Raw genomic sequence first — 57671 nt, 5'->3', positions numbered from 1 at the left:
AAAACACCGGTTGAGCCAAAAGTACCTGAAGAAAAAACGGCTTCGGCAAGAACTTCCGTTCAAAAAGAAATTGAATTTAAAGAAATGCGTGTAGAAGAAGATCATAAAGTTACCAACGATAATTTGGCAGCACAAAGTGATTTTACAGACGAGATTCAATCGGGACAAAAAAACAATGATGCAGACTTGGAAAACGGCGTTTTAAAGTCGAACGGCGGAATAACAGGTGATGCCAAAGACGGAACCGACGGCAAAAAACCTGGCGATGACGTGGGAACAACAACTACGGATCTGACAAATAACATTGTAAGATTGGTTCAACACAAAGCCATGCCAAATGAAGGCTACGATAAATTTTTTGAATCATTTATCCGTAAGTTTTCAAAAAACAGTATTGAAAGTAACGAGAAAGAATTGGTTATTAAATTGCGTTTTGTTGTAGAAAAAGACGGATCATTTACCGATATTCAGATTATAGAAGATAAATTTGGCTTAGGTAATGAAGCTGTTCGCGTTTTAAAATCAATGCCTAAATGGAAACCCGCGCAACACAACGGAACCACCGTTCGTTCAATATTTACCTTACCCATAAAAGTAAGAGTCAACAATTAAAATAAAAGCCCGTTCACAGCGGGCTTTATATATTGCACATTCAAAAGTTTTTTGGGATTAAATGAATATATTTTCGTCTAACATTTTTTTGAGTGTTAAAAATGCAAAATTTGTAAAGTTTATTAAAAAAAAAATTAGTAGATTTAGCAATCAATTAATAGGGTACATTTATGAAACAGATAATATGGTCTGTGATAGGGTTAAGTTTGTTGGTTTCGTGTAAAAAAAGTACAGAATCAACAACCAAAATAAAAGAAGCGTATGATAAAGGAACGACACAAATGTACGTTGAATCATCTGTTTACCCTGTGGTTGATGATATTAATGAAGTGTTTAAATCATATTATACCAATGCAGACATCAAGTTAAAGATGCTTTCGCAAAACGAGATTTTAAATGCAGTTTATAAAGACTCTAATCGTTTGGCAGTGTTGCCTAAAACATTCTCAGCAGAAGAATTAGCAGTTTTTAAAGGGAAAGTAGTGCCTAAAATTACACCAATTGCTAAAGATGCGGTGTTGTTTATCACACAGAAAAATACAAATGATACATTAATTAATTATAACGATGTAATTGAAATTTTTAAAGGAACAAAAACATCCGATAAGATATTTGTGTTTCACGATGCAAATTCAGCCATTGTATCAAACATAATGAAAGATGCCAAAGTTGATAACATAAGTAAAAATGTATATTACACCAAAACGGTAGAAGAAATTGTATCTTATATTAATAAAAATAAAAACGCCATTGGCGTTGTGGGAATCAACTGGATGCTGCAACCCGATGACAAAATAAAAGAAAATATTAAAGAACTGCGGTCAATGTGGGTTTATAACGATTCGCTAAAACAATATTTTGCTCCGTCGCAAAGCACCATTGCAGACAATACCTATCCGTTAATAAGAACAATAAACATTATTGATGTTCAGGGAAAAACCGGATTGGGAACGGGCTTTGCAAGTTTTGCAGCATCAGACAAGGGGCAGCGCATTGTTTTAAAATCGGGATTAATGCCGATAACATTACCAAAACGAGAAATAAACATAGTTGAATAATCTAAATTTTTTCAATATAATTGTAAATTATGAATAAAAAAATTACATTAAGTTTAGCTTTATTATCATTTATCTTCAGTGTAAATGCCCAAACGGGTACTGACGTAGATACAGCAATAAAATACGGAAGGTACGATGTTGCAAAAAAAGATTTATATAAGCTTATAAGAACACAACCCAATCAAGGAAGAAACTTTTATCGCTTAGGAACAATTCATTTAATCGAAAACAATCAGGATTCGGCAAATTATTACTTCAAACAAGGTTTACGGGCAGTTAAAGAACCGGGTATTAATAATATAGGAATTGGTAAAATATCTTTGTTGAACGGAAAAGACAAAGAAGCAAAATCGAAATTTAACGCAGGAACTAATAATTTACCGTTAAACGATTACGAAACGTTCTTGGTTGTAGCAGACGCATATACTAAAGCTCCAAAACCTGATTTTGACGCAGCTTTAGATTATGTAAACTATGCCTTGCTTGTCGATTTAAAAGTTCCGGAGCCGCACATTGCCCGCGGAGATATTTATTTTGCGGAAAAACGATTTGTTGATGCCCGCAGAGTGTATTTTGAAACGTCAAAAATGTTTCCTGAAAGCCTTTTGCCTAAAATGAAATTGGCAGATGTGTTCCGTGCAGGTAATGAATTTGGAGAGGCCATAAAAGTATATGATTCTATTGTAGCAAAAAATCCTGATTATATCGATGTTTATAAACAATTGGGATTAACGTATGCAGATTACGCCCGTTTTGAAGACGATAAATCTTTATTAGATAAAGGAGTTGAAAATTATTTTAAATACCATGGTTTAATTGGCGAAAGTTTAGATTCCGACAATGAATTAGCAACGTATTTAATCAAAAATAAACATTACAAGGCATTAGGTGATTTGGTTAGAACCAAATGGTACACCCGCGGAGATAACTTCTATATGTATCGTTACCGTGCCATTGCCGATTTCCAGAACGGTAAATTTGCAGATGCAAAAGAAAGCATCAATAAATATTTTGATGTTCAGGATAAAAAAGAAAATATTTTACCCATTGATTACTTATATAAAGGACTGTCAGAATTAGAAACATCTCGTAATGAAGATGGTACTTTTAATGAAGCGGTTTATAAGAAATCAATCGAAGAAATGTCTAAAGCTGTAAAAGAAAATCCACAATTAGGAGTAGCCTTGCACCAGTTAGGAGTTGATTTGTTTAAAGACGAACATTTTGAACAAGCTTATTTTGTGTTTGATTTGGCATCTAAAGATGAAAAATCGCCTTATTATGTGTACGATATGTACTACAAAGGAAATGCACTTTATATGGCAAGTGACAGTCCTATGTTTAATGACCAGTTACAAAAGGCAAAAAGCGATTTAGATAACTCATTAAAGAAAACACCTACTTTTGAGGCTTATTTAATCAGTGCCCGTGTAAACAGAAATTTAAATACCCCAACCTCATTAGCCCAAATGGAGAAAGATTACGAAGGGTTTATAAGCTTGTTAACAGAAAAGGGCAGAGCAAACGATGCAGCTTTTAAAGAAGCTTTAGTTGAGGCTTATACTATGATTGGAAATTACAATAAAACAACCAATAAGGAAAAAGCAACAAACGCATTTAAAAAAGTACTGCAATTAGATTCAAGTAACGAATACGCACGAAAGCAAGTGCAAAATGCTAATTAAATAAAAAAAAGAGCAACTTTAAGTTGCTCTTTTTTTATAAGAGAAATTCAAGAATTGTATCTTTGCAGAAAATTTTAATAATGATAAATAACAGTCGTTCAAATGAAAAGTTACCTTTAATGGAAGCCTTTTACACCATTCAGGGAGAAGGTTTTTACACAGGGCACGCAGCTTATTTTATACGTTTAGCAGGTTGTGATGTGGGTTGTCATTGGTGCGATGTTAAAGAAAGTTGGAACGAGAACCTGCATCCAACCATTGCTATTGATGAAATTGTAGCTCAGGCTGAAAAACACGGAAAATTAGTCGTAATTACCGGTGGAGAACCATTGATGTGGAATTTAGATGCACTGACCTCACAATTAAAACAAAAAGGAATACAGACCAATATGGAAACGTCGGGTGCTTATGAACTTTCGGGCTTTTGGGATTGGATCTGTCTATCGCCTAAAAAGACAAAATTGCCCACACAAAGCGTGTACGATGCAGCGAACGAATTAAAATGCATTATTTACAACAAACATGATTTTACGTTTGCAGAAGAACAAGCTGCCAGAGTAAATAAAGCTGCAAAACTGTATCTGCAGGTAGAATGGAGCAAAAAAGATGAAATGCTTCCCGTATTGATAGAATATGTTAAGAATAATCCTAAATGGGCTATTTCTACACAAACACATAAATATTTGGATATTCCTTAAAATATTATAACTTTACATAAAAAAGTTATGAAAAAAATAGTTTTACTGCTTTGCATTTTCCTATCTGTAAACGGTTTTGCGCAGGCAAATAAAAGCGATGTAATTAAACTTGTTGAATTGTCGGGCGAAATCAATGAATTTTATAGTATTGCTGATGAAATCTCAAAACAACTTTCACCAAACAACCGGGAAAGTTTTAAAAAAGATATGGAGCCTTTACTTGCCAAACAAAAAAACAATTTGATATCTTATTATTCCCAAAATCTGTCACAAAGCGAAGTAGAGAATCTTATTGAATTCTACCAATCACCATTGGCAAAAAAATTCATGATGGTAAAACAGAATTATGCCACGGTTTTAAGCAATAAATCAGAAGCCTTTAAGGCAGAGATCCAGGGAATTATTATGAAATATATGATGTAAAAAGAGAAGTTTTAACTTCTCTTTTTTATTTTGTAATTCGAGCCAGATAATCAAAATTTTTACCTTCGTTAATCAATTCACAATGTAGATTTTGTGCCAAACAGGCATTTTGCAAGGTATTAAAATCTAAATACAACCAGTTAAAAGGTTCTTCTTTTTCGCCTTTGTAGGTCAGGTTAAAAACCAATTCGCCGTAATAATCGCCGTACATCGGAATCCATTTGCCACCGTCTTCATCTTCATCAAACATATAAATTAAATCAGAACTGTCAATTAAAATTTGTCCGTTAGCATTCAGTAAACACTTTAACTTTGATAAATAAAGATCGATATTTTTCAGTTTGCCAAAAATTCCGGTTCCGTTCATCAAAAGCAGAATCGTATCAAATTTTTCCAAATCATCAACTTGTAAAATATCCATCTGCACTACGTTTTCAACACCGCGGATCTTACAGGTTTCCACAGCATTGGGCGAAATATCAATAGCTAAAACATTCAATCCTTGCTCTTGCAGATATAACGAATGGCTTCCGGCACCACACCCCACATCTAATACCTTACCGCGGGCAAGTTTTAAAGCTTTTTGCTCTAATTTGGGCATTTCTTTAAACGAACGAAAAAGATAAGAAACATCCATTTCATCGGCTTCGCTGATAGTGGTTTCGGTAATTAAATTCTCTGGTTGATTATTTTGCACGTAATCAAGCATTGCTTTGCCAAAAAGATCTTTAAACATAATTGATTATTTGTAATTTTGCATTTTAAAATTGCAATGGAACAGTATTTAAAACAATTGCCAAAGTTAGCAAAAGATAAGCATACCGAAAACAAGAAGTATTTTGATAAGCTAAAGAAAAAGACACCTAAAGATTTAGACTATAAAATGCAGCTTATTCACGACGATGTATTTAAGAAAACCGATTGTTTAAAATGTGCAAATTGTTGTAAAACCACAGGACCACTGTTCACTCAGGCTGATATTGAACGTATTGCCAAATATCTGCGAATGAAACCACAGCAGTTTACCGACAACTATTTGCGGATAGACGAAGACTGCGATTATGTGTTACAAAGTGTTCCATGTACGTTTTTAGACGCTGAAAATTATTGTATGATTTATGATGTGCGCCCGAAAGCCTGCAGAGAATTTCCGCATACCGACCGGATAAAGTTTCAGCAAATAAGCCATCTTACCTTGAAAAATGTTGCTATTTGTCCGGCAGCTTTTGCTGTTGTTGAAGAAATGAAAAAAAGAGTGGTGTTAAAGTAAGTACGAAAATAAAGTAATTTTATATATTTGTGATATTCAAAAAATACCAAATGAGTTAAAAAATAAATAACATATAACAATATTAGCGTTTCGCTTTAAAAATTTCCTTGACTGAAAAGGTCGAAAATTTTCAATGACACAAGGAAAGTAAAAGTGGAAACGCCTACGGTAAAGCGTGGGCGTTCCTTTTTGCTTTGTGTCAGGGTATTCGACCACCTTCAGTCAGAGTTTAAGGAATTAGCCTACGCTGTTTTTTTGCTCTTTACGGAAAACCGTAAAGAATATTAAAAAAACGCATATAAATTGCCAGACCGTAGAAATTATAAATGAAATCAATACTAAACAACCCATACCGAATTGCAGGAATTATTTCCAATGCTTCTGCAAGAGAAATTCAAAGTAGAAAAGGGAAAATAACGGCTTACGCAAAAGTTGGAAAGGAAATCACTTCTGAATATGATTTTCCGTTTTTTGATTCCTTGCAAAGAAGCAGTGCAATTATCGATAAATCTTTTTCTGACATCGAACAAAATCAGAATAAAGTAACTCATTCCCTATTTTGGTTTATCAATCTAAATCCAATTGATAATACTGCCATTCAACATTTAATCAATGGAAATAAAGAAAAAGCAATTGAAATCTGGGAAAAGCTAACCGATGAAAAAGAAGTAAATCCCAAAAACTTTTCGGCTTTCAATAATATAGGAACGCTTTATTTATTAGAAAATTCCAAAAAAAAATAAAACAGGGAATTACCGCCAAAATCAAACTGATATCATCCGAACATTTTAAAGACTTTGTACATACGGTTGCTGACGAAACTTTTTCCATTGACAAAAACAAACAAATTGAAATCTTGATTGATGAATTGCTAACGCAATTCAAAAACAAGTATTCCATTGCAGAAACAATGGAATTGTTCAGCAATTGCACAGGAACTACACAAAAATATCTTTCCAAAAAATTTACGGAAGAACCTGTTCATAAAATTGAAACTCAAATTGAACAATGCACTAAAAAGCGAACAAATAACAAAGGCAATGCATATAAATTTGGAACAGATTTATACACTAACATCAAAAGCGAATTAACTCTTTTAAAATCTATTGTAGGTAATACTAATCTACAATACAAAATGTTGGCTGATAATATTGCGAAAGAGATATTGCAATGTTCTATAGATTACTTCAACGAAAGCCAAGAGCAAGAAAAAAGCAACAATTACCTTGAAGAAGCTATGAAACTAGCAAAATTAGCTGAAAGCGTTGCTGTAAATGATGCTACGAAGAACAGGGTAAAAGAAAAATCAATACGCTAGAAGGAATGAAAGACAGAGAACTTAATCAAGCGATTGAGGTTCTAAAATCCGTAAAGAATGCTTATGAAAGTAATAAAACAAAAATTACGAGAGAGGTTTTAGCAATGCCTTTAGGTTACAATCAGTCAATAAATTGGAGCAAAGTAAATAAAGCAATAGAAAACTCTCTTGATTGGGATAAAGTCGTTGAGTTAGTTAAGAAAACAATTCCACATAAAAATGTTGAGAAAATTAAAAACATAAACAATTTAACTCAAATAAATGAATATAAATCTTTGGTCAACTTCTTATTCGAGAAATTAAGCTATTCTCAAGTAAATCAAGTTAAATATATCTGTTATTGGAAAACAATTTCTACTGCACCACCAACTTCAAACAGACCAACAAGTGTCTATACATCAACAACAAACAATAGTTCAGATAATGCCAATTCTGTTTCTTGGTTTTATTGGGTTTTTGGAATCATAATTTTTATAATGATTGTAAAAGCTTGTAATTAAATAATTTATAGATAAAAAAAACGATATTCATTCCCATTCTTCTTTGTGCAACAACACTTTTTGCACAAAAACAAGACAGTTTGTTGTTACAGAAACAACAGCAAGAAATAACTGTATTAAAACAACGGTTAAACAATCAGCAGAAAGAGATTACACAACAACAGTCCTATTTGGACAGTCTTTCTACACACACAGTAAATCAAAACAAACGGATTGATAGTCTGAAAACTGCAACAAGTCAAAACGTTCAAAATATTCAGGCAATTGCAGAAGATTTAGGAACGAAAATCCAACAGACAGAAATAACTGCAAAAGACAACATTTCTCAATTGGATAAAAATGTAAGTAAAAACCGTTTGTATTGGATTATAGGCACATTGATAACCTTGCTTTTGGGAGGGATTTTGTATTGGCTATTGGGAAAACGCATTGCCAACAGCAAAACCGATGTAGAAACTCAAATCAAAAACACCAAAAAATCTTTGGAAGAAGAAAGCATTAAGTTGGACAGCAAATTGGTGGAAGTTCTAGAATTGCAGTTGAAATTGAAACAAGAGGAAAAAGCTCCCATAAAAGAAGCGGAAGAAAAAGACCATTCTTTGGTTCTTAAAGTAGCGGATGAAGTAACTCGTATTTTAATGAATCTGGAAGTGATGGATAAAGAAATAAGAGGTTATAAACATTTAAAAAAATATTCTGAATCCATTTTGGATAATCTAAAAGCGTATGGATACGAAATTCCTGTTTTAATAGGTCAGCCATATAGTCCAGGACTTAATATGGTTGCAACTTTAGAATTTGACGAAAATGTTGAACAAGGAAGACAGATCATAAAACGCATTATAAAACCACAAGTTAATTATAACAACAAAATGATACAAGCAGCAAAAGTAATTGTTGCCTTTAACGAGTAAAACTTATTAAAAATGGCAAGATTAAAAATAGATTTCGGTATTGATTTAGGAACTACCAATTCAGCAATTGCTGTAATAGAAAATGGTAAAACAAGAGTTTTCAAAAATGACTTACTTGGAGAAACAATGTCTTCTTGTGTTTGGGATAGAGGGAAAGCATATTTTGTAGGTGTAAAAGCATATGCTCAATTACCTGCAGACAAAAGAAGAGCATTTAAAGACCGTGATTTTGAATCAAATATTTTTATTGAGTTCAAAAGAACAATGGGAAATTCTACCAAAAATAATAAGGGGCTATCTTCGGAAGAATTATCAGCAGAAGTTCTTAAAACGCTAAAATCTTATGTAAAAGAAGAGGATGTGAAATCGGCTGTTATTACTATTCCAGCTGCATTTGAAATGAATCAAATTAATGCTACTAAAAAAGCAGCCGAATTAGCAGGGATTGAATACGTAGAATTGATACAAGAGCCTTATGCAGCTGCTATAGCTTATGGTGTTTCATCTTCGAATAAAAATGGCTATTGGTTAGTATTTGATTTTGGAGGAGGTACATTTGATTCTGCATTAGTAAAGGTTTCTGATGGAATCATCAAAGTAATAGATACAGAAGGAGACAACTTTTTAGGAGGTAAAAATTTAGATGAGGCTATTGTAAACGAAGTATTTATCCCATATTTCAAGGAAAAATATTCCATAAATTCTATTTTAGAGAACGAAGATAGATTCAATGCATTCAAAGAAATGTGGAAACCACTTGCAGAAGATGCTAAAAACCAGTTATCGTTTAACGAAAATTACAATGTATTAGCTGATTTGTTTGATGAATATGGCGAAGATGATAATGGAAAAGAGTTTGAGATGGATATAACGATTACACGAACTCAACTCAAAGAAATAATAAAACCATTTATCCAAAAAGCTATCGACTATTGCAAAATCCTTTTAAAAAGAAACAACCTTGACGGACAAAAATTAGATGAATTGATTTTGGTTGGAGGTCCCACACTTTCTCCGATTGTAAGGGAAATGATTGCCGAACAAATCAAAACGCCAAACACAAGCATTGACCCGATGACCGTTGTTGCACAAGGTGCAGCGATTTATGCCTCTTCAATTAACAATCCTGTTGAAAGTGATAATGATAACATAGATAATTCAGTAGTTCAATTGAAAGTTGATTATGAATCTATGGTTGTTGGAACAGAAACTTATGTTACACTGAAATTGAAAGAAAATCAAAAAGAGAAAACGGTTTTTGTTGAAATTGCAAGAAAAGACGATGCCTTTAAAAGTGAACGAGTTGAGCTAAATGAGATAGGAGAAGTCATAGAATTACGATTGGTTGAGGGAAATAATAACGGCTTTGAAATTATAGCTTACGATGAAAATGGCAATAAATTAGATTGTGAACCCAAATCATTTGATATAAGAGAAGGTTCTGTACCAGGTGGAGCACCAATTCCTCACGCAATTTGCATAGAAGTGATGGACAAAATAACTGGTAAGAAAATTATAAAACCATTAATCGGTTTAGAGAAAAATAAAACTCTACCATCATTTGGAATTTACAATGATTTGAAAACACAAAAACTAATCAGACCGGGAATGGATGATACAATTGAAATCCCGATATATCAAGGGGAACCCAATACAAAAGCAGTTATTAATAATCACGTTTCTACAATCAAAATTTCAGGAAATGATTTACCTGCATTGCTGCCAGAAGGAAGTATCATTAATCTGAAAATAAATATTGACAGGTCAAATATAATGACAGGTGTAGCAAGTTTTATTGATATAGATTTTGAACATTCATTCGATGTTGGTTCAATTGAATCGGGTGTAAAACCAGAATGGTTGGAAGAACAGATTCAATTAGTAAAAGAAAGCTATAGAGAAGTGTCTGAAACACTTGATGAAAATAAAAGAAACGAGATAAAAGATGATTTAGAAAGAGTTGAAAAAATATTTGAATCAAATAAAACAGAATCAGGCAGATTGGAAGCAAGGTCTGAACTACAAAAAGTTGCTAAAACTATTGATAAATTAGAAGACGATGCAGAATGGCCAAAATTGGAAGAAGAACTAAAAGAAGAATTTTACCGTTTAGAAAAAGTCAATAAAGATTTAGGAAATGACCGTTCAACGCAAGTTGTTAATCAATTACGTAATCAATTAGAAGAGGTTTTGAAAACGCAGGATATTAAGTTAGGAAAAGTCTTGGCAGAAGAAATACATTCAGCATTTTTCCAATTGGCATTTATCTACCAATTGATTAATTTCATCAGGCATCACAACCAAAACTTTGGTTCTTACAATTGGAAAGACAGCCACAGGGCAAGACAGTTACTTAACGAGGGCTTACAGCAAATCGGAGAAAACCCAACTACAGAAGATTTACATCCGATTGTGATTGCATTGATTGATTTATTGCCAATTACTGAAAGACCAAGCGGAGATGGAAATCTTTTGGAGGGATAAAAACGAAATTAGACCAAACTTTAAGATTTTATACAGTTTGGTCTATTGAATTCAATTTTCTAAAACTTGCTAAATACAACAAGTTTTGTAAAATTCAAATAAAAAACTAAATTTGCTAAAACTTGTAAAATATAACAGGTTTTAGTAAATTAAAGATTATGATACAACGAACGGAATATCTTGAAATTTTAAAGAGCTTAAAAGACAAAAATCTTATTAAAATGCTGGTTGGTGTTCGCCGGTGTGGTAAAAGTACCATTATGCAATTGTTTCGGGAGTACCTGAAAACAGAAGGTATTTCAGAAAAGCAAACTGTCTTTTTAAATTTTGAAGATTTCGAAAATCGAAAATTTCTAAACGATATAGACAGTCTGTATTATCACATTGTCAATCAGCTGGATTTGTCTAAACCTTGTTATGTGTTTTTAGATGAGGTTCAAAATGTAAAAGAATTTGAGCGTGTTGTGGACGGTTTATTTGTAAAACCTAACATTGATGTTTATGTTACAGGTTCAAATGCCTACTTACTAAGCAGTGAGTTAGGTACTTTACTTACAGGACGTTACATTTCCATACCTGTTTATCCGTTGTCGTTTAAGGAATACGTCAGTGCTTTTGAGGACAAAAGCCGGTTGGATTTGTTGTTTACGCAGTATTTACAAAACGGAGGAATGCCCGGAATGCTCGAACTTCCGTCTAATCAAACGGAAAAATACCTGCAAAACATCTACAACGATATTGCACAAAAAGACATTTTCATTCGGCATAACTGGTACAAAGAAGGAAATTTTGAACGGGTTTTAAAATTTATGCTGGACAATATCGGCTCACCGCTTTCAAGCTCAAAAATATCGAATGTGCTTAAAAGTGAAGGAAATACAATATCATATCATACCGTTGATAACTATTTGAATGCACTAACCGAAGCGTATTTGTTTTATAAAGTGCCTCGCTACGATATTAAAGGGAAAAACCTGCTTCGTACACAAGAAAAATATTATGCAGTTGATTTAGGTTTCAAAGAAGCATTGCTTGGGAAAACGAAAAACACCGATTTCGGACACAATTTAGAAAATATCGTTTTTCTGGAATTGCTTCGCAGGCACAGGCGTGTGTACATTGGCAAAGCCGACAGGACGGAAGTGGATTTTGCGGTAATGACTAATGAAGGGGATTGGGAATATTACCAGGTGGCGTGGAGTACAAGGGAGCAAAGCACTTTTGAACGGGAAATGCGACCATTTGAAATGATAAAAGACTACAACAAACGAACTTTGCTTACGATGGATGTAGAACCTGAAAGTTCCTATAAAGGAATACAGAAAGTAAACGTAATAGATTGGTTGTTAAAAGAATAAATTAATAAATGAGTATATTATCCAAAGGTCAAAATATTGACAATAAATATTCTGTCAGTTTCTTTCTGAAAAAAGGAAGCTATGCCGAAACGTATCGTGTACAAAACGAAGCGAAAGAAACAAAGTTTTTGAAACTGTTTGATTACAGCAAATTGCATCGTACACAATTTACCGAAAGTGGAGATATTTTGGAAGTAGAAATTCTAAAACAAATCAAACACCCAAATTTGGTAAAATACAACGACAGCGGAAATGTTATTATTGATGGTCAAAAGTTTGCATATGTGGTCTTAGATTTTATTAGTGGAGAAACTTTGTCTGATAAAATGAAACGAGAAAACATTCTTAATCTTTATGAAACAAAAAGTATTATTTTGAGTGTATTAAACGGCTTGAATTATCTGCACAATAAGCAAATCATTCACAACGATATTACCAATCAAAATGTAATGTTGGATTTGTCGGGCAAGGTTGCCATCCCTAAAATCATAGATTTTGGCTACGCCCGTTTTCTGCAACAATCCAATAAAGATTTTTTAAAAGACGGCTTGAATCTGTTTTATACAGCCAACGAAACTTTTAATAAAGTCTTTTCTTTCCAAAGCGATATTTATTCAGTTGGTGCTTTATATTATCATTTGCTGACAGGATTGCCGCCTTATTTTGTGGAAATTTCAAAATATAAATCTGATAAAATGCAGTTGGAAGAAACCATTTTAGAAGAACGGAAAAAAACTTTGAAATTTTCGGATAAAACAGACGAACAAACGCAAAATATTATCTTAAAAGCGTTACAGCCAAAAGCGGAAAACCGTTTTAAATCAGCCAAAGAATTTATACAGGCATTAAACGGAGAAATGGAAGTGGAGCTTTCTGTTCCCGAAAAGAAAAATACAAAAGTTCAGCTCAAAGAAAAGAAAAAAGGTAAAGGATTTTCAGCCATTGCAGGAATGAAAGAATTGAAAGCACAAATGCAATTAGATGTGATTGATGCTTTGCATAATCCTGAAGAATATGCCCGATTTGGCTTAACAATACCAAATGGAATGTTGTTGTATGGTCCGCCCGGTTGCGGAAAAACATTTTTTGCCAAGCATTTTGCGGAAGAAGTCGGATTTAATTTTATTCACGCGAATCCGGGAACTTTGAAAAGCCGATATGTAAATGCCACAGAAGAGAATATCTCAAAAATGTTTCAGGAAGCAGAAAAAAATGCACCTACAATTATTTTTATAGAAGAAATAAGCGGATTATTCCCAAGTCGGGACAGTGATGCCCACGAAATGTCAAAAAATGCCGTCGAAGCAATGTTAGCAGAAATGGACAGAACAGGAGAAAAAGGAATTTTTGTTTTGTGTGCAACCAATTATCCCGATAAGATAGATACCGCATTATTAAGAGCAGGTCGTTTAGACAAAAAGTTTTATTTATCTCCTCCTGACTTTGAAGCAAGAAAAGCACTGTTTGAAATGTATTTAAAAGTCCGCCCGATTGATTTTGGGATAGATTATGACAAACTTGCCGGCTTAACAGAAAATTTTGTTTCATCTGATATAAAAGATTTGATTGTTGATGAGGCTTCAAGACAAGCCTTAAAAACGAAATCCAGAATTACAATGAAAATTTTGGAAGAAGTCATCAAAAACACAAAACCGTCCGTTCCATTAAAAGAATTGAAAAAATATGAAGTTATAAAAGCACAAATGGAAGGAGAAAATATTGAGCAAAAAAATGAAAGACCAAGAATAGGATTTTGAATATAAACCGGATAGATTTTTTTGTAAATTTACGATAACCAAAAGCGGGAGTTATGGAACAGAACAAAATTATAAAAGTTCAAGGAGTTGATGTCATAATTATATGAAGATAGAAAAGAAGATTATATTTCTCTAACTTACACATTATAAAAAACAAAGAGTCTGTCGTAAAGAATTTGATGCGGTCACACACTAACTCATCATTAGAAAACAATAGTATTAAAAAATTTAAAGTAAACTAAAAAAATGCCTTTGTAAAAAAGGCATTTTATATAAAATTATGTTCGTTCTCTAAATAATTTTTTAAGAAATTTTGAGCATCTTCCTCGTCGTCAAATGTATCAATAACGTATTCTACCAAATTTAGAATAAACTCTTTAAAACGCTCAAACAAATCAACAACACGACCTACAATGCGAAGAAACCATTCGTAAAAACATTGAAAACGGTCGATAATAGAAAAAATCACGTTGGTGGTATCCATAACAATTCGTTTTTATTTAACTGTACCAAATATAGTGAAAAACTTATAATTCGTAAGGTTTGTAATGATAAATTGAAGTTAAAAATCACTGTAAAGTAAATATTTTTCACGTGTTTTTTTAAATCTTTCTAAATCAGTCAGCCACGATTTTTTTATTTCGTTTTCTGATAAACCTTTTTCAATTTGTTTTTGTAGTTTGTCGGTTCCGGCAAGCTTGATAAAAAAGTTATTAAAGAATGTTGATTTATCACTTGTGTATTGATACGCTTTTAAAAGCCATTGCAAAGATAAGCCGTTAATGGTTGTATGAGCCGATAAATCTTCGCCATAACATTTCACCCCATTATGAACCGGGTCTTTTGCCCCTTCGTTTGGTTTGGGCGTAAAAGTAAAATTCATGTTTTTTAAATAAGGCGAACCATAAATCTGGAACTGTTTATTGGTTCCCCGACCCATACTTACATTGGTTCCTTCAAAAAAACATAAACTTGTGTACAGATTAATGGCTGTATCATTTGGTAAATTAGGTGATGGTTTTACAGGCAATGAATACGGCATACTTTTGTTGTAATTTTTAACAGGGATGATTGTTAATTTTGCCTGAACACCATTCTTCAACCATTTTTCGCCATTAATCATTTGTGCATATTCGCCAATGGTCATTCCGTGTAAAACAGGAATTGGGTGCATACCAACGAAACTTTTGTTTTTTAATTCTAAAACAGGTCCGTCAACCGTTGCTCCTTTCGGATTTGGTCGATCTAAAACAATCAGCGGAATATTATTTTCGGCACAAGCTTCCATTAAATAGTGTAACGACGAAATATAGGTGTAAAATCGCGCACCTACATCCTGCAAATCAAAAAGCATTACATCAATGCCGGCAAGCTGTTCTTTAGTCGGTTTTTTGTTGTTTCCGTACAACGAAATAATCGGTAAACCGGTTTGGGTATCTTTCCCGTCTTTAATCAATTCACCGGCATCGGCAGTTCCGCGAAAACCGTGTTCGGGTGCATATATTTTTTTAAGGTTGATTTTTTCTCTAATTAAGAAATCTATTACTGATTCCGTATAAATGCGAGGTGGTATATCTGTCATTTTAACAAATCGCCCTCTGGAATCATAAATTTCACGATTACCTTCTTTAACTATATAGTTAGTAATTCCTGTTTGATTCGTTAAAACTCCCACTTTTTTATCTTTTAATAACGGAAGATAAACCTCTGGTTGCTCTGCACCTGTTTGTATTTGCGTTTGATAATCTTTTGACTTTTGGCTTTCGACTTTTGACTTACTTTGCGCATAACCAATAAAACTTAAACTTGTAAATACTGTTACAAAGAAAAATAAAAATGTATTTTTGAAAAGAATTTTAGATTTCATAGCCTTGAATTTATCTTATTTTATTGCTAAACGGTTAGCAACTTCTAAAAAGTATAAAAATAGTGTTTCTGCACCAATTATAAAAATCGCTATTGCTGCAGTAGCCATCAGCGTGGTAATGATGTTGGTTTCGGTGGCTACAGGTATGGGTTTGCAACAAAAAATCCGCGATAAAATTACATCGTTCAACGGTCATGTGGTGATTTCGAATTTTGATAACAATCAGTCCGAAATCACGTTGGAACCTATTTCTACCCAACAGAATTTTTATCCGAAATTTACCGAAGTACCTGAAGTTACAGCAGTGCATCCGTTTGCTACAAAAGCCGGAGTGGTTAGAACCGATAAATCGTTTGAAGGAATTGTGTTTAAAGGAGTAGATGAGAATTATCAATGGAATTTTCTGCGGGATTATTTGGTAGATGGTAAATTACCCCAATATGAAGAACAGGGAATGACCAACGAGGTTATTGTTTCCAGTTTTTTAGCGAACCGGTTGGAATTAAAAGTAGGGGATAAGCTGCCCACGTATTTTTTACGAAATCAAGAAGCTGAATTGCCCACCGTGCGTTCTTTTACCATTTCAGGCATTTATGATTCGGGTTTTCCGCAATTCGATGAAACTTTTGTTATTGGCGATTTAAAACACGTACAACGATTAAATAAATGGCAGCAAGATGAAGTAGGAGGTTTTGAAGTGTTTGTGAATGATTTTACCCAAATTGAACAGATTGCCGATGAAATTTACAGACACATTCCATCTACTTTAAACAGCGAGCCTATTACGACCAAATACCGAAACATTTTTGAATGGATGAGGGTATTTGACCTGAATATTTATATTATTATAGGCTTAATGATTTTGGTTGCTGTGATCAATATGGTGGTTGCGTTGTTGGTCTTGATTTTAGAACGTACACAAATGGTTGGTCTTCTAAAAGCAATGGGAGCAAAAAACTGGACAATTCGCAAAATATTTGTTTACAATGCTACCTATATTGTCGTTATTGGCTTGCTAATAGGTAATGTAATAGGTTTAAGTTTGTTATTTATTCAGCAACAATTTGGTATTATTACGTTAGACCCCACACAATATTACGTAAAAGTAGCGCCGGTACATATTTCCATAATCTACGTGTTGCTGATTAATGTGGCTTTGGTGGTTATCTGTTATTTAATTATGCTGATTCCATCGTACTTAACCACAAAAATTTCTCCGGTAAAATCAATTAAGTTTCAATAAAAAAGTAGATAAAAAAACTGCAAAATCTTGATAGGTTTTGCAGTTTTAGAACTATTGATAATAGGTGTTATTTTTCAGAAACCTGCTCTTTGGATAACAAATACCTAATAACCGTTTCAGCACTGTGCAGACCAAATAATCCCGGCATCCAGCTGTTGGTTCCAAAAAACGATTTTTTGAAATTCGTTCCATCAGTCATTTTTAAGCTGGTTTCATCTGCTTTTTCTAACGAGAAAACGGCTTTTACACCACTTTTAACTCCCATTTTCCGCAAGCGTTTGCGAATTACCTTAGCCAGCGGGCAAACATCGGTTTTACTAATGTCTTTAACCACTACTTTGTTGGCCAACATTTTTCCTCCGGCACCCATATTCGAAATAATTTTCACTTTTGCTTTTTTGGCAGCTACAATAATGTTTAATTTAGGGGTTATACTGTCTATACAATCTAAAACATAATCGTAATCACTGGTAACAATTTCATGAGCGCGTTCCGGAGAAACAAACTCCTGAATTCTGGTTAAGTTTAATTCCGGATTAATGTCCATTAAACGATCGCCCACAATCTCTACTTTTGGCTTGCCAATGGTACTGTGCAAGGCAGGTAATTGTCGGTTAATATTTGTAATATCTACCGTATCACCATCAACAATAGTAATGTTGCCCACGCCTGCACGTGCAATAAATTCGGCTGCAAACGATCCCACGCCGCCCAAACCAATAATTAATACATTTGCGTTTCTTAAGGCTTGTAAACCTTTGGTTTTAAATAATAATTCTGCTCTTTCTTGCCAAACAGCCATTCTAAATTAAATTATGTAAGCTTCCCCGATCGAAAAATCGGTTTCACATTACGGGTTAAAAACTCTGTTATAATTTTTTTCAATTATACTTTTTACATCTAACTGTAATATATCTTCGGCTTTGCGGTATACGTCAAAAATGGTGTGTTCCATCATATCGGTTTCGAAAAAAATACGGTTAACAGGTATTTCTTTCAATACAATGCTTAATTCTGGATTCAATAACAGATATTTTCCAAAGGAAAGATAAAAACCATTTTTAATTAAGCTTGCTGCCACCTGTCCGTTTTTAGAAAATCCGTGAATGATTAACGGAATGCTTAAATTCAGTTGTTTTTTTATCTCAATTATTTCCTGATATGCCGCAACGCAGTGCAAAACTACAGGTTTTTTATATTTTTCGGCTAAATATAATTGCGGAATTAACACTTTTTTTTGAACTGTTATCGATGTTTCAATTCGTTTATCCAAACCACATTCGCCAATTGCTTTACATTTAGGATGCTGAATGATTTGTTCCATTTGCTCCATATCGGCATCTAACGTATTTTCATCTAAATACCATGGATGAATACCCACTGAAAAGAGATCGTTTTGATAATTGATTTCATCAGGATATTGATTGACCAATTCTGTTACTTCCGGGTGATAGGTGGAATGATGTGTGTGGATATTATAATACATGCTTAAAATTTTACGCCGGCAAGTACCTTAATGTTTAAAAAATTCACATCGGGTGTGATGGGACAAGAATATCCCGAAGTATAGGCACAATAAGGGTGGTACGCTTTGTTAAAATCTAACCAAAGAATATTTTCATCGGGAATTTCAATGTCTAAATATCTGCCGGCACCATAGGTTTCGTTTCCGCTTGTTAAATCAATAAAGGGCAAAAACAAGTGTTTTTCATAGCCTTTGCGTTTAATCAAATTCAGATTTTGATAAACCTCTAATTCAAAATTTTGACCATAAATGTTAAATTTTAAAATGCCGTATCGTTTGTAATCCTGGTTTTTTCCACTCGATGTCGGCATTTGAAATGTTTTTTCGTTTTCTAATTTTTCTAATTTAGCCAAAACCACAAAATCAGCATTGTATTCATAAAAGACCAGTCCGTTAAAATGGACTATTTCTTCTGGTTTTAAAGGAGTTTCTTTTGCATCAAAATAAGAATCGTTTAAGGCTTTTTGATATGTTAAAACTTCATTTTTAGACTGTTGTGAAAACGTTAAACTTGACGTAAACAGAAGAAATATTAGTAAATTTCGCATATGATTTTTTTTCAAATTTACTATTTATTTTATTAACACTTAAAATATTTAAACATATGAAAACAGTCAGATTATTTTGTTTAATGCTATTATTTACAACAACTTCATTTAGAATTAATGCTCAAATTAATCAAGATCAGATGGATACAATCAACACAACTTTTTCTGTTGAAATCAATGCCGATAATACTTTAGAAGAATTAACGCAGATTGAAAAAATGCTCAAAGAACAATACAATACCACTGTTACTTTTGAAGATGTAAAAATTGATACTAACAAAATTGTAGCACTTCGAATGAAACTGGTTAACAAAAATCAATCGTTTATGAAAACTATTGATAACGGAAATCTGCCTATTGATCCTTTCAGAATTATTATTAATGAAAAAGAAAATCAGAATTGGGTAAGTATTGATGACGAAAGCAATACATTTGGATTTGATTTTTTCGGTAAAAAACAAAGTGATTTATTTGAACCTTTTTCAGAAAGATTTCCCGAAAGGAATATCAATTTTGATGATTTTAATGCACATTTTGGTCAATTATTAAAACAAATGGAAGCAACCAATAAGCGATTTGAAGAAATGTATAAGCAATTAGAAAATGATCCTGAAGCAAAAAAAGAAATCATTAACAATGAAGACGGATCTACTACAACGATTATTTCTAAAAAGGGATAATTTTTGTACCTTTAATTAAAATTCTTACAGATGAAAAAAGCTTCTTTTATGTTATTTTTAGCAACATTAACGGCTTGTCAAACCAAATCGCAAGTAGTTGATTTTAAAGAAACGTTTGCTTTAGACAAAACACATAAAGAGGTTTCGGGCATGGTGTTTCACGAACCCACTGACAAACTCTGGATGTTACAAGACAAAGGAAATCCGGCAGAACTATATGCTTACACTACCAAAGGAACATTTGTTCAAACATTGAAAATCATCAATCAGGAAAATACCGATTGGGAAGATTTATCGCAAGATAAAAACGGTAATTTATATATTGGTAACTTTGGCAATAACGATAATAAACGACAAGATTTGCGAATTTTAAAAATAGACGGTACAAAACTAAACGAGTCTGTAACAGAAGTTTCGCAAATAACAACGTTTACTTATGAAGATCAAAAAGATTTTCCGCCTAAAAAAAGTAATTTGTTATATGATTGTGAAGCTTTTGTTACAACTGCTAATTACTTTTATTTATTTACAAAGAACAGGTCAAAAGGTTTTGACGGTACTTTTTACGTTTATAAAATTCCTAATAGACAAGGAAGTTTTATTGCAAAAAAAATAGCTACTTTAAAAACTTGTGAAAATTATAAAAAATGTGCTGTTACAGGTGCTGCCATGAATAAAGCTGAAACTAAAATTGCTTTAAGCACACATGACAACGTTTTTCTGATTGATTTTAAAAACGAAACTTCGTTTACACAAGCAAATATAAAGTCTGTTGCGTTACATCATAATTCACAAAAAGAAGCCCTAACTTTTTTAGACGATGAAACACTGCTGATTGCAGACGAAAAAGAAAAAGGCGCTAATGGCGGAAAAGTTTATACATTGGGTTTGCATTAAAATGTAAACCCAATACCAAAACTTACCAAACTGTTTTCTTTACTTGTAAAAATGCCGGTATGCGCCGTAAAAGAATCTAAAGCGTTTAACCATAAACCACCGCCATAACTGTGATACCATGTATTACTAACGGTATATTTATTCCAAATCCTTCCGGTATCGTACCCAGCATAAATACCATAACTTAGCGGAATGACCCCATTAGTGATATGTTTCATTTTATAACGAAGGTCCTGACTGGTAACAAAAGCAGCATGACCAATAAAACGTTGTTGACGGTAGCCTCGTAATCCATTATTTGAACCAATAGATGCTGCCTGATAAAAATGATAATCATCTCCAAATATCTTCTCAAACAGATAAGTTGACGACCAGGTAAGCTTTTTATTGTTGCTGACAGGCACCACAAAATTTAGTTTTGTATTTAAATATTGATGCGATTTGCTAAAATCGTCCATATAATAACGCGTACCAAATAAGGTCATAAAACCTAAACCAACAGTTGGCTCTTGAATATTGTCATAATTTTCAAACTGATATTTTAAACGGGCACCTAAAAAATGCTTGCGCGTGTAAGTATCAAACAAATGCGTTAAAAGCTCTTCATCAATTAAACGACCATTTGTTTTTTCAATTTTTGTAGATTCATAAGTCGCTCCAATTAAAAAAGAACTTCCGTTTCTGCCTTTCCATTCGTACGAAGGCTTAAATTCTAACTGAGAAGTCCTTACTCTGTAATAATTATCCTTAAAGAATTTATTGTTATAAACAGCAGAGTTATGCAGACCAAAATAATTTCGGGTAAAGTTTGAAGATGTAGCCAAAGCTTCAACAACCCAAAAACCGGTGTTTGAATAATCTTTAAAACTACCGTTATAGGATGTAAAAATACCCGAAGTTGCAAAATTGTATTTTACCCGTAACTGGTGCTTTTGCGAGTACGGATTTTGATTGAATTTTTTTATGGTGTAAATCCCGTTCAATCCCAACATTACACCATTGTCACGGTTATAACCGGCATCGGGTAAAATGGTTAATATATTCAATGGTGCTTTGCGGTAGTCGTATTGGTTTAAATTATACTGATCGCGCAAAATTAAACGAGTATTCTTTTTGCTTTCAATGGTAATGGGTTTTGAATAATAATCAAAAACTTTTGTTGGTGTTTTTCCGGATATATTGTAAATATCGTTATTTCTACCACCGATTAACTTTAAATGAATAGGCGATTTTTCACCCACAACTTGTATCTCATCGTCATCATCTAAACCGTAAATCCAAAGTTCTTTTGTGGTTTTTGGGAAATACGTATAAGTTTGAATGAATTCATCGCCCGATTTTTTAATCCGGAAATAATCTACCGTTATTTTATCTTTAGAAGTATTTACTACAAAACGATCTTTTTTATTGGTACCAACAACGATTCCATATTTAAAAAGTTCTTTATAATATTTTGCGGAAAACGCAACTAATTTAGACCTGCGTTCTTTTAAAACGGTAATAATATCGTTGGTGTATTGATCTTTGATTTCTTCTGGCAGATCATTAAAAGCGTCATTAATCACCTCGTCTGTTAAATGATCTACAATTTCCTGTGCTGTGTTTTGCCAGTCTTCTAAAGACGTATTTTGCAGAAAAACTTTATCTAAAGGAAAAGCCGATTTGGTAATCCAGCGGGGTTTTCCGTAATTTTCCTTAAACGTTTGCATGTGTCGCAACGGGTTTAACTTATTCAGCAAATGCAATAATTCTCCGTCGATTTTTGCAAAAGCCTGATCGCGATCTCTTGGAATGGGTTGAAACACGATCTCGTTACCTACTTTTTTCTCTACCCAGCGCCATTGGTCGGCATGACGATCCCAATCGCCAATGACAAAATCAAAAATACGTGCGCGCAAATACATTTTTTCATCCACCTTATATTTTTCGTCTTTTTCTAAATTGGAAAGCAGGTCTTGTGTGCTGATGATATCGGATCCGTTTCCTAAAGAAGCTGTTTTGGCTTGAGATTTATGTAAACGTTCTTCGATCATATATAATTCGTTGCCGTACGTTTCATTATATTTTCCCAAAGCATCTTGTTTAGGAACATAAAACATTTTGGGATTTGTGTGATATAAATTAACCGCATCAGATAATTTTCCGATAATGAAAGGCGTAAATGGATGAGATGTGGTGTAATAATCATCGATAAAATCAAGTACATAAGTATCTTCTAATTTATCTTCGATATAAGTGTTTTTGAAAATGGCAGATTGTAAAAACTGTTTAGAGCTTTTTCGCAATCCGCGCATTACGTATTGTTTTCCGTCTTTATCTTCTAATCTTAAAGAAAGTGATTGATTTCCGCCCCCCGAAATAATTGGTTTCAATCCGCCGTATAAGTTATCCAGGTCAGCCACCGGTGCATTAACATTTGTGCCATAAATACTGCGGTAATGCTGACCAAAAAGAAACTTGTAGGTTTTTGATTTCTGAGTGGCTTTTAACGGATAAACCGATGCCTGTGTGACGTTTTGCGTGATTGCCGGAAATTTTTTATCATAATCGTCCGGTGACATAATTGTTTTTTGAAAAACAACCTCATTGCCTTCATTGGTCATTTTATGAAATGCAATATCCACATTATTGTCGTCATAAATTTTTAAAGTAACAAATCCTAAACTTCCAATAGAATAACTGGTTGGCTGTACGCTGCGTGCTTCTTCGGTTTTAGAGCCTGCACCGCTGATTAACTGTTTAATGCCGTTGTGTTCTATATATTGTAAATTGTGTTCGTGACCTGAAACAAAAACTACTTGTTCCTGATTTTTAGTTAAAGTGGTTAAACGATCCACTAACATTCGGTAATAAGTATATTGTATATCTGCCGGACTTGCACCTGATGTTTTTCGCAAATAATTAGCAATGGTACCCAATACGGGTAACGGAATGTTTTTATACGGAAAAATGTGGTTGCGAAAAGAAAAATACCCGCCATGTGAACCATTTGTAATCATTGGATGATGAATGGCCACCACAGTAACTTTATTTTGATTTTTATTGATCAGACTTCTGAATTCTTCAAAAAAATCTTCACGGGTTTTAACCACACTTTCTTCATTAATATTAGGATATTTATCCCAATTTTGAATGAACCATTCACTGTCAACAGTAATAATTGTTAGTTGATCGTTTACTTCATAGCTGTCAATCGCGTCGTATTTTTTTGGCAAAAATGACTTTTTTCCTAATTTACTTTCAACGTAATTTTTTTGTTCGGTTAACCCCTCCAAGCCGTGATACCAATCGTGATTTCCGGCTAAAAAAATGGTTTTTCCATGAACATCTGCGGCTAAATTAATCTGGGCATTTAGCTTTTCTTCTGCTAAAGACCGGTTTTTATCATCTGCTAAAGGCATTCCCAAAGGATAAATATTATCACCTATAAAAAGCAACGTTTTATCATTGCTGTTTTGCTGCAAATATGCTTTTACGGTTTGTAATAACTGCTGACCTTTTTCTTCGTTGGCATTACCTGCATCACCCACCACAATAATTTCATGTAATAAATTCTCTTTTTTTACGTTAGTAATCATATTATGAGAGAAATTGTCGCCTATTTGTTCATGAAAAGAAGCACAGGCGTTTAACAATAAAATAATAAGAGCAAAAAGTACAATTTTTGCGGTATGTAAGTTAAATTTCATAATTTTAACGTATCAAAAGAGTCATTTATGGAACTTTTACTAAAAGCCGAAGCTTATATTTTTAACCTATTCAAAGATAAACTATCTTCTGAATATATTTATCATGATTATTTACATTCTTTACGGGTGGCGAATGCTGTAAACGAATTAATTGAAGGAGAAAACATTACCGGTCAAGATGCTGTGCATTTAAAACTTTCCGCCTGGTTTCACGATTCGGGATACATTTACGGAGCTGAGAATCACGAAGAAAAAAGTTGTGAGATATTTAAAGATTTTATAAAGGAGAACGATTTTAACGATGTCTCTATTGATGCTGTTTGCCATTTAATTTTAGCAACAAAATGCAATTATTTGCCCCAGAATTTATTGGAAATGTGTATAAAGGATGCAGATTTTTATCATTTTACATTGGAAAATTACGGCGATCTTTGCGGTTTACTGAAAGAAGAGTTGGAAACCGTTTCTAACAAGAAAATGACAGATATTGAATGGTGCAAGCAAAATTTAAATGTTTTAACAAAACAACATTATTATTTTACCGATTATGCCAAAAAGAACTGGCAACCTAAAAAAGAACAAACCATTTTCACCATTGGAGAAAATTTAAAAAAACAACAATCTGACAAAAAGGGGAAAAATAAACAGATAAAAGAAAAAAAGCTTGAAAAATTGGAACGTCCTGAGCGAGGCATTGATACGCTGTTTCGGGTTACATTAAACAATCATACGCAATTAAGTGCCATTGCCGATAGCAAAGCCAATATTTTATTGTCTGTAAATTCAATAATTATCTCTATTTCATTAACGGCAATTATTCCAAAATTAGACAATCCAAATAATGCCCATTTAATTATACCTACTTTTTTATTGCTGATTTTTAGTGTAATAACGATTGTTTATACCATTTTGGCAACAAAACCTAAAGTAAGTACGAATCCCAATATTAAAAACGACATAGAAACACGCAAAGCGAATATCTTGTTTTTTGGTAACTTTCATCAGCTGCATTTGCAAGAGTTTAATGATGCAATGAACGATTTAATGAAAGACCGTGCTTATTTATATGATACCTTAATTAAAGATTTATATTATTTAGGTTTGGTACTGAATAAAAAATATAAAATGCTGAGCATTTCTTATACTGTTTTCATGATAGGAATTATCGTATCGGTTTCTGCATTTTGTCTGGCTTTTATTCGGTTGTAGTTACATAATTAATAAAATCGGTATAAGAATAAATAGTGAAATCGTCTGTATTAAAATTTGAATTAATGGTTAAACGAATCGCTTGCAAATCGGCTATGTCTTGTAAGTTTTCAACCTCTAAAAATTCTATTTCATCTAAAAAATATCCTTTATACTGTAAAAAATGAATGTAATTTAAATAATCGGTTTTATCGTTTTCATTTAAATAAACAATGGTAAGTTTGTGTGGCTGCACTAAACGTTCCTGGCGATCTTTTACCATGGCTTTTGCCAATCGTTTTTTCATTAGTTCGTAACGGATATCGTCATTGTTTTCAACATCAAAACGTTTTTCGTCCATTCTAAATTTAATAGCAATAGGATCGCTAAAAACTATGATCAAGCTGGTTAAATCCATGTTAAAAGCTAAGTTTGGTTTTGTTTGTTCGTGTAACATAACCATTTTGCACATTACCTGCATTTGCCATAAACGCAAGTTGTATAAATACATAGAATCGTAGATTTGTGTAGGCGTAATACTGCTGCCAATAAACAAATTATGTTCCACGCCATCGGTTCTAAAACGTTCAAAATAATGCGGATACACTTTTTGAAGTGCAATTTGTTCATAATCTAAAATTTCAGTCAGATTTTTGTTAATTGTTTGTATGGCTAAATCGTACTTTTTACGCTGATTCCAGAAAAACTGATGTTTTTCATCTAACTGTTCCCAATACTTTTGAATGCGTTTTTTATATTCTGATCTATCGCTTAGCTGTTTAAATAACGGATGGATCGTATCTGTTATGTATCTGTGAATTTGAGCTTCGGCAATAAATTGTTGTGTTTTTAACTGCTTTTGAAAATATCCGATTTCATTGATGCGTTGCTGAAAAAGAAAAGTTTCCTCGTGGGGTTTGATGTATTCCAATACGCTTAAAATTTCTTTTAACTGCTTGTTTAAATCGGCAAGGGTTGCTTTGTTTCTAAATTTTGTTGACGATTGAATATCTGTTTCACCATATAACGGAAAAATGTTTTCAAATTCAATTTCTTTTAAAACCGTTGCGGTATTGTGTGTTTTTGCAAAGTAAAAATTCTTTGCCTGCTCTTCAAATTTCCAGTTAACACTTGGGTGTATGGTGGTATATTCGCGCTGAATAATCGCATCTAACTCGTTTTTAATGTCGTTGTGATAGCGTTCAAACGTATCGCGCAATAAAGGCATCACGTCATTTAATTTATTTGCGTTAATGGTGTGCAATGCGTAAGGCACGGGACTATACAATTCAATATATGCATGAAAACCATCGGTTTTATTAACAGGAGCCAGTATAAAGCTGCGAACACCTTGTTTTTGTAAATAATCCAGGTAAGGAGTCCATTCTTTATTTTTGTACAATTCTACAATATCTGTCACGCAATAATATCCCTTAATAGATTTTATTGCCTTAAAAAATTTTTTAGCTGCATTAAAAACATCTTTTGAAACCTTTTTGTCCATTATATCAAAAACACTTTTTAGATCAACTCTGGCAGGAAGTTCTATAAAATCTCTTGATTCATCATGTAAGAAAAAAATACCGAAATCAATATCGTTTAATTTAAAAAAGGAGCGGAAAATACTTTGAGCTGTTGAAACGCTTAATTGTTCCTGACCGGCTTTTAAAAGATTTGTTTTAATATTTGAGATACTGTTTTCCATAGTAACTTCAAATAGCGTTAGGATTCCGAATCCTTTTAAAATCCAGCTGTGCTGCGGAAATTTCTGTTTCCATATATCAATGTTGTCAAAGCTGTTTTTTAATAATTTGATGTCGTCTTGCGTAATTTTCAAAGCATCTTTTGTGGGAATCAGTTCACAAAAATCGCCGTTGTAAATAATTCTGTAATGACGGATAATTCCGTTTTTATCAGGAATATCATAAAAAAGTGGACGGCTCAAATCAAATTTTTCTCCGTAATGCGTGTTTAAAATTAAGCAGCAACTAAAAATATAATATTGATCGTTTGTAAAATCACGAATGTTAATTTCAAATTCTTCTCCCGCATCGTTTATGATTTGTTGAAAACGCTTGGTAAAATTGAAATTGAAGTTTTGAAAAGGTAAACTTACTGCCTTAATTTCATTATACGTTAAAGCCGTTGGAAACAAATCTGCCAGTAGATTGTGAATTAAATTTAAATTTTCATAGATGGTTTTTTTGTGCGTAATACCAGTATATAATTCAGGGATTTTGGCTACTTCTTTCAACAGTAATTGTGCATAAATTGCCCGATAAGGAGCGTCGTTTTCCTTAGCAATTTCTTTCAAAGCGTCAATTACCTTGTGAAAAGATATGACTGATTTAAACGGACTGACATTAAAATAATCTATATCTAAATCGGAATTTTTTCCCATACTAAAAGCTTTTATAACAAAAGTACGATTTTTAACGTTAGGTATTTAAACGGTATTTTTAGTTAAAAAACTATTTTTTTAGTTGTATAACTAATTTTTTAGTTTACATTTGTACTGTAAAAACAAAAGTCATGGAAAAACTAACAAATAAAGAAGAAGAAATAATGCAGGTAATCTGGCAGTTAAAAAAAGCGTTTGTAAATGATATTTTAGAAGAAATGCCAGAACCAAAACCGCATTACAACACACTTTCAACCATTGTTCGGTTATTAGAAGAAAAAGGGTTTGTAGCACATAAAAGTTACGGAAAATCGCATCAGTATTATCCCGTTATTGATTTAGAAGCGTATCGCAGTGTTTTTGTAACCGATTCTATAAAGAAATATTTTGGCAATTCGGTTTCAAATTTGGTGAATTACTTTGTAAAAGAAGAAAAATTAACCAACGCCGAAATAGAAGAATTAATAAAAATTATCGAAAGCAATAAAAAATAGCTTATGAATTTAATTGTTTTATACCTTTTAAAAGTAAATGCCCTGTTAGTTGTATTCTGGCTTTTTTATCGTTTGTTTTTACGAAAAGAAACTTTTTACAATTCTATTCGGTGGTATTTTATCAGTTCGCTTTTGCTTTCATTTGTTCTTCCGTTGATCACTTACACAAAAACGGTGATCATTGAACAAACAGCTGTTTTCAATGATGCAGATTGGGAAAACACTATTTTACCAGAAACAATGGCACTACAACCTGAACCTGCTTTTTGGGAAACAATAACCTGGCAATCGGTGGTTTTATACGCTTTGTTGGCAATTAGTATTTGCTGTGTGGTGAAATCGCTTTATCAAATAATAAAACTGTACATCAGCATTAAAAAGTTGCCCGTTTTAAACAATTCGCAAATTAAAGTAGCAGATCATCAACAAAATATTTACTCTTTTTATCAATGGATTGTTGTTCCTGAAAACAAACTTTCTGCTGCTGATTTAGAAATGATTTTAGCACACGAAAAAATCCATCTTAACCAAAAACACACTTTTGACTTGATTTTTATTGAATTAGTTTCGGCTGTTTTCTGGTTCAACCCATTGGTAAAAAAACTTCAGAAAGACATCAATACGAATTTAGAATTTATTGTTGATGAAAAAATGATAGCCCTGTATGACCCCGTTTTATACCAAAAAAGTCTTTTAAACGAACATTGCAATTACACCTTAAAATACATAAACGCTTTTAATACCAGCGATTTAAAAAAACGAATTATTCAATTAAACACTCAAAAATCAAAAAATATGAAAAAATTAAAATTTTTAGTAGCCGCACCGGTTTTGGTAACTTTTTTTGTTTTGTTTCAAATAGAAACAGTTGCACAAATTAAAACCATTGAAGTGCAGGAAATATCAGAAGAGGAAACTTCATTTATCGTAAAAGAAAACTTTACCAAAAAAGATTTCGAAAAACTGACCAAAAAGCTTAAAGATGAGTTTGATATTGATTTTGTTATCAATGAGATAAAATATAAAAACAACAACATTGTTGCTTTGAATTATTTGATTCGAAATAAAGACCTTAAAATATCTACTTCTGTATCATCGGATAAAAATATCGACCCATTTATGATTGTTGTTCATTTGAATGATTCAAAACCTTTCAGTGTAGAAGAATATTCAGAAAAAGCCAAATATTATTTAACGGTAGATAATGAAAAAGACCCTGATTTTGTCATTACCAAAGAAGAATGGAAAGACAAAAGCTGGATTGAAAAAGTAAGTAAAAACCAAAAGACCATTTTTCTGATTGACGGCAAACAAAGTTCTGAAACAGAAGTTCGCAGATTAATGCCTGATGAAATTTTTACTATCAACGTTCATAAAGACGAAAAGACAATAAAAAAATATGATCCAAATGCTGATACTATTGTACTTATTAAAACAAAAAAGCAAATAAAAAATGAGAACTTCAATCAAAATCAATTATCAGAAAAGGAAAAAGACTTTTTTATGCTTTTAGAAAGTGTTGAAAAAGATTTAGAAATATTAAAAAACGATAGAAAAACGTTTGATAAAATTGCTTCAAAATTTCCCATAGTAGTGAACGGAGCTTTGTTGAACAAAAATGAATTGAAAAATTTTAATACTTCTTTAATTCAATCTGTTTATATAGATGCAAGTAATCCAGATAAAGGTACTATTGTAAATTTATCAACTAAAGATGATGATAATTCTGGTAGCCGTATGTTTTCATTTAAAATTGCAGATGAGAACAATTTAAAAGCTACAAGAGGCTTTGATTTTAATAAAGAAGGAAGTATTAAAATTAATGGTAAAAACGCTACGTTAGAAGAATTAAAACAACACATTGATGCTGAAAATAAGAAAAAAGATTCTCTTTTTGTGGTAAAAAAAGCACAAATACAGAAAAAAAATGATGAAGTTACTTATGTAACCCTTAAAGGGATAGGAAGTGTGTCTAACAAAAATATAATTTACATTGTTGATGGTAAAGAAATGAAACCTGAAGATTTTGGTAAGATTAAACCAGTTGATATTGAACGGATTGATGTTCTAAAAGATCAAAAAGCAATTGAAAAATATGGAGCTAAAGACAAAGATGGAGTAGTTATAATTACCACAAAAAAGAGTAAAAAAAACTCTTTACAACACAAAAAAACTGCTTTAAAAGTAAGAGAATTAGCCGTTAAAGAAAAACAAGAATCAATCGATAAACAGAAAGAACAAATTGTTCAACGTAAAAAAGAAATCGAAAAACAACGCCAAGAACTTTTAGCTAAAAGAGAAGATTTATTAAAAAAATCAGAACAACGCCGAAAAGAATTAACCTCAAAAAAAGATGAAATTCAAAAAAATGTTGAGCGCCGTAAAAGAGAAATCGAGAAATTAAAACAGGAACAGGAAAAGTCCAGAAAAAATCATAAATATGTAACTGTTTCAAATAAAGGAGATAGCAAACTGCTTGAAAAAGATTACGAAACGGTAAATACTATTTTTAAAGATTTCAAAGAGATTAAAAAGATAGAAGATGAAAATATTAAAATTACTTCTATTTCAGCATCTATCACAAGAGAAGACGGCACAAAAATAGAAATAGCAGAAAATTATTAGGATATGAAAAAGAAGCTATCTTTTTGAGATAGCCCTTTTTTGTGTAAAGCTTTACAGTTTTTATGATCTAAACTAATCCACCCTAAAAGATACTTTACAAATAACTCCGTAAGTAGTTATTTGACCGTCTTTTACATGGCATTTCATGTCTTTAACATAAACCGAATCAATGTTTCTAACGGTTTTAGAAGCTTCGGAAACGGCTTGTTTAACGGCATCGTCAAAACTGATTTCAGAATGCGCAATAACTTCAATTACTTTTACAATTCCCATAACATTAAATTTTTAGATTATTTAAATATACTGAAAAATTATAAAATATTCAAATGAACTTTATACCCTTCGTAGCTTCGAACATTAAAAACAGTTCCGTTTTCAAATAATAAATACTGACCTTTAATACCAATAAGCTTTCCTGAAAAAGTAGGATTTTTCTCTAAATTCAAGCTGTTTAAAGTGGTGGGATATTTCTCAACAGGATAATTTAATTGAAAAATTTCGTGGTTTGTTTGTTGATAATAAGGAATAATTTCTGCAGGTAAAAGCGGTTCAACTTCTTTTACTGCTGCATTTAAATCAACATCTAAAATTTGATTTTGTAACATTTTACGCCAGTTGGTTTTATCGGTATAATGCTTTTTTAAAGCAACTTCTGTAACGCCTGCCAAATATCTGTTAGGTACTTCGCTTACTGCAATGGCAAACGATGCACCTTGATCAATCCAGCGGGTTGGTACCTGCGTTTTACGTGTAACACCAATTTTCAAATCGCTTGCAACGGCCAAATATACAATATGTGGTTGCAGCTGAACTTTTTGTTCATAAACCAAATCGCGATCGGCAATGCCTAAATGTGCAGTGCTTAATTCAGGACGCATAATCCAGTCGCCCGCAGCCGGACTTTTCATAAAACAATCATAACAAAAGCCTTGTCTAAAAATTTTCTTTTCTTTTTTACAGTTTAAACATTGATAGCCAATATGTTGAATTTCTATGTTTTTTTTGATTACCTGGTTTAAATGAATAAATGCCTGATCAAAAACCAAATAATATTGTATAGGATTTAACAATTCGGTATGCATTTTATTTAAAACTCCTTCGTATTGCATCAGATTTTTTTTATTTTTGAATGAATTGTAAAAATACAAAGTAAAAAGCACACTTTGCATTATAGCACAATTAAAAAAAAATGGCTTTATCAATTATTAACTCTATTGTTTCGTGGATTCTAAAAAAGAGGATTCATCAGATAGAATTGTTTATTAAATATCCGCACGAGGTACAGAATGAATTGCTGTTAAATTTAATTCAGCGGGCAAAGTTTACCGAAATAGGGAAGGAGTATGATTTTTCTTCCATATTAACTTATCAGCAGTTTGCCGAACGTGTGCCAGTTTCTGTTTACGAAGATATTGAGCCGTTAATTGAACGCACGAGGCGAGGCGAGAATAATATTTTTTGGGCAGAACCTATAAGATATTTTGCAAAATCAAGCGGAACTACCAATGCCAAAAGTAAATTTATTCCGGTAAGCAATGATGCGTTAGAAAATTGCCATTACAAAGCGGGGAAAGACATGTTGTGTTTGTATTTAAACAACAATGAAGATTCGCAGCTTTTTACAGGAAAAAGCCTTCGGTTAGGGGGCAGTAAGCAATTATATGAAGATAATAATACCATTTTTGGCGATTTATCGGCGATTTTAATTGATAATTTACCTTTTTGGGCAGAATTAAGCTCTACACCAAGTAACAAGGTTTCGTTAATGAACGAATGGACAGAGAAAATGAAAGCCATTGTTAAAGAAACAAAAAACGAAAATGTAACCAGTTTGTTAGGAGTACCTTCGTGGTTACTTGTTTTGCTGAATAATGTGTTACAAGATACTTCAAAAGATAATTTGCTGGAACTTTGGCCTAATGCCGAAGTTTATTTTCATGGCGGAATAAGCTTTGAACCTTATCGCGATCAGTATAAGAAATTGTTTCCAAAAGATAACTTCCGTTTTTATGAAAATTACAATGCTTCCGAAGGTTTTTTTGCCATTCAGGACCGCAATAATGCCGACGATATGTTGCTGATGTTAGATTATGGCATTTTTTATGAATTTATTCCTATGGATACTTTTGGAACATCTAACCAAAAAACAGTATCTTTAGCCGATGTTCAAATGAATAAAAGCTATGCTGTTGTTATTACCACAAATGCAGGTTTATGGCGCTATTTAATTGGTGATACCGTTAGGTTTACATCGGTAAATCCGTATCGAATTAAAATTACAGGCAGAACAAAGCATCACATAAATGTTTTTGGCGAAGAGCTAATGATCGAAAATACCGATACTGCTCTTGCAAAAACAGCTCAAGAGTTTAATGTGGCGATTGTTGAATATACCGTAGCTCCTATTTTTATGACAGATTCTGATAAAGGGGCACATGAGTGGATGATTGAATTTAAAGAGAATCCAAAAGATCTAAAGGCTTTTACAAAAAAGTTAGATGAGAATATTCAGTCTTTAAATTCTGATTACGAGGCAAAAAGGTATAATAGTATGACATTGAATGAATTGGTTTTAAATGTTGCCAAACCCAACCTTTTTCATTTATGGCTAGAAAAAAAAGATAAATTAGGCGGACAAAATAAAATACCCCGTTTATCAAACGACCGTTGTTATTTAGAACAATTAATAAATATGAATAATTAAATAGTAAATAAATAATATGAATGATCAACCGGTAAATATTAATTTTAGATTAATTAATATTACAACAGAAGATTTTAAGTTGAATGAAGTAGAACAAGAAAACGGAACGTTAGATTTAAACTTCGATTTTCAGTTCGGAGTAAACAATGAAAAACGTTTTGTGAAAACTATTGCAAAATTTAAATTTTTATTAGACAAGGTAGATGTAATGGAAATTGCAGTGTCTTGTGAGTTTGAATTTGAACCGGCAGGTTGGCAGTTCTTTGTTAAAGGGGAGCAGTTGGTGTTACCCAAAGGTTTATTGCAAGAATTGGCAATGTTTACAATGAATACAACACGCGGTGTGTTGCATAACAAAACAGAAGGTCATAAACTAAACAAAATGTTTATACCAATGATTGGTGGCGAATTTATCAAACAAGATTTGGCTATTCCGTTAAACCCAACAACGGTTAACTAAAATTAAATATCAATTAAAAAAGGCTGTTTCAAATTATGAAACAGCCTTTTTTAAATTCATTTATTTTATTCAAATAAAAAAAGCCCCGCTTTGCGAGGCTCATTCTTTTTCTAATCATTAAGAATTAGTTAGCAGGAGTTTCTTCAACAGCTTCTGTAGCTTCAGTTGCAGTAGCTTCAACAGCTTCTGTAGCTTCAGTTGCAGTTTCTTCGATAGCTTCTGTAGCTTCAGTTGCAGTTTCTTCTACGTTTTCGATAGCTTCGTTTGCTGTTGCTTCAACTTCAGCTTCTTTGTTAGTATCTTTACAAGATACGAAAGCAACAGAAGCAACTAATACTAATGATAATGCTAATTTTTTCATTTTTTAATTATAAAAGTTAATTATTAATTCTCTACAAAGATAGGAATTTTTTTATACGTCAATATTTTTTTTATAATTTTTTTATAAAATATTTCTTATGTGTAAAATATTGAAAGTTAATGTTTTGATTTCTTGTTTTCTTTTGATTTTACAATTTTTATTTCATCAATTAAATGTTTGGCATCTGCGTATTTATCAATAATAAATAAAATGTAGCGTGTATCAACCATAATGTTTCTGCAAATTGCCGGATCGTAATGAATATCGCTCATTGTTCCTTCCCATACACGGTCAAAGTTTAAGCCAATTAAATTACCGTAAGCATCAATAGCCGGAGAACCTGAATTTCCGCCCGTAGTATGGTTTGTAGCAATAAAGTTTACCGGTAATTTTCCGTTTTTATCTGCATATTGACCAAAATCTTTTGCGTTGTACAAATCAATTAATTTTTTAGGAACATCAAATTCGTAATCACCCGGAACATATTTTTCCATAACACCGTCTAAATAAGTAACGTGGCTGTAGGTAACGGCATCACTTGGTTGGTAACCATTTACTTTACCATAAGTTACGCGAAGTGTTGAGTTGGCATCTGGAAAGATACGGGCATCTGGAAAAAGTTCTAATTGAGCTTTCATATACGTACGCTGTAAGGCATCTAATTCTAAATCCATTTTATCATACGATGGAGCGATGTTTTCAAAATAGTTGTTTGATAATTCTTTTGCCAATGCATAACCAGGATCTTTCTGCAGGTTTTTAATAACATCAACTGCTTTTCCGTTCAATATTTTTTTTAATCCTTCGTAAGAAGTCAATGCCGATTTTGAATAAACAGTATTTGCTAAAGCTGAATAATCTTTATTTTTGATTGCGTCAGGGGTTAAATTTTGCGGTGCTTTTGTACCATATAAAGCAATAGTTGCTTCAAAAATACCCTGATCTACGTTTTTGTTGTAATCTTTATATAAAGACTCTAAACCTTTAATTAAATTTTCTTTACGATCATTAAAACCTTGTTCCCCCACTTTTTCATAGGCATTTTCTAACTGGAACAGACGAAAACCAACCGACAGTAATTCATTGTTACGCAAAACAACTTCCATAAAATAATCACGGGAAACGGCATAAGGTGTAATGTCTTTATAAATTTTTTCGAACTGAGGCAATAAATTACCGTATTCGTTCATTTTATTTTCTTTTTTTGCACGCTTTAAAAATTCTTGCTCAAATGATTTTTTAACAGTAACGGCATTAGATTTTTTTAAACCTTGACTTTCACCAATCCATTTTTTCCAGTAGTTTGCAATACGTGCAAACTTAGAGGCATACTGAATTTTAATAGCCTGATCCTGACGCATAAATCCATCGGTAACCTTTAAGGCTTTGTCACGAATTTCGATTTTTGCAGGATTTAAATCATTAATGATTTGTTCTACAGCAAATGAAGGCAGGTATTCTTGTGTACTGCCCGGATAGCCGTAAACCAATGTAAAATCGTCTTGTTCTACACCGTTAATAGAAACAGGGAAGTAATGCTTTGGTGTGTAAGGAACATTATCTTTTGAATATTTTGCCGGACGGTTGTTTTTATCGGCATAAATACGGAATAACGAAAAATCGCCGGTGTGACGTGGCCAAACCCAGTTATCGGTATCCGAACCAAATTTTCCGATTGATGATGGCGGGGCACCTACCAAACGAACATCTTCAAAAGATTCTGTTACAAACAACATGTATTGATTTCCTTCAAAAAAAGTACGGATCATTACACTTTGCCACGCTTCACGCTGGTACGATTTCTGTAAATCGTTTATGTTTTTTTGAACCAATGCTTTTTTGTCGGCTTCGTTTGTCAATATTTCCGTTCCCTTTAAAATATCTTTAGTAACATCGTGAATACTTACGATAAAAGTAACTTCTAAATCGGGATTAGGCAGTTCTTCTTCGTACGATTTTGCCCAAAAACCATCTTGCAAATAATCGTGTTCAACGGTAGAATGCGATTGAATTTCGCCGTAACCACAGTGATGATTTGTTAAAAGTAAACCTTTAGCGGAAATTACTTCGGCGGTACAGCCACCGTTAAATTGCGGAACCGCATCTTTTAAACTTGAAGTATTTACATCGTAAATATCGGCAACCGACATTTTCATTCCCAAACTTTTCATTTCCTGTTCGTTCATACCTTTTAATAAAGAAGGAACCCACATACCGCCTTGTTGTGCAAAAATGGGGAACGAAACAAATAATACTAATGCTCGTAGTAATTTTTTCATTTATTAGATTGTTAAAATGGTGAAAAATTAAAGCGACTAAGATACAAATTTTAAACCGATTTTTTTAAGTTTACCAGTCAATTCACTGTATTTATGAAGTTTTTAAGATTTAACCAAACGTATTTTTTTATTGCCTTAATTTTATTTGTTGTAGAGGTATTGATTGCCTTGTATGTTCACGATGATTTTATTCGTCCGTTTGTGGGCGATGTCATTGTAGTTTGGTTTATTTATTATTCTATAAAAACGTTTGTTGGGATTAAAGCTTTGTACATTGCCGTTTTTACGTTATTTTTTGCTTTTGCGGTCGAAACGGCACAGTATTTTCAATTGATAAATATCCTGGGTTTACAAAATGAACAATGGGCACGAATTGTTATAGGCACATCTTTTTCCTGGTGGGATATGCTTTGTTATATTGTAGGTTTTTTATTTCTTTTTGTAATAGATAAAAAGTTAAGGAAAAATCATTAATTATTAATACTTTCCATTTCGTTACGGTTGTGTTTGTATTTAAAAAGTAGTGCAAAAAGAACTGTTACAATAAGAGCGTAGCCGGCAAAAATAAACCAAGAGGTTTTCCAGCCTTCTAACTGCATATTGATATCTGTTTGGTTATATACAAAATGATTTACAACATATTGGGCAGCGATCATACCAATAGTAGCGCCAAAACCGTTTGTCATCATCATAAACACCCCTTGAGCTGATGAGCGTATATTTTTATTGGTCTCTTTGTCAACAAATAAAGAACCCGACACATTAAAGAAATCAAAGGCTATCCCGTACACAATCATTGATAAAACAAACATCCAAACGCCTGTTCCCGGATTTCCTGTTGCAAATAATCCAAAACGAAATACCCAGGCAAACATTGCCAATAACATTACTTTTTTAATTCCGAAGCGTTTTAAAAAAAAAGGAATCAATAAAATACAAAGTGTTTCTGAAACTTGCGAAAGAGATATTAATGCATTGGCATTATTTGCTCCCCAACTATTTGCATATTCAGGAATGTCTTTAAAGCTGGCAATAAAAGGGTTGGCATATCCATTGGTAATTTGAAGCGAAACTCCTAAAAGCATTGAAAAGATAAAGAAAATAGCCATTTTTCGTTCTTTAAAAAGGGCAAAAGCTTTTAAACCCAATACATCTGACAAGGTCTTTTTCTCGTCTGTTTTATTGATGGAACAATGAGGCAAACTAAAAGAAAACAAAAACAGAATGATTCCAAGAATTCCCGATACATAAAACTGATGGTATGTGTTTTGAAAACTTAAAAAACCTTCAATGTTGTCAAAATTAAACGAAAAAGTTCCATTGAGCATTCCGTTAAAATTCACGAACAGCATGGCACAAATAAAACCAACGGTTCCCATGGTTCTAATGGGCGGGAATGCTTTTATGGTATCATAATTATTATTTGTTAAAACAGTATAGGCGACAGAATTTGACAGTGCAATGGTTGGCATATAAAATGCGACACTTAATGAATAAAGTGAAAAAAGTGTTGCAAAATCGGTATTAGAACCTGCTGTATATCCATAATATCCGGCAGAAATAATAAAAAGTGCGGCTAATGCATGACAATAACCCAATAAACGCTGAACAGGAATCCATCGGTCTGCAATAATCCCCATGATTGCCGGCATAAAAATAGAAACAATTCCTTGCATTGCGTAAAACAATCCAATTTTTGAAGCCATGCCTATAGATGCTAAATAATTTCCCATTGAGGTTAAATAAGCACCCCATACGGCAAATTGTAAAAAACTCAAAATTGTTAATCGGAATTTCAGACTCATTTCAAGAATTTAATAACCTTAATTAATTCGTTCGTTAGCCAGCTTTAAAATCATATTGAACTGTTCTTCTTTTGAAAGGTTTGAATTATCAATTACCACGGCATCTTTAGCTATGATTAAAGGTGAATCGGTTCGGGTAGAGTCCATTTTATCACGCTCAACAACATTTTTCAGCACTTCATCAAACGGCGTATCCATCTTTTTCTGCTGCATTTCTAAAAATCTTCGTCGTGCTCTTATTTCAGGCGAAGCGGTCATGAAAATTTTTAATTCGGCATCAGGAAAAACAACCGTTCCAATATCACGACCGTCCATAACCACACCTTTGTCTATTCCGTATTTTTTTTGTTGTTGGACTAATTTTGTACGGATTTCAGAAACAGTGGCAATTTTACTCACCAATTTTGATACTTCGATGGTTCTGATTTGATCTTCTACCTTTTCGTCGTTCAGATAAATTTCAGCAAAACCCAAATCGTCATTAAATTTAAAAGATAAATAAATATCATTTAGATTTTCGATAAGTTTATCGGTATAAAAATAAGTTTCTGAGATGAAATTTTGTTGTATGGCGTATAAAGTCACCGCGCGGTACATGGCTCCTGTGTCAACATAAATGTAATTTAGTGCTTTTGCCAGTTGTTTTGCCAAAGTACTTTTTCCTGTTGACGAATGCCCGTCGATAGCTATGGTTATTTTTTTCAAAGTAAAAAATTTTAGGCAAAAATATTACAGTTGAACCGATAAGCCAAATAAATTGGTGTTTCCTCCCAAAGTAAATCTGTTGTAAGCGTATTCAATGCGGAAACGTTTCATTTTTAAGCCAAATCCTGCGGTGAATCCTGCAAAATGCCGTTGTTCGATCAATTTCATTTCTTCTCCGTTTTTAAAGTTATACCCTAAACGGATGTTGAAATTTTTCTCGGGAAACAATTCGATACCAACTACTATGTGGCGCATCAGGTTGTTTCCAAAAGTAACTTTTTCTTCGGTAACATTGTTTTCTAAATCTACTTGTGAACGGTTGGGATTTGAAAAAGAAATATCCCATTTCTGCAAATTATCTAATGTTAAATGCCAACGGATAGGCACGTTTTCTAACAGTTTACTGAAGCCTAAAACGGTTCTAAATGGCAATGATTCGCGCATATCTTCGTAACTTGACAATTGGCCACCAAGGTTTCTAAAAGTTAAACCAACTGTCCAGCCGGTTTCTTCATCGTTATACAAACCACCAATATCGGCTGCTACAGCAAATGAATTATAACTTTCTAACGTTGAAGAGATGGCTTTAATATTTGCACCTACCGAAAAATTAGTGTCTTGAAAAGGGTGTGCGTAACCTACAGAAACTGCGATGTCATTTCCGCTAAAAGTGCCTGTTGCTACGCCGTTTTCGTCGTAACCTTCCATAGAGCCGTAATTTAAAAAAGTAACGCCTACGTGAACGTTGCGGCCGTTTTTAAATTTATGGGCATACGCTGCTGATCCCAAGCTTATATCGCCATAATATCTGCCAAAATTTACCGCCAGCATATTATTCATTTCATCATTTAATGCAGCCGGATTGTACAGTACCTGATTTACTTCGTTACCGGTTATGGTTGCGTTGGTTCCGCCCAATGCGGCTTGCTTTGGCGATGTGGGCATTTGTAAAAACTGGTAAGCGTCTTTACCGCCTACCTGTGCATTTACAGTTGTTAAGGTTATTAAAGAAACTAAAGTTAATAGTTTGCGCATATTAGGTTGAATTACGTAAAAACGAATATATAACTTTATAACGACAGAATAAAAAAAATGGTATGTTTTCGTGTGGAAAATTATTATAGTTTTAAAATATTATTCTAATGATTTATTTTGAACATTTCATAAAAAGACTTTATCAATCTTTTCTCTATCATAATCCAATACCCAATCATTATATTTTTCATAAAGTGATTTTAAAATTTCTTTATCTGAAGCAATTATATCCAAACCTCTGTCGTCATACATATTAAAAATGATTTTCTTTGAAAGATTAACAAAGTAAACTTCCTTTGAAGAAAAGCACGATTTATCTAATCGAGGCTCTCTATCCTCAAAATCAGAATTTGCAATTGCTTTAAAAATATTTTGAAAAATCACTTCTTCTTTTTTTGTCTTAATTATACAAATATTCGAAGTGCCTGAATAATACTGGTTCTCTTTAGTGAAACACAAATTAATTTTTTCAAGATTTTTTATTTGTTTAAATATATAATTTGAAAGCCTTATTTTACTTCGTTTATTCTTATAATCCATGAAAATTAAAAATATTGAATCAGATGTTTTAAAAGCGTCGTTAAAGATAGAAGATGCACGAAAATTCACTTCATGAAAATAATCCTCATCATTAGCTGCATCTATTTGCAAATTAAATCGGATTCCAATATCCCATGAATAAAATAAAGGTGTTCTAACTTTCAAGCCTTTAAAGTTATTATCTAAAAAAGTTCTGTATTCACTCTTATGCATTTCATTTAAATTTAACTTTGAAAGATAAAAATAACAAAAGCTAATACATTTCTGTACTAGCTTTTGTTATTAATTTTTATGAAATTAAGCTTCTTTAACGGTAAGCTCTTTTGCATTTTTAACTTTTTGGTTTGTTAATGCTAAATCGATTACTTCAGTCATTTTATCAACATAATGAAACGTTAAACCTGTTAAATATTCAGGTTTAATCTGATCGATATCGCGTTTATTCTCTTTACACAGAATAATTTCTTTAATATTTGCTCGTTTTGCTGCCAAAATTTTTTCTTTAATCCCACCCACCGGAAGCACTTTTCCACGCAAGGTAATTTCACCGGTCATGGCTATATTTTTCTTGATCTTGCGCTGTGTAAAACTTGAGACCATTGAGGTTAACATGGCAATACCTGCCGACGGACCGTCTTTTGGTGTAGCACCTTCGGGTACATGAACGTGAATTTTGAATTTATCAAAAACTTTAGCATCAATACCGAACAAGTTGCTGTTTGATTTTATATATTCCAATGCAATTGTGGCCGATTCTTTCATTACATTCCCCAGATTTCCGGTCATTGTAAGTGTTCCTTTTCCTTCAGACAAAATCGATTCGATAAACAAAATATCGCCTCCAACGCGTGTCCATGCTAAACCTGTAACCACACCGGCAACATCGTTATTTTCGTATTTGTCATAATCAAATTTTGGTGCACCCAATATTTTAATAATATCTTCTTCGGTCAATTTCTGATTGAATTCTTCTTCCAGCACAACCGATTTTGCAATGTAACGAACAATAGTGGCAACTTCTTTATCTAAACGTCGAACACCTGATTCACGCGTGTATTTCGTAACGATAAATTCCATTACTTTTTTAGGAATGTTGATTGCTTTAGCATCTAACCCATGCTCTTTTAACTGTTTAGGAAGCAGATGTTGTCTTAAAATCTCTGTTTTTTCTTCAATGGTGTACCCGTTCATTTCAATAACTTCCATACGGTCTAACAAAGCCGGCTGAATCGTATTTAAACTGTTTGATGTTGCAATGAACATTACTTTTGATAAATCGAAACCTAATTCTACGAAATTGTCGTAAAATTCTTTGTTTTGTTCGGGGTCTAAAACTTCTAACATGGCGCTTGATGGATCGCCCTGATGACTGCTTGACAACTTATCAATTTCATCTAAAACAAAAACAGGATTCGATGTTTTGGCTTTTTTAATCGATTGAATGATACGTCCCGGCATCGCGCCAATATACGTTTTACGGTGACCACGGATCTCGGCTTCATCTCGTAATCCACCTAACGAAATACGGACATATTCACGCCCCAACGCCGTTGCAATGGATTTGCCAATAGATGTTTTACCAACTCCTGGTGGACCGTACAAACACAAAATAGGCGATTTCATATCGTTACGAAGCTTTAAAACAGCCATGTGTTCAATGACCCGACGTTTTACATCTTCTAAACCATAATGATCTTTATCTAAAATCTTTTTGGCATTTTTTAAATCGAATTTATCTTTGGTGTATTCGTTCCAAGGCAATTCTAACAAAAGTTCCAGATAATTCCGTTGGATAGAAAATTCGGCAACTTGCGGATTCATACGTTGCATTTTGCTTAATTCCTTGTCAAAATGTTCTTGTATTTTTGCGTCCCATTTTTTTGTTTTTGCCTTGTTGCGTAATTCTTCAAATTCTTGTTCATGCGAAACACCACCCAATTCTTCCTGAATGGTTTTAATTTGCTGATGAAGAAAATATTCTTTTTGTTGCTGGTCTAAATCGATTCGTACTTTGGTTTGAATATCGTTTTTCAACGTAAGCTTTTGCAGTTCTAAATTCATTCTGCGAAGCGTTTCAAAAGCACGTTGCTTTAAATTATTGATTTCTAACAAAGCCTGTTTATCTGCAACATCAAGATTTAAGTTTGATGAAACAAAATTCACCAAAAACGAATTACTTTCTATGTTTTTTAAAGCAAATGCCGCTTCAGATGGAATGTTTGGATTTTCACGTACAATTTCCTGCGCAGTTTCTTTAATAGATTCAATTAGTGTTGGAAATTCTAAATCGTCTTCCTCAGGTTTTTCATCAATAATATCCACTACTTTTGCTTTTAAATAAGGATTTTCCTGAGTGATTTGATCAATAGCAAATCGTTTCTTGCCTTGTAAAATCACTGTAATATTACCATCGGGTAATTTCAAGGTCTTTAAAATCTTAGCTACGGTTCCAAAACGGTAAATGTCATTTCCGTTAGGAAATTCGATTTGTTCGTTAATTTGAGCAACAACGCCAATGGTTTTATCACCTGCCAAAGCATCGTTGATTAATTTTATCGATTTATCACGCCCGGCAGTTATCGGGATTACCACTCCTGGAAACAACACCATGTTGCGCAAGGGAAGGATACTAAGTTCTGTGGGAATTTCTTCCTTATTCATTGCTTCTTCATCGTCTTGTGAAAACAAAGGAATGAATTCTGCATTTTCATTTAAATCTTGTAGTGACAAATTGTCTAATGATATGATTTTTTCGTGTGCCATAAATATATTATAAGTCAAAATGTCATTTATTGATGTAAATAACATTTAAAAACATTAAATTTCGTGTACTTTTAATTTAACTACTTAATGTTTCAATATTTATGCCAATAAAAAAACCTTACAACAGTAAGGTTTTAATGATAAATATATTAATTAGAATTATTCATAGTGAATGTAACTGAATTGCCCGTTTGTAATTCGTTGAGGTTGTAAAGATAATTCTGTTTCTTCCTCTTCATATGGATAAAGGATATAATCAAAATTACCGTTCATATATTGTGCTGTACCATTTACGTGGGTTATATTGGCATAACCTGCATTTTGGTTCTCATCTGCATTATTTGTAGAGTATTCTATCCATACTTTCTCTAATTCTTCTTCCTCATTTGGTATTAATTCCTGAATACGTAAAGTAGCACTACTTAAATAATTGCTTGGATTATCGATACTTAATGTTGTTGGAAAATTACCAATTTCCATAGCACTAAAATTAATATAAAGATAAGCAGCTTTATAACGAGTTTCCGGATTTGATGTATCTTCAGTGTTAACTATTGATAATTTAGAAACAATAGACATACCTCCGCCTGAGAAATCTACTGAAACCTCATCAGTTATAACAGTTTGTTTCGAGTTTAAATCAAAACTAAGTATAGGGTTTCCGGGTAAACTGTCATCTTTTACTTTTTCATCAATGGCTTCAGTCTCACACGCTGCAAATCCTGTTGCTAAAACGATTGATGCCAAAATATATTTTAATTTTCTCATAAGATTTAGTAAGAATGTTAAATTTATCCAAATATAAAATTATTTTTTTTACATACGAAAAGATTTGTAAAAATATTATTTATTTTAACTAACCGCTTGTCTTTTGGATGTTTTTATCAGTAAAATAATACCTATTGCGAAAAAAACAATCAAAAATAAAATGGCATTTTGCATTTTTCCTGTTATTTGGGCAATGATACCGTAAACCAGCATTCCTATAACAATACCTATTTTCTCGGTTACATCATAAAAGCTGAAAAAAGAGGTGGTGTCTTTAGTGTTTAATGGCAATAATTTGGAATAGGTGGAACGTGACAATGACTGAATACCGCCCATTACCAAACCAACCATAGCGGCTACAATGTAAAAACTTGTTGGTTTTACTACAAAATAGGCACAAATACAGATAATAATCCATGCGGTGTTTATAAGGATCAGTGTGTTAATGTTTCCAAATCTTTTTGATAATTTCGATGTAAAAATGGCTCCGGCTACAGCAATTAATTGAATTAAAAGAATGCTTACAATTAAACCCATCTGGCGTTGATCGTCACTTTCCCATTGCACTTCCTTTTCGCCAAAATAAGCAGCAATAATCATAACTGTTTGTACTGCCATGCTGTAAACAAAAAAGGCACCTAAATATCCTTTTAAAACGGGATATTGCTTTAATTCATTGAAAATTCGTTTTAATTCTCTGAAACCTGAAAAGAATGCTTGTGAGTTGATTTTGTTTGCATTTCTGAAATTAGGTAAGAATCTGTAAGAAATCTGACTGAAACCCAACCACCAGATTCCAACCAATACAAAGGATACTTTCATTGCCTGCATGGGACTTTCAAATCCAAACCATTCACTTTTCATAATCATTATTAAATTAATGATAAGGAGTATGACCGAACCAATGTATCCTAATGAATATCCTTTGGCTGAAATGGCATCTTGTTGTTCAGGAAAAGCAATATCGGGCAGATAAGAGTTATAAAAAACCAGACTTCCCCAAAATCCAATCAAGGCAAGCATATAGAAAAACAGGCTGAAGTACAGATTTTCAAGGTTAAAAAAATAGAGCATCATACAGGAAATGGAACCAATAAAGCAGAACAGCTTCAGAAAAAACTTCTTATTTCCTAAAAAATCTGCAACGCCCGAAAGCAGCGGAGATATAAAAGCAATTATTAAAAAACCAATGGCTGTTACATAGCTAATTATAGATTCGCTTGGTGTTTCGATGCCAAAAAAAGTTGCAGATGTTTTGTTTTCTAACCGAAACAACGCACCATAAAACAAAGGGAAAATTGATGAGGAGATAACTAATGCATATACAGAATTAGCCCAGTCGTAAAAAGCCCATGCATTAAGCACTTTTTTTTCACCTTTTATAGTTGTTTTCATAAGAGAAAGTTAAGGCAGTTGTTACACTGCCTGGTAGTTAAGTTAATATTTTTTGCCAAATTTAGCAGCTTCTGCTTTTGCTTCGGGGATTAATTTTTTAATGTTGGCGATACGGGTTTGATCGCTGGGGTGGGTGCTTAACAGTTCGGGAGTTGATGAACCTCCGCTTTTATCAGACATTCGCTGCCAAAAACTTAATGCTTCGTTGGGGTTATATCCTGCAACAGCCATTAAAATTAAACCTATTTTGTCGGCCTCTGATTCGTGTTTTCTACTAAACGGCATCATGCCTGCTACATTACTTCCTGCTCCATAAGCCATCATCGCTAATTGTTTGGTTTGATCGCTACTGCTATTTGTAGCCACACCAACGCCAACAGCTCCTAATTGTTGTAATACAGAAGCACTCATTCGTTGTTGCCCGTGATTGGCTAAGGCATGTGCCACTTCGTGTCCCATTACTGTTGCCAGTCCGGCTTCACCTTTTGCTACGTTCATTAATCCTGTATAAACCACAATCTTTCCACCAGGCATACACCAGGCATTAACAGCGTTATCTTGTACCAGTTTATATTCCCATTTATAATCTTGTAAATAATTAGAGTAACCATTGGCAGATAACCATTGTTGTGAAGCTTTTCTTATTTTATCACCAACTTTTTGTACCATTTGTGCGTCTGAAGTTCCGGTAACAACTTTATTTTCCTTTATAAACTCTGAGTATTGCTGAAACGATGAAGTAAATAAAGAACTGTCAGGTACAAATGCCATTGTTTTTTTTCCTGTAAACGGATTGGTAGCACAGGCTAACAATAGCGCTGCAGCTCCGCATAATATAATTGTCTTTTTCATAGTTGTAAGTTTTAATTTTTTCTAAAATTATGAAATAATCTAACGAATACCTTTTAACTTTGTTATGTAAAATTATAAAATTATGGCGCAAAAACAAGCAAAGGTTTTAGAAGTTCCTGCTTATATAAAAAATACATCAAAAGTTTTAAGTAGGCTGAATAAGAATCTGGCAGCTGCCTTTGCCTTAAAATTATTTGAGACACCTATTAAATATAAATTGCCTAAACGCGAACAGAAAATGTACGAGGTTTCGCATAAATCAAATTTGATATTACCCGAATGCCAAAAAGAAATAACGGTGTACGAAAACAAATTTGGTTCAAAAAAAGTACTGCTGGTACACGGGTGGAACGGTCGCGGAACACAACTGGTATCTATTGCCAAGGCTTTTAAAGGCTTAAATTATTCTATTATTAGTTTTGATGCTCCGGGGCACGGTAAAAGTCCGAAAACCACAACCAATATGAAGCATTTTATTGAAGCCATTTTTGAACTGGATAAAAAATACAATGGTTTTGACGTCATTGTGGGGCATTCGCTTGGTGGTATGAGTATTATCAATGCGTTAGGCAGGGGTTTATCTACCCCAAAAGCAGTTATTATTGGCAGCGGAAACAAAACAAAGGATATTACCGATGATTTCTTGACGACTATTGGCATGAGCAAAAAAATGACGCCTTTTTTAGTTAATTTATTTGAACGAAAATACAATGAAAAAATGGCTAATTACGATGTGGAATTGCACGCCGGAAAAGTTCAGATACCCGTTCTGGTGATTCACGATAAAAATGATAAAGATGTGCCTTTTACATCAGCAGAAGCAATTAATAATCAATTGATAAACGGCGAGTTGATGATTACCAGCGGATTAGGACATCGAAAAATATTAGGAGATGAACAAGTTATTCAGAAAATTATCCAGTTTGTTACCAGTTAAATTATTTTGGATCATTTTATGTGTACAATTTATAAGCTGTAAAGAACAAACCGCAAACGCACAAATATTAGAACAAATGACAGAACAAGATTGGAAAGAAAAATTAACTCCCGAAGAATATTATATTTTAAGGGAAAAAGGTACCGAAAGACCTTTTAGCGGCACATATAACGATTTTTTTGAAAAAGGACATTACGTTTGTGCTGCCTGTGGCAATAAATTGTTTGAATCAACCACCAAGTACAACTCATCTTGCGGGTGGCCATCTTTTGATCAGGCGATCGAAGGCTCGGTAAAATACACAAAAGATACATCGCACGGAATGATTAGGGTAGAGGTAACCTGTGCAAAATGTGACGGACATTTAGGGCATGTTTTTGATGACGGACCTAAAGACACTACCGGAACCAGATATTGTATGAATTCGGTTTCGTTAAAATTTGTACCTGAAAATTAATACATCAGTTTTACATCTTTCAAATTAAAACATTGTAAATCGTCATTCTCAAGCTGTATAACCAATTGACCATGACGGTTTACTTCTTTAATAATCCCGTTGAATTTTTTACCGTTTTTATCCTCAAAAACACTGATAACGTCTTTTTTAAATAAATGGCTGTGGTAAAATTGCCATTCTTCTTCAATATTGTTTTTTAGATTCAGTGTGCCTTTTTTTATGTTTTCAACGATATTATTCAATAACAATTCAAAATTAACCGTTATTCCATATTGATTTAAGATAGATGATGCTTGCGGAAATCCATTAAAATTTGTTTGGTCGCAATTAATTCCAATACCGATTACCGAACTTATACTGCCATTAGCATGTATGCTGTTTTCAATTAAAATACCGGCAATTTTTTTATTGTATGACAAAATGTCGTTAGGCCATTTTACATAAATATTCGTTAAATTTAAAGCAAATAATGCTTTTAATACCGCATTGGAAACTAATATGTTAAGAGAAAATAACCGATCAACAGTAAGATAATCTCCATTTAGAAAGATGCTGAATGTAAGGTTCTTAGCCTCATCGGTAACCCAGGTTGACCCCATTTGTCCTTTTCCTTTAGTTTGTACAGCAGCCCAAACTACAGTAAAATCAGCCAAATTATTGGCAGCTGACAAATTTTTTATAAAATCATTCGTAGAAGATATGGCATTGAGTTTGATTAAATACATTATAAATAGTATCTTTAGGAACTTTAGGACAAAAATAACTTAAATAACCCGATACAATTTGATAAATTTGCAATAATTAAGTACAAAATACATACATGAACGAAAGCAAAAAGAACAACGAGGCGTTATTAGCCTTGATTATTGAAGGAATAGACAACGTTAAAGGAGAAAATATTACCATTTTAGATTTAAGAGCCATTGAAAACACTGCTTGCGATTATTTTGTAATCTGCGATGGAAACTCAAACACACAGGTAAATGCTATTTCAGGATCTATACAGCGTACCGTATCTAAAGAATTAAAAGATAAACCTTGGCACGTAGAAGGTACCGATCAGGCAAACTGGGTATTAATGGACTACATAAACATTGTGGTTCACATTTTCCAGAAAGAAACCCGCGAGTATTATAATATTGAAGACCTTTGGGGCGATGCGAAAATCACACAGGTAACTTCTAACCATTCACACAGTAATTAATTTATGAAAAATCCCGTAAATAACAAGCCCAAGTATAATCCTTGGATGCTTTATGCAGGTTTAATATTTATACTTTTTGCCATTTCGTTAACAACAGGCGGAGGTAGTTTTGGCGATGGTAAAACAATTGGCTTGTCTAAATTCTACGAATATTTAGATAACAGTCAGGTAGAAAAAGTTGTTTTTAACAATTCATCAGCTCAGGTTTTTTTGAGTGAGTCAGCAAAAAGCAATCCGGAACACCAAAAAAATAACAAACCCACTTTATTAAGTTCAATGAGCAGCGGTCCGGATTATGTGGTTGAAATAGCTAATAAAGATCTGTTTGAAGAAAAATTAATTCAGGCATCTTCCGAAGGAAAGATCGAAGAATTTAGCAACGAAAAAGAAAGCAACTGGGGCGGTATCCTTTTATCATTATTGCCAATTATCTTAATTCCTGTAGTGTGGATTTTTATGATGCGCAAAATGAGCGGCGGATCAGGAGCCGGTGGCGGACAAATTTTTTCAATAGGAAAATCGAGAGCCAAATTATTTGATGAAAAAAACGATATACGTGTTACATTCAACGATGTTGCCGGATTAGAAGGTGCAAAAGAAGAAATTCAGGAAATAGTTGAGTTCTTAAAGAATCCTCAAAAATATACATCTATTGGAGGTAAAATACCAAAAGGTGCCTTATTAGTTGGACCTCCGGGAACAGGAAAAACGCTATTGGCAAAAGCCGTTGCCGGTGAAGCACAAGTGCCGTTTTTCTCATTGTCAGGTTCCGATTTTGTTGAAATGTTTGTTGGGGTAGGTGCTTCTCGTGTGCGCGATTTGTTTAAACAGGCAAAAGAAAAATCGCCTGCCATAATTTTTATCGATGAAATCGATGCAATTGGTAGAGCTCGTGGAAAATCTAACTTTTCAGGTTCAAATGACGAACGTGAAAACACATTAAATCAATTGTTAACCGAAATGGACGGTTTTGGTACCAATACCAACGTTATTGTGTTAGCCGCTACAAACCGAGCCGAAATTTTAGACAAGGCATTAATGCGTGCCGGACGTTTTGACAGACAAATCTATGTAGATTTACCGGATGTGAACGAACGCAAGCAAATTTTTGAAGTTCATTTAAAGAAAATTAAAAAGGTTGATAACCTTGATATTGATTTTCTTGCAAAACAAACACCTGGTTTTTCAGGTGCCGATATTGCCAATGTTTGTAACGAAGCTGCCTTAACAGCTGCCCGCAAAAACAAAAAAGAAGTTGATAAACAAGACTTTTTAGATGCTGTTGACAGAATTGTTGGCGGATTAGAAAAAAAGAACAAAATCATTACTCCCGAAGAGAAATATGCTATTGCTATTCACGAAGCCGGACACGCAACCGTTTCCTGGCTTACAGAACACGCTGCACCTTTGGTTAAAGTAACTATTGTTCCCCGTGGAATGAGCCTGGGAGCTGCCTGGTATTTACCTGAAGAACGCCAAATTGTACGCACCGAACAAATGTTAGACGAAATGTGTGCAACAATGGGAGGTAGAGCTGCCGAGAAAGTAATTTTTGATAAAATTTCAACAGGAGCCCTGAGCGATTTGGAAAAAGTAAACAAACAAGCCCGTGCTATGGTAACCATTTACGGTTTAAATGATTCGTTAGGAAACATTACTTATTATGATTCGTCGGGTCAAAGCGAATACAATTTTTCAAAACCGTATTCAGAAGAAACGGCTAAATTAATCGACAAAGAAATTTCGGCATTGATTGAAGGACAATACCAAAGAGCCATTGATCTTTTAACCGAAAATAAAGATAAATTAGTGCAACTGGCTGACTTGCTTTGTGAGAAAGAAGTAATCTTCCGCGAAGATTTAGAAGATATTTTTGGCAAACGTTCCTTTGATAATAAAGATATAATTGATGTAACATCAGAAAATGAATCTGAAGTGGTTTAAAATTAATTCTTTAACATATTCATACAAAAACTTGGCTTAACATTCTGTTAAACCAAGTTTTTTTTTATCTTTGAACTAAAATGCCATAAAGTCCCCTGTTTTAAATAACAAATGAATATATTTAAAAAAATTTTAAGCACTTTTACGTCTTCTCGTCAAAATAAAGAGGAAGAAGAGAGCAAATATCTTCCTGAAAAAGAAATTCCGGTTGATGAGCAATTTACCTGTAACTTTAAGTTAAACGGAGGTAAATTTTTATATTGTGAAACAGAAGAAGAGCTTGAAGAAAATTTTATAAGTATTTTACAGGAAAACGACTGGTTTGAAATCGAAGCTTTGACCTTTGAAAAAGACCTTCAGCATTATTTGTCAGAAAATAAATTAAGCTATAAAAATCCAAGCAATCCAATGTTTTTGCTAACCGGTTGCGAAAGTCTAATTGCACAAGACGGTTCTGTTTTGTTTTCGTCTAAACAACTGTTTCATTATAAACCCAACGAATTACCTAAAAATATTATTGTAATTGCAAAAGCAAGCCAGATTACGCGTTCAAAAAGCGATGGTCTTCGCAATATTAAAATGCGTTATGCAAACGAAATCCCAACCAATATCACAACAATGCAACATTTTAAAGAGAGCAAAACCGATAATTTTTTACAGTACGGTATTCAGGCTAAAAACCTTTATTTATTATTGTTAGAAGATTTTTAATATGAATGAAGTTGTAAAACGTACCCTTTCGGGAATTTTATATATTGCACTGTTAGTTGGTGCAATTTTGTTTTCAAAGGATACCTTTCTTATCTTGTTCGGTTTCTTTTACATAGTGGCTGTTTTTGAGTTTTGCAGATTGTACCAAATCAACAAAATAACGGGTTACGCCATTTCAGTAATATTTGCCTTATCGTTATTCTTTATCAATAATAATACACTTAACAGTACTTACTTAATAGTATTACCGTTTAGTTGTTATCTCATTATTGATCTTTTTCAAAACCAGTTTTCTAAAGAAAATTCCACAATTAAAAAATACCTGCATTTAATAGGTTATGTAGTAATTCCTTTTTTAATCATTACGCAATTGCCTTATTTAAATGAGGCATACACCCCTTTGTTAATATTAAGTATTTTTATAATGATATGGTGTAATGACACTTTTGCTTATATTTGCGGCAAGCTATTAGGAAAACATAAACTCTATGAGAAAATATCGCCTAAAAAAACAATAGAAGGTTTTATAGGGGGTGTTGTTTTTACCCAAATTGCTGCATTTGTAATATTCAAATTTACAAACACACAAGCATCATTGCTATTCTGGATATTGATAGGTTTAGCCATAAGTGTTTTGGGTACTGTTGGCGATTTGGTAGAGTCAAAATATAAGCGTCAGGCGGGTATAAAAGACAGTGGAGCAATCATGCCCGGTCATGGTGGTATTTTAGATCGGTTAGACAGCATATTGTTTGCTGCACCATTTTTATTTTTAATTTATAAAATTGTTATGTAATGTTTCATAAAGAAGGAGCTAAAATCATTTTCTTTTCACTTTTAATTGCAGTTGCAGTTATAATAGGTGTTGAATACATCATTGATATTCCATGGATTATTAAAAGTGTACAAATACTAGCGTTACTTTTTTTAGTAATTATTTTACAGTTTTTCAGAAATCCAAACCGGGCGCTAAATGACATTGCTGACCATTTGATATTAGCACCGGTAGATGGTAAAGTGGTTGTTATAGAAGAAGTTTACGAACCCGAATATTTCAAAGACAAACGTTTAATGGTATCTATATTTATGTCGCCCATAAATGTTCATGTTACCCGATATGCTTTAAACGGAATTGTAAAATACAGTAAATACCATCCTGGGAAATATTTGGTTGCATGGCATCCAAAAGCAAGTGAAGAAAACGAACGTACCACTGTGGTTATTGACAATCCCGTGTACGGAGAGGTAATGTACAGACAAATTGCCGGAGCTTTGGCTAAACGAATTGTAAACTACGCAAAAGTAGGTCACAGAGTTAATCAGGGCGATGATGCCGGGTTTATAAAATTTGGATCCCGTGTTGATTTATACTTGCCGTTAGGTACAAATGTAAATGTGGTTCTTAATCAAAAGGCACGCGGTAACAAAACGGTAATTGCCAATAAATAATGCAAAATATAGACGAATTATTTCAAGAAGCTTATCAAAAAGCATCGACTACAAAAGTAGAATTACCACCCGATATCCGATTGCGGTTATATGCTTATTATAAACAGGCAACCTTAGATTATTTACATAATTTTATACATCAGGAAATGGATCTTGTCCGCGGTTTCAAATTTAATGCATGGAAACAAGTTCTACATTTAACACAAGAAGACGCAAAAAAATTGTATATTGAACTGGTTAACTCATTAAATCTATAATTGTATGAAAAGAAACGTTTTATTATTAACAGCAATTGCTTCTTTTATCATTATTAGTTGTAAAGATAAAGAAGAAATGACCGAAGTTCAGATTCCGGATGCTACAGAAACCGCTTCAGTACCGGTAGATGGCGATCCAAAATCGGTAGTTGCCAATCAAGGAGCCTTTCAAATGAAAGGATTAAACTACGGTTACAACGATTTAGAACCTTATATGGATGCACAAACGGTTGAAACACATTATTCTAAACACCATTTGGGCTACTGTAACAAGTTAAACGATGCCGTGAAAGGAACACCTTTAGAAACCATGTCTATTGAAGAGATTTTGAAAGGATTGGATTTAAAAAACAGTACCCTTCGCAATAATGCCGGTGGTTATTACAACCATAACATCTTCTGGGAAATCATTGGACCAAAAGCGGGCGGTAGAGCAACAGGAAAAGTAGCTGAACTGATTAACAGAGATTTTGGTAGTTTTGATGAATTTAAAACGCAGTTTACCGAAAAAGCAAAAGGATTATTTGGTTCAGGCTGGGTTTGGTTAGTTTATCAAAACGATGGAACATTGAAAATTACCACATCGGTAAATCAAGACAATCCGCTGATGCCTAATGCAGAAGTAAAAGGCTATCCTTTAATGAATATCGATGTTTGGGAACATGCTTATTACCTAAAATATAAAAACGACCGACCAAAATATATCGAAAATTTCTGGCAATTAGTTGATTGGAATAAAGTAGAATATCGTTTGTCTTTGATAAAATAAAAAAGAGAGGATGTGCCCTCTCTTTTTTTAGGCACTGAAAATCAAAGATTTTCGACTAAATCTTTACGAACTATTTTTCGATAAACATATCGACAAATCAGCTCAAGTTATTACAGACGACTGGAAAGAATACCGCCCTAAAAAAATTTAATATCATTCAAATCCCAAGTAATAAAGACAGAAATTTTCCAATACTCCATACGATGGTTCACCAAGTGAAATTGTGGATAAAAACTACTTATTTTTGTGGTTCGGAGTTCAATATCAACCGATATTTAAGCGAATTTTGTTTCAGAATCAATCGTTCTCAATCCAAACAAACGATATTCAATAACCTCATTAAAAGAATGATTAAAAGAAGCTCCGTTGCAAAAGCCGATTTTATATGTAATTAAGTTATCACCTTTATAATTTTATATGAAACTATTAATTAGCACAATAGCTTTACTTTTAGCACCAGTTTATTTAAACGCTCAGACTGATTGTGAAAAAATTTTAGATCAGAAGATAAACTTACATGAAGATGACTTTGAAACGATACAACAAGAATTGGTTACTAATTTTTCAAAACTTATTGATTGTGGATTGGATAAAGTAGATATGGTCTTTTTTGGACAACCTCCTGTTTTGGCAGCTTTAGTGATAGGTTGGATGAATGATGATCCCGAAAAAGTGACTTATCAAAGATTATTGGATGAAATTCTTAAAATGAAAGCTACTCCGGAATATACTGAATCCGTGAAATTTTATAATGACTTTCAACTTTTGAGAAGTAAAAAAATAGATCTTGAAAATTGGGATATTGATAGTAAATTGTTGCTAAAGTTAATGAAAGACGAACGGTTAGTAAATGCCATTTACCACGTGATTGAACAAAATCCAAATCAATACGATACGTACGGTGCAATGATTGATGATTTTAATAAAATGGCAGATTCAATGATTGATGTTAAAGAACCTGTCGAAGAATTGCCTGACTTTTTTAAAGATGCTGAACTTATTAATTATAATGAAATGCTTGAAAATGCAAAAGTGTCGGGTAAACCTTTACTGATCTTTTTCACTGCCTGTGCCGATGTTAATTCCAGAAAAATGGAAGATGCTTTTTTGTACGACAACGATATACAAAAACTTATTGCATCAGATTTTTATACAGTTACATTATTTGTGGATTCAAAAAAAGAAGTTCCTAAAGAATACATTACAACCAATCCAAAAACAGGGAAGGTAATGAAAACGTATGGTTCTTTTTATATAAAGATACAAGAAGAACAGTTTAAAAATCAAAACCAGCCGTTCTTTGTAATTGTTGGTAATAAAGGAAAAGTACTGAAAACACACGGTTTTACATTGAATAAAAAAGAATTTCAAAAATTTTTAAAATAAATGGTTCAAACAATCTTATTTGTATGTTCTGCTAACAAACAACGCTCTAAAACAGCTGAGGATTACTTTAGTAGTAAATATGCTGACATTCATTTTTTATCAGCTGGAACGAATAGCAAAATTTGCGAGCGTGAAGGAACCAATCCATTGACTATTGAAGTATTAGAACAAGCGGATTTAATATTTGTCATGGAACAAAAACACAAGAAACAAATAAGTGACTATTTGAACGGAAAGTTAAAAAAAGAAATCATTGTTTTAAATATTCCTGATATTTATAAATACTACCAAAAGGAATTGCTTGAAATTTTAGACCGAAAGGTAACACCGTATTTTAAATAACTATTGGATGTCAGATTCGTCATCTTCATCTAAAAAATTGAGTTCATCGCTTCGTTGCTCATAATCGGGTGCAATACCGGGTGGATTAAATAATCCCCAATTGTCTGTGATAAAATGTTTACTATTGAAGCCGGCAACCCATTCTATAAATAATAATCGAAACTCTTCAATCTGCTTGCGGATCAATTGGTAGTATTCCAAATCTTCAAAACCGAGCATTTTTAAGGTGTGATAGGACACCATCAAGTCACGTGCTGCTTTTCGGATTAAAGTTGCATTTTCCATTTTTAGATCATATAATTTCACCCCAAATGCGCCGGCTAATTTTGCTTGGATGAGCATAGCATCGCCTAACAACTGACCTTTTAAATCAGACAGCATAGGGTCATCCTCAGGAAATAAGTCGGTAATCGCTTTTAAGGTTTCAAAAATTTCTTCCGATTTTTTATATATGGGTGTGTGTAAGTAATTTTTCATTTATTGTGTTTTTTTTCCTTTCTCCGTTAAATAATATTTTTGATTTCGACTCGTTGGTTTATCAGGAATGGTCAATGCAATTAAACCTGCTTCGATGGCTGGTTGTAAGTATTTTTGCCTAAAATTTTCTCTATCAGATAAGCCTAACATTTCTTGTAATTCGCCACGGCTATGTGTTCCTTTAAATACTTTCAAAAGTTCTTTAACTTGCTGGGTATCTTGCTGGGTATCTTGCTGGGTTTGAGTTACAGATTCTGTTGAAGGCAACGTAACTCTTAAAAAGTTCTCAGAAAAATGAAAACAATCTTGTGTGTAAGCCTGTAAAATTCTTGGAATTCCTGATCCTAATTGTTCTACCAAATCTAAATCTTTGAAAATACGCATCAATTCTTTGTTTCTGATGATGGAATATCCTTCAAAAAACTCTTCTTTTGAAAGCCCTTCGGGTAAACTGCCATAAGAAGTGATTTCCAATCGGTCGTCAAAAATCTCGAATTTAGGAGCAACTTCTTTTGTATAATCATTATGCACAAACGCATTAATTACGGCTTCACGCAACGCAATAGCATTCCATAAACGCTGTTCTTTACGCTCTTTAGGAGTAATTTTAGCTAACGTTCGGTTTTCCAAATTCAATTTCACTACTAACCGACTAACTTTTCAAAATTAAGGAGCTTCCCATTGTGGTTAGCTCCTTTTTTCATATTTTGGTTTTACGACAAATCAAAAATATGAGCAATAAAGATACAGAAAAGAAATTAGTCGGTCAGCCGATTTTCAAACAAATCATCAATTTTATTCCAAAAGATAAATTTGATATGCTTGTCTACAAGCATA

Annotated in this window: 55 protein-coding genes and 2 pseudogenes (1 of these 57 running past the window's edge); 34 read left to right on the top strand and 23 right to left on the bottom strand. The window is 33.1% G+C overall.

Annotation, left to right across the window (positions count from 1 at the left end; genetic code table 11):
* From BLW20_RS14660 to BLW20_RS06365, 5 genes are all read left to right on the top strand, one after another.
* A protein-coding gene (locus BLW20_RS14660; protein ID WP_091097689.1) for an energy transducer TonB crosses the window boundary here: on the top strand, positions 1 to 612 show its 3' portion. It extends 282 nt beyond the left edge of the window; only the last 612 of its 894 coding nucleotides appear in the window; the start codon falls outside the window, past its left edge; the stop codon is at positions 610 to 612.
* Positions 613 to 782: 170 nt separating this feature from the next.
* Positions 783 to 1670, top strand: a complete 888-nt coding sequence (locus tag BLW20_RS06380) for a PstS family phosphate ABC transporter substrate-binding protein (RefSeq protein WP_091097685.1) — start codon at positions 783 to 785, stop codon at positions 1668 to 1670.
* 29 nt (positions 1671 to 1699) lie between these two features.
* Complete coding sequence (locus tag BLW20_RS06375; RefSeq protein WP_091097681.1) at positions 1700 to 3355, top strand: tetratricopeptide repeat protein; 1656 nt, start codon at positions 1700 to 1702, stop codon at positions 3353 to 3355.
* 80 nt (positions 3356 to 3435) lie between these two features.
* The gene (locus BLW20_RS06370) at positions 3436 to 4053 is read left to right on the top strand and encodes a 7-carboxy-7-deazaguanine synthase QueE (RefSeq protein WP_091097677.1); all 618 of its coding nucleotides are present in this window, start codon (positions 3436 to 3438) and stop codon (positions 4051 to 4053) included.
* Positions 4054 to 4080: 27 nt separating this feature from the next.
* Positions 4081 to 4476 (top strand): DUF2059 domain-containing protein, encoded by a 396-nt coding sequence (locus tag BLW20_RS06365; protein WP_091097673.1) that lies wholly within the window; start codon positions 4081 to 4083, stop codon positions 4474 to 4476.
* Positions 4477 to 4501: 25 nt separating this feature from the next.
* Here BLW20_RS06365 and BLW20_RS06360 read toward each other — a convergent pair whose 3' ends face one another.
* The gene (locus BLW20_RS06360; RefSeq protein ID WP_091097669.1) at positions 4502 to 5212 is read right to left on the bottom strand and encodes a class I SAM-dependent methyltransferase; all 711 of its coding nucleotides are present in this window, start codon (positions 5210 to 5212) and stop codon (positions 4502 to 4504) included.
* 36 nt (positions 5213 to 5248) lie between these two features.
* Between BLW20_RS06360 and BLW20_RS06355 the strand changes: the two genes are divergently transcribed.
* The 8 genes from BLW20_RS06355 to BLW20_RS06320 all read left to right on the top strand — a co-directional run bounded on the left by BLW20_RS06355 (position 5249) and on the right by BLW20_RS06320 (position 14077).
* On the top strand, positions 5249 to 5746 hold the full coding sequence (locus BLW20_RS06355; protein ID WP_091097666.1) for a YkgJ family cysteine cluster protein: 498 nt from the start codon (positions 5249 to 5251) through the stop codon (positions 5744 to 5746).
* A 326-nt stretch (positions 5747 to 6072) separates the two neighbouring features.
* A complete protein-coding gene (locus BLW20_RS06350; protein WP_091097662.1) occupies positions 6073 to 6489 on the top strand; it encodes a hypothetical protein in 417 nt (138 codons plus the stop codon).
* Positions 6490 to 6656: 167 nt separating this feature from the next.
* On the top strand, positions 6657 to 7064 hold the full coding sequence (locus BLW20_RS06345; RefSeq protein ID WP_143037745.1) for a hypothetical protein: 408 nt from the start codon (positions 6657 to 6659) through the stop codon (positions 7062 to 7064).
* A 5-nt stretch (positions 7065 to 7069) separates the two neighbouring features.
* On the top strand, positions 7070 to 7564 hold the full coding sequence (locus BLW20_RS06340; RefSeq protein WP_091097654.1) for a hypothetical protein: 495 nt from the start codon (positions 7070 to 7072) through the stop codon (positions 7562 to 7564).
* Positions 7565 to 7644: 80 nt separating this feature from the next.
* Complete coding sequence (locus BLW20_RS06335) at positions 7645 to 8478, top strand: hypothetical protein (protein ID WP_245725284.1); 834 nt, start codon at positions 7645 to 7647, stop codon at positions 8476 to 8478.
* A 12-nt stretch (positions 8479 to 8490) separates the two neighbouring features.
* Positions 8491 to 10962: an Hsp70 family protein gene (locus BLW20_RS06330; protein WP_091097648.1), complete on the top strand. Its 2472-nt coding sequence runs from the start codon at positions 8491 to 8493 to the stop codon at positions 10960 to 10962.
* Positions 10963 to 11120: 158 nt separating this feature from the next.
* Positions 11121 to 12320 carry an ATP-binding protein gene (locus BLW20_RS06325; RefSeq protein WP_091097644.1) on the top strand — a complete coding sequence of 400 codons (1200 nt, stop codon included), beginning with the start codon at positions 11121 to 11123 and terminating at the stop codon, positions 12318 to 12320.
* Between the two features lie 8 nt (positions 12321 to 12328).
* A complete protein-coding gene (locus tag BLW20_RS06320; RefSeq protein ID WP_091097641.1) occupies positions 12329 to 14077 on the top strand; it encodes an AAA family ATPase in 1749 nt (582 codons plus the stop codon).
* 268 nt (positions 14078 to 14345) lie between these two features.
* Here BLW20_RS06320 and BLW20_RS06315 read toward each other — a convergent pair whose 3' ends face one another.
* On the bottom strand, positions 14346 to 14561 hold the full coding sequence (locus tag BLW20_RS06315; protein WP_091097638.1) for a hypothetical protein: 216 nt from the start codon (positions 14559 to 14561) through the stop codon (positions 14346 to 14348).
* A gap of 78 nt (positions 14562 to 14639) precedes the next feature.
* Positions 14640 to 15944 (bottom strand): exo-beta-N-acetylmuramidase NamZ family protein, encoded by a 1305-nt coding sequence (locus BLW20_RS06310; protein WP_091097634.1) that lies wholly within the window; start codon positions 15942 to 15944, stop codon positions 14640 to 14642.
* Between BLW20_RS06310 and BLW20_RS06305 the strand changes: the two genes are divergently transcribed.
* Entirely contained in the window at positions 15922 to 17187 is a 1266-nt protein-coding gene (locus BLW20_RS06305) for an ABC transporter permease (RefSeq protein ID WP_317039274.1), read from the top strand. The two genes, BLW20_RS06310 and BLW20_RS06305, sit on opposite strands and share 23 nt — an antisense overlap.
* 67 nt (positions 17188 to 17254) lie before the next feature.
* Here BLW20_RS06305 and BLW20_RS06300 read toward each other — a convergent pair whose 3' ends face one another.
* Genes BLW20_RS06300 through BLW20_RS06290 form a run of 3 tightly spaced genes read right to left on the bottom strand, consistent with a single transcriptional unit; the run spans position 17255 to position 19260 of the window.
* Entirely contained in the window at positions 17255 to 17989 is a 735-nt protein-coding gene (locus BLW20_RS06300) for a tRNA threonylcarbamoyladenosine dehydratase (protein WP_091097632.1), read from the bottom strand.
* A 48-nt stretch (positions 17990 to 18037) separates the two neighbouring features.
* On the bottom strand, positions 18038 to 18673 hold the full coding sequence (locus tag BLW20_RS06295) for a TatD family hydrolase (protein ID WP_091097628.1): 636 nt from the start codon (positions 18671 to 18673) through the stop codon (positions 18038 to 18040).
* A 2-nt stretch (positions 18674 to 18675) separates the two neighbouring features.
* Positions 18676 to 19260, bottom strand: a complete 585-nt coding sequence (locus tag BLW20_RS06290) for a DUF1684 domain-containing protein (protein WP_091097623.1) — start codon at positions 19258 to 19260, stop codon at positions 18676 to 18678.
* Positions 19261 to 19400: 140 nt separating this feature from the next.
* Between BLW20_RS06290 and BLW20_RS06285 the strand changes: the two genes are divergently transcribed.
* Complete coding sequence (locus tag BLW20_RS06285) at positions 19401 to 19940, top strand: hypothetical protein (RefSeq protein ID WP_143037744.1); 540 nt, start codon at positions 19401 to 19403, stop codon at positions 19938 to 19940.
* Positions 19941 to 19970: 30 nt separating this feature from the next.
* Entirely contained in the window at positions 19971 to 20837 is an 867-nt protein-coding gene (locus BLW20_RS06280; protein ID WP_091097617.1) for an SdiA-regulated/phytase-like domain-containing protein, read from the top strand.
* Here BLW20_RS06280 and BLW20_RS06275 read toward each other — a convergent pair.
* Positions 20834 to 24526, bottom strand: coding sequence for a metallophosphoesterase (locus BLW20_RS06275; protein WP_091097615.1), 3693 nt, complete (start codon positions 24524 to 24526; stop codon positions 20834 to 20836). The two genes, BLW20_RS06280 and BLW20_RS06275, sit on opposite strands and share 4 nt — an antisense overlap.
* Before the next feature lie 27 nt (positions 24527 to 24553).
* Here BLW20_RS06275 and BLW20_RS06270 point away from each other — a divergent pair, with 27 nt between their 5' ends.
* Positions 24554 to 25735: a Pycsar system effector family protein gene (locus tag BLW20_RS06270; RefSeq protein WP_091097611.1), complete on the top strand. Its 1182-nt coding sequence runs from the start codon at positions 24554 to 24556 to the stop codon at positions 25733 to 25735.
* Here the strand turns inward: BLW20_RS06270 and BLW20_RS06265 are convergent.
* Positions 25722 to 28115 (bottom strand): hypothetical protein, encoded by a 2394-nt coding sequence (locus BLW20_RS06265; RefSeq protein ID WP_091097608.1) that lies wholly within the window; start codon positions 28113 to 28115, stop codon positions 25722 to 25724. The genes BLW20_RS06270 and BLW20_RS06265 overlap by 14 nt on opposite strands.
* Before the next feature lie 131 nt (positions 28116 to 28246).
* On the opposite strand from BLW20_RS06265, the gene BLW20_RS06260 reads away from it, so the two are divergent.
* A complete protein-coding gene (locus tag BLW20_RS06260) occupies positions 28247 to 28609 on the top strand; it encodes a BlaI/MecI/CopY family transcriptional regulator (protein WP_091097605.1) in 363 nt (120 codons plus the stop codon).
* 3 nt (positions 28610 to 28612) lie between these two features.
* Positions 28613 to 31234, top strand: coding sequence for a M56 family metallopeptidase (locus BLW20_RS06255; protein ID WP_091097602.1), 2622 nt, complete (start codon positions 28613 to 28615; stop codon positions 31232 to 31234).
* A 72-nt stretch (positions 31235 to 31306) separates the two neighbouring features.
* On the opposite strand, the gene BLW20_RS06250 is transcribed toward BLW20_RS06255, so the two are convergent.
* Together BLW20_RS06250 and BLW20_RS06245 are read right to left on the bottom strand one after the other, a co-directional pair.
* Entirely contained in the window at positions 31307 to 31507 is a 201-nt protein-coding gene (locus BLW20_RS06250; protein ID WP_091097598.1) for a dodecin family protein, read from the bottom strand.
* A 38-nt stretch (positions 31508 to 31545) separates the two neighbouring features.
* The gene (locus BLW20_RS06245; protein ID WP_091097723.1) at positions 31546 to 32343 is read right to left on the bottom strand and encodes a DUF2797 domain-containing protein; all 798 of its coding nucleotides are present in this window, start codon (positions 32341 to 32343) and stop codon (positions 31546 to 31548) included.
* An 80-nt stretch (positions 32344 to 32423) separates the two neighbouring features.
* Between BLW20_RS06245 and BLW20_RS06240 the strand changes: the two genes are divergently transcribed.
* On the top strand, positions 32424 to 33938 hold the full coding sequence (locus BLW20_RS06240) for a GH3 auxin-responsive promoter family protein (protein WP_091097595.1): 1515 nt from the start codon (positions 32424 to 32426) through the stop codon (positions 33936 to 33938).
* 16 nt (positions 33939 to 33954) lie between these two features.
* A complete protein-coding gene (locus tag BLW20_RS06235) occupies positions 33955 to 34398 on the top strand; it encodes a hypothetical protein (protein ID WP_091097592.1) in 444 nt (147 codons plus the stop codon).
* A 124-nt stretch (positions 34399 to 34522) separates the two neighbouring features.
* On the opposite strand, the gene BLW20_RS06230 is transcribed toward BLW20_RS06235, so the two are convergent.
* Complete coding sequence (locus tag BLW20_RS06230) at positions 34523 to 34759, bottom strand: hypothetical protein (protein ID WP_091097589.1); 237 nt, start codon at positions 34757 to 34759, stop codon at positions 34523 to 34525.
* Between the two features lie 116 nt (positions 34760 to 34875).
* The gene (locus BLW20_RS06225) at positions 34876 to 37038 is read right to left on the bottom strand and encodes a S46 family peptidase (RefSeq protein WP_091097585.1); all 2163 of its coding nucleotides are present in this window, start codon (positions 37036 to 37038) and stop codon (positions 34876 to 34878) included.
* Between the two features lie 93 nt (positions 37039 to 37131).
* Between BLW20_RS06225 and BLW20_RS06220 the strand changes: the two genes are divergently transcribed.
* Positions 37132 to 37512, top strand: coding sequence for a ribosomal maturation YjgA family protein (locus BLW20_RS06220; RefSeq protein ID WP_091097582.1), 381 nt, complete (start codon positions 37132 to 37134; stop codon positions 37510 to 37512).
* On the opposite strand, the gene BLW20_RS06215 is transcribed toward BLW20_RS06220, so the two are convergent.
* The 8 genes from BLW20_RS06215 to BLW20_RS06180 form a co-directional block, all read right to left on the bottom strand.
* Positions 37509 to 38843, bottom strand: a complete 1335-nt coding sequence (locus BLW20_RS06215; RefSeq protein ID WP_091097579.1) for an MFS transporter — start codon at positions 38841 to 38843, stop codon at positions 37509 to 37511. The two genes, BLW20_RS06220 and BLW20_RS06215, sit on opposite strands and share 4 nt — an antisense overlap.
* Positions 38844 to 38861: 18 nt before the next feature.
* Entirely contained in the window at positions 38862 to 39548 is a 687-nt protein-coding gene (gene cmk / locus BLW20_RS06210; protein ID WP_091097577.1) for a (d)CMP kinase, read from the bottom strand.
* A 24-nt stretch (positions 39549 to 39572) separates the two neighbouring features.
* On the bottom strand, positions 39573 to 40583 hold the full coding sequence (gene porQ / locus BLW20_RS06205; protein ID WP_091097574.1) for a type IX secretion system protein PorQ: 1011 nt from the start codon (positions 40581 to 40583) through the stop codon (positions 39573 to 39575).
* Positions 40584 to 40709: 126 nt separating this feature from the next.
* Complete coding sequence (locus BLW20_RS06200; protein WP_091097570.1) at positions 40710 to 41336, bottom strand: DUF3885 domain-containing protein; 627 nt, start codon at positions 41334 to 41336, stop codon at positions 40710 to 40712.
* Positions 41337 to 41420: 84 nt separating this feature from the next.
* Positions 41421 to 43886: an endopeptidase La gene (gene lon / locus BLW20_RS06195; protein ID WP_091097567.1), complete on the bottom strand. Its 2466-nt coding sequence runs from the start codon at positions 43884 to 43886 to the stop codon at positions 41421 to 41423.
* 159 nt (positions 43887 to 44045) lie between these two features.
* The gene (locus tag BLW20_RS06190) at positions 44046 to 44633 is read right to left on the bottom strand and encodes a hypothetical protein (RefSeq protein WP_143037743.1); all 588 of its coding nucleotides are present in this window, start codon (positions 44631 to 44633) and stop codon (positions 44046 to 44048) included.
* 105 nt (positions 44634 to 44738) lie between these two features.
* A complete protein-coding gene (locus tag BLW20_RS06185) occupies positions 44739 to 46049 on the bottom strand; it encodes an MFS transporter (RefSeq protein WP_091097559.1) in 1311 nt (436 codons plus the stop codon).
* 42 nt (positions 46050 to 46091) lie between these two features.
* Positions 46092 to 46901: a M48 family metallopeptidase gene (locus BLW20_RS06180; protein WP_091097556.1), complete on the bottom strand. Its 810-nt coding sequence runs from the start codon at positions 46899 to 46901 to the stop codon at positions 46092 to 46094.
* A gap of 82 nt (positions 46902 to 46983) precedes the next feature.
* Between BLW20_RS06180 and BLW20_RS06175 the strand changes: the two genes are divergently transcribed.
* Positions 46984 to 47838: an alpha/beta hydrolase family protein gene (locus BLW20_RS06175; protein ID WP_091097552.1), complete on the top strand. Its 855-nt coding sequence runs from the start codon at positions 46984 to 46986 to the stop codon at positions 47836 to 47838.
* A gap of 76 nt (positions 47839 to 47914) precedes the next feature.
* Positions 47915 to 48295: a peptide-methionine (R)-S-oxide reductase MsrB gene (gene msrB / locus BLW20_RS06170; RefSeq protein ID WP_218143512.1), complete on the top strand. Its 381-nt coding sequence runs from the start codon at positions 47915 to 47917 to the stop codon at positions 48293 to 48295.
* Here the strand turns inward: msrB and BLW20_RS06165 are convergent.
* Positions 48292 to 49020: a biotin--[acetyl-CoA-carboxylase] ligase gene (locus BLW20_RS06165; protein ID WP_091097546.1), complete on the bottom strand. Its 729-nt coding sequence runs from the start codon at positions 49018 to 49020 to the stop codon at positions 48292 to 48294. The genes msrB and BLW20_RS06165 overlap by 4 nt on opposite strands.
* A 95-nt stretch (positions 49021 to 49115) precedes the next feature.
* Between BLW20_RS06165 and rsfS the strand changes: the two genes are divergently transcribed.
* From rsfS to BLW20_RS06120, 10 genes and pseudogenes are all read left to right on the top strand, one after another.
* Positions 49116 to 49499, top strand: a complete 384-nt coding sequence (gene rsfS, locus BLW20_RS06160) for a ribosome silencing factor (RefSeq protein ID WP_091097541.1) — start codon at positions 49116 to 49118, stop codon at positions 49497 to 49499.
* A 3-nt stretch (positions 49500 to 49502) separates the two neighbouring features.
* Positions 49503 to 51443 (top strand): ATP-dependent zinc metalloprotease FtsH, encoded by a 1941-nt coding sequence (gene ftsH, locus BLW20_RS06155; protein WP_091097538.1) that lies wholly within the window; start codon positions 49503 to 49505, stop codon positions 51441 to 51443.
* A 111-nt stretch (positions 51444 to 51554) separates the two neighbouring features.
* Entirely contained in the window at positions 51555 to 52154 is a 600-nt protein-coding gene (locus tag BLW20_RS06150) for an LUD domain-containing protein (RefSeq protein WP_091097536.1), read from the top strand.
* A 1-nt stretch (position 52155) separates the two neighbouring features.
* Positions 52156 to 52950, top strand: a complete 795-nt coding sequence (locus tag BLW20_RS06145) for a phosphatidate cytidylyltransferase (protein ID WP_091097533.1) — start codon at positions 52156 to 52158, stop codon at positions 52948 to 52950.
* Positions 52950 to 53603, top strand: a complete 654-nt coding sequence (locus tag BLW20_RS06140) for a phosphatidylserine decarboxylase family protein (RefSeq protein ID WP_091097529.1) — start codon at positions 52950 to 52952, stop codon at positions 53601 to 53603. Before BLW20_RS06145 ends, BLW20_RS06140 begins: the two co-directional genes overlap by 1 nt.
* The gene (locus tag BLW20_RS06135; RefSeq protein WP_091097526.1) at positions 53603 to 53860 is read left to right on the top strand and encodes an acyl-CoA-binding protein; all 258 of its coding nucleotides are present in this window, start codon (positions 53603 to 53605) and stop codon (positions 53858 to 53860) included. Before BLW20_RS06140 ends, BLW20_RS06135 begins: the two co-directional genes overlap by 1 nt.
* Before the next feature lie 4 nt (positions 53861 to 53864).
* Entirely contained in the window at positions 53865 to 54629 is a 765-nt protein-coding gene (locus BLW20_RS06130) for a superoxide dismutase (protein ID WP_091097524.1), read from the top strand.
* 48 nt (positions 54630 to 54677) lie between these two features.
* A pseudogene (locus BLW20_RS14855) lies at positions 54678 to 55024 on the top strand (transposase); the annotation flags it as partial.
* A gap of 22 nt (positions 55025 to 55046) precedes the next feature.
* Positions 55047 to 56015, top strand: coding sequence for a thioredoxin family protein (locus tag BLW20_RS06125; protein WP_091097520.1), 969 nt, complete (start codon positions 55047 to 55049; stop codon positions 56013 to 56015).
* Entirely contained in the window at positions 56016 to 56357 is a 342-nt protein-coding gene (locus BLW20_RS06120; RefSeq protein WP_091097517.1) for a low molecular weight phosphatase family protein, read from the top strand.
* On the opposite strand, the gene BLW20_RS06115 is transcribed toward BLW20_RS06120, so the two are convergent.
* Positions 56358 to 56834, bottom strand: coding sequence for a hypothetical protein (locus tag BLW20_RS06115; RefSeq protein WP_177165042.1), 477 nt, complete (start codon positions 56832 to 56834; stop codon positions 56358 to 56360).
* Positions 56835 to 57473 (bottom strand): annotated as a pseudogene (locus BLW20_RS06110) (Fic family protein); the annotation flags it as partial. It lies immediately after the preceding gene.
* Between the last annotated feature and the right edge of the window lie 198 nt (positions 57474 to 57671).

This window comes from Paenimyroides marinum (assembly GCF_900108395.1).
Lineage (GTDB): Bacteria > Bacteroidota > Bacteroidia > Flavobacteriales > Flavobacteriaceae > Flavobacterium > Flavobacterium marinum.
The sequence above is the reverse complement of the archived record's forward strand: the minus strand, read 5'-3'. Positions and strand labels throughout refer to the sequence as shown.

What these genes read in the sequence shown, in the direction of transcription:
- BLW20_RS06115 (WP_177165042.1), bottom strand. Translation starts at nt 56,834, where the DNA reads ATGAAAAATTACTTACACACACCCATATATAAAAAATCGGAAGAAATT.
- BLW20_RS06270 (WP_091097611.1), top strand. Translation starts at nt 24,554, where the DNA reads ATGGAACTTTTACTAAAAGCCGAAGCTTATATTTTTAACCTATTCAAA.
- porQ (WP_091097574.1), bottom strand. Translation starts at nt 40,583, where the DNA reads ATGCGCAAACTATTAACTTTAGTTTCTTTAATAACCTTAACAACTGTA.
- BLW20_RS06150 (WP_091097536.1), top strand. Translation starts at nt 51,555, where the DNA reads ATGAATATATTTAAAAAAATTTTAAGCACTTTTACGTCTTCTCGTCAA.
- BLW20_RS06225 (WP_091097585.1), bottom strand. Translation starts at nt 37,038, where the DNA reads ATGAAAAAATTACTACGAGCATTAGTATTATTTGTTTCGTTCCCCATT.
- BLW20_RS06125 (WP_091097520.1), top strand. Translation starts at nt 55,047, where the DNA reads ATGAAACTATTAATTAGCACAATAGCTTTACTTTTAGCACCAGTTTAT.
- BLW20_RS06130 (WP_091097524.1), top strand. Translation starts at nt 53,865, where the DNA reads ATGAAAAGAAACGTTTTATTATTAACAGCAATTGCTTCTTTTATCATT.
- ftsH (WP_091097538.1), top strand. Translation starts at nt 49,503, where the DNA reads ATGAAAAATCCCGTAAATAACAAGCCCAAGTATAATCCTTGGATGCTT.
- BLW20_RS06360 (WP_091097669.1), bottom strand. Translation starts at nt 5,212, where the DNA reads ATGTTTAAAGATCTTTTTGGCAAAGCAATGCTTGATTACGTGCAAAAT.
- BLW20_RS06165 (WP_091097546.1), bottom strand. Translation starts at nt 49,020, where the DNA reads ATGTATTTAATCAAACTCAATGCCATATCTTCTACGAATGATTTTATA.
- BLW20_RS06175 (WP_091097552.1), top strand. Translation starts at nt 46,984, where the DNA reads ATGGCGCAAAAACAAGCAAAGGTTTTAGAAGTTCCTGCTTATATAAAA.
- BLW20_RS06240 (WP_091097595.1), top strand. Translation starts at nt 32,424, where the DNA reads ATGGCTTTATCAATTATTAACTCTATTGTTTCGTGGATTCTAAAAAAG.
- BLW20_RS06220 (WP_091097582.1), top strand. Translation starts at nt 37,132, where the DNA reads ATGAAGTTTTTAAGATTTAACCAAACGTATTTTTTTATTGCCTTAATT.
- BLW20_RS06300 (WP_091097632.1), bottom strand. Translation starts at nt 17,989, where the DNA reads ATGGCTGTTTGGCAAGAAAGAGCAGAATTATTATTTAAAACCAAAGGT.
- BLW20_RS06255 (WP_091097602.1), top strand. Translation starts at nt 28,613, where the DNA reads ATGAATTTAATTGTTTTATACCTTTTAAAAGTAAATGCCCTGTTAGTT.
- BLW20_RS06320 (WP_091097641.1), top strand. Translation starts at nt 12,329, where the DNA reads ATGAGTATATTATCCAAAGGTCAAAATATTGACAATAAATATTCTGTC.
- BLW20_RS06375 (WP_091097681.1), top strand. Translation starts at nt 1,700, where the DNA reads ATGAATAAAAAAATTACATTAAGTTTAGCTTTATTATCATTTATCTTC.
- lon (WP_091097567.1), bottom strand. Translation starts at nt 43,886, where the DNA reads ATGGCACACGAAAAAATCATATCATTAGACAATTTGTCACTACAAGAT.
- BLW20_RS06355 (WP_091097666.1), top strand. Translation starts at nt 5,249, where the DNA reads ATGGAACAGTATTTAAAACAATTGCCAAAGTTAGCAAAAGATAAGCAT.
- BLW20_RS06135 (WP_091097526.1), top strand. Translation starts at nt 53,603, where the DNA reads ATGCAAAATATAGACGAATTATTTCAAGAAGCTTATCAAAAAGCATCG.
- BLW20_RS06350 (WP_091097662.1), top strand. Translation starts at nt 6,073, where the DNA reads ATGAAATCAATACTAAACAACCCATACCGAATTGCAGGAATTATTTCC.
- BLW20_RS06180 (WP_091097556.1), bottom strand. Translation starts at nt 46,901, where the DNA reads ATGAAAAAGACAATTATATTATGCGGAGCTGCAGCGCTATTGTTAGCC.
- BLW20_RS06370 (WP_091097677.1), top strand. Translation starts at nt 3,436, where the DNA reads ATGATAAATAACAGTCGTTCAAATGAAAAGTTACCTTTAATGGAAGCC.
- BLW20_RS06145 (WP_091097533.1), top strand. Translation starts at nt 52,156, where the DNA reads ATGAATGAAGTTGTAAAACGTACCCTTTCGGGAATTTTATATATTGCA.
- BLW20_RS06245 (WP_091097723.1), bottom strand. Translation starts at nt 32,343, where the DNA reads ATGCAATACGAAGGAGTTTTAAATAAAATGCATACCGAATTGTTAAAT.
- BLW20_RS06285 (WP_143037744.1), top strand. Translation starts at nt 19,401, where the DNA reads ATGGATACAATCAACACAACTTTTTCTGTTGAAATCAATGCCGATAAT.
- BLW20_RS06310 (WP_091097634.1), bottom strand. Translation starts at nt 15,944, where the DNA reads ATGAAATCTAAAATTCTTTTCAAAAATACATTTTTATTTTTCTTTGTA.
- BLW20_RS06315 (WP_091097638.1), bottom strand. Translation starts at nt 14,561, where the DNA reads ATGGATACCACCAACGTGATTTTTTCTATTATCGACCGTTTTCAATGT.
- BLW20_RS06330 (WP_091097648.1), top strand. Translation starts at nt 8,491, where the DNA reads ATGGCAAGATTAAAAATAGATTTCGGTATTGATTTAGGAACTACCAAT.
- BLW20_RS06365 (WP_091097673.1), top strand. Translation starts at nt 4,081, where the DNA reads ATGAAAAAAATAGTTTTACTGCTTTGCATTTTCCTATCTGTAAACGGT.
- BLW20_RS06140 (WP_091097529.1), top strand. Translation starts at nt 52,950, where the DNA reads ATGTTTCATAAAGAAGGAGCTAAAATCATTTTCTTTTCACTTTTAATT.
- BLW20_RS06200 (WP_091097570.1), bottom strand. Translation starts at nt 41,336, where the DNA reads ATGCATAAGAGTGAATACAGAACTTTTTTAGATAATAACTTTAAAGGC.
- BLW20_RS06260 (WP_091097605.1), top strand. Translation starts at nt 28,247, where the DNA reads ATGGAAAAACTAACAAATAAAGAAGAAGAAATAATGCAGGTAATCTGG.
- msrB (WP_218143512.1), top strand. Translation starts at nt 47,915, where the DNA reads ATGACAGAACAAGATTGGAAAGAAAAATTAACTCCCGAAGAATATTAT.
- BLW20_RS06275 (WP_091097615.1), bottom strand. Translation starts at nt 24,526, where the DNA reads ATGAAATTTAACTTACATACCGCAAAAATTGTACTTTTTGCTCTTATT.
- BLW20_RS06345 (WP_143037745.1), top strand. Translation starts at nt 6,657, where the DNA reads ATGGAATTGTTCAGCAATTGCACAGGAACTACACAAAAATATCTTTCC.
- BLW20_RS06290 (WP_091097623.1), bottom strand. Translation starts at nt 19,260, where the DNA reads ATGCGAAATTTACTAATATTTCTTCTGTTTACGTCAAGTTTAACGTTT.
- BLW20_RS06340 (WP_091097654.1), top strand. Translation starts at nt 7,070, where the DNA reads ATGAAAGACAGAGAACTTAATCAAGCGATTGAGGTTCTAAAATCCGTA.
- rsfS (WP_091097541.1), top strand. Translation starts at nt 49,116, where the DNA reads ATGAACGAAAGCAAAAAGAACAACGAGGCGTTATTAGCCTTGATTATT.
- BLW20_RS06295 (WP_091097628.1), bottom strand. Translation starts at nt 18,673, where the DNA reads ATGTATTATAATATCCACACACATCATTCCACCTATCACCCGGAAGTA.
- BLW20_RS06250 (WP_091097598.1), bottom strand. Translation starts at nt 31,507, where the DNA reads ATGGGAATTGTAAAAGTAATTGAAGTTATTGCGCATTCTGAAATCAGT.
- BLW20_RS06235 (WP_091097592.1), top strand. Translation starts at nt 33,955, where the DNA reads ATGAATGATCAACCGGTAAATATTAATTTTAGATTAATTAATATTACA.
- BLW20_RS06265 (WP_091097608.1), bottom strand. Translation starts at nt 28,115, where the DNA reads ATGGGAAAAAATTCCGATTTAGATATAGATTATTTTAATGTCAGTCCG.
- BLW20_RS06215 (WP_091097579.1), bottom strand. Translation starts at nt 38,843, where the DNA reads ATGAGTCTGAAATTCCGATTAACAATTTTGAGTTTTTTACAATTTGCC.
- BLW20_RS06380 (WP_091097685.1), top strand. Translation starts at nt 783, where the DNA reads ATGAAACAGATAATATGGTCTGTGATAGGGTTAAGTTTGTTGGTTTCG.
- BLW20_RS06120 (WP_091097517.1), top strand. Translation starts at nt 56,016, where the DNA reads ATGGTTCAAACAATCTTATTTGTATGTTCTGCTAACAAACAACGCTCT.
- BLW20_RS06325 (WP_091097644.1), top strand. Translation starts at nt 11,121, where the DNA reads ATGATACAACGAACGGAATATCTTGAAATTTTAAAGAGCTTAAAAGAC.
- BLW20_RS06280 (WP_091097617.1), top strand. Translation starts at nt 19,971, where the DNA reads ATGAAAAAAGCTTCTTTTATGTTATTTTTAGCAACATTAACGGCTTGT.
- BLW20_RS06185 (WP_091097559.1), bottom strand. Translation starts at nt 46,049, where the DNA reads ATGAAAACAACTATAAAAGGTGAAAAAAAAGTGCTTAATGCATGGGCT.
- BLW20_RS06230 (WP_091097589.1), bottom strand. Translation starts at nt 34,759, where the DNA reads ATGAAAAAATTAGCATTATCATTAGTATTAGTTGCTTCTGTTGCTTTC.